52 protein-coding genes and 1 other annotated feature (2 of these 53 cut by a window edge) are annotated in these 57,671 nt (G+C 35.9%); of the genes, 45 read left to right on the top strand and 7 right to left on the bottom strand.

Features of this window, described 5'->3' with window-relative positions:
- From ileS to ACTDJC_RS12905, 4 genes are all read left to right on the top strand, one after another.
- On the top strand, positions 1-2,737 hold the 3' portion of the coding sequence (ileS, locus tag ACTDJC_RS12920) for an isoleucine--tRNA ligase (protein ID WP_440603619.1). The gene continues 368 nt to the left of window position 1, outside the view; the window shows 2,737 of its 3,105 coding nt (coding positions 369-3,105); its start codon lies beyond the left edge, outside the window; the stop codon is at positions 2,735-2,737.
- Positions 2,738-2,950: 213 nt separating this feature from the next.
- Positions 2,951-7,159 (top strand): tetratricopeptide repeat protein, encoded by a 4,209-nt coding sequence (locus ACTDJC_RS12915; RefSeq protein ID WP_440603618.1) that lies wholly within the window; start codon positions 2,951-2,953, stop codon positions 7,157-7,159.
- A 145-nt stretch (positions 7,160-7,304) separates the two neighbouring features.
- Positions 7,305-7,517: a binding site (T-box leader), on the top strand.
- A gap of 110 nt (positions 7,518-7,627) precedes the next feature.
- A complete protein-coding gene (gene aspS / locus ACTDJC_RS12910) occupies positions 7,628-8,920 on the top strand; it encodes an aspartate--tRNA(Asn) ligase (protein ID WP_098311083.1) in 1,293 nt (430 codons plus the stop codon).
- A 597-nt stretch (positions 8,921-9,517) separates the two neighbouring features.
- A complete protein-coding gene (locus ACTDJC_RS12905; protein ID WP_098311082.1) occupies positions 9,518-10,081 on the top strand; it encodes a hypothetical protein in 564 nt (187 codons plus the stop codon).
- 489 nt (positions 10,082-10,570) lie between these two features.
- Here the strand turns inward: ACTDJC_RS12905 and ACTDJC_RS12900 are convergent, their stop codons facing one another.
- Positions 10,571-11,368, bottom strand: a complete 798-nt coding sequence (locus ACTDJC_RS12900) for a lipid II flippase Amj family protein (RefSeq protein ID WP_098311081.1) — start codon at positions 11,366-11,368, stop codon at positions 10,571-10,573.
- 221 nt (positions 11,369-11,589) lie between these two features.
- Between ACTDJC_RS12900 and ACTDJC_RS12895 the strand changes: the two genes are divergently transcribed.
- The 5 genes from ACTDJC_RS12895 (at position 11,590) to ACTDJC_RS12875 (ending at position 16,354) form a co-directional block, all read left to right on the top strand.
- The gene (locus tag ACTDJC_RS12895) at positions 11,590-12,246 is read left to right on the top strand and encodes an HAD family hydrolase (RefSeq protein ID WP_440603617.1); all 657 of its coding nucleotides are present in this window, start codon (positions 11,590-11,592) and stop codon (positions 12,244-12,246) included.
- Positions 12,247-12,446: 200 nt separating this feature from the next.
- Positions 12,447-13,643: an iron-containing alcohol dehydrogenase gene (locus tag ACTDJC_RS12890; RefSeq protein WP_098311079.1), complete on the top strand. Its 1,197-nt coding sequence runs from the start codon at positions 12,447-12,449 to the stop codon at positions 13,641-13,643.
- A gap of 222 nt (positions 13,644-13,865) precedes the next feature.
- Positions 13,866-15,305 carry a GntP family permease gene (locus ACTDJC_RS12885; protein ID WP_098311078.1) on the top strand — a complete coding sequence of 480 codons (1,440 nt, stop codon included), beginning with the start codon at positions 13,866-13,868 and terminating at the stop codon, positions 15,303-15,305.
- A 138-nt stretch (positions 15,306-15,443) separates the two neighbouring features.
- Entirely contained in the window at positions 15,444-15,917 is a 474-nt protein-coding gene (gene tsaA, locus ACTDJC_RS12880; protein ID WP_098311077.1) for a tRNA (N6-threonylcarbamoyladenosine(37)-N6)-methyltransferase TrmO, read from the top strand.
- A complete protein-coding gene (locus ACTDJC_RS12875; protein ID WP_253629387.1) occupies positions 15,914-16,354 on the top strand; it encodes a GNAT family N-acetyltransferase in 441 nt (146 codons plus the stop codon). The genes tsaA and ACTDJC_RS12875 overlap by 4 nt, the downstream gene beginning before the upstream one ends.
- Before the next feature lie 178 nt (positions 16,355-16,532).
- Here ACTDJC_RS12875 and ACTDJC_RS12870 read toward each other — a convergent pair whose 3' ends face one another.
- Positions 16,533-17,078 (bottom strand): HAD-IIIA family hydrolase, encoded by a 546-nt coding sequence (locus ACTDJC_RS12870; RefSeq protein ID WP_440603616.1) that lies wholly within the window; start codon positions 17,076-17,078, stop codon positions 16,533-16,535.
- A gap of 368 nt (positions 17,079-17,446) precedes the next feature.
- On the opposite strand from ACTDJC_RS12870, the gene ACTDJC_RS12865 reads away from it, so the two are divergent.
- The 5 genes from ACTDJC_RS12865 to ACTDJC_RS12845 all read left to right on the top strand — a co-directional run bounded on the left by ACTDJC_RS12865 (position 17,447) and on the right by ACTDJC_RS12845 (position 21,553).
- Positions 17,447-18,157: an ABC transporter ATP-binding protein gene (locus ACTDJC_RS12865; RefSeq protein ID WP_440603615.1), complete on the top strand. Its 711-nt coding sequence runs from the start codon at positions 17,447-17,449 to the stop codon at positions 18,155-18,157.
- On the top strand, positions 18,150-19,412 hold the full coding sequence (locus ACTDJC_RS12860) for an ABC transporter permease (RefSeq protein WP_440603614.1): 1,263 nt from the start codon (positions 18,150-18,152) through the stop codon (positions 19,410-19,412). The genes ACTDJC_RS12865 and ACTDJC_RS12860 overlap by 8 nt, the downstream gene beginning before the upstream one ends.
- A 377-nt stretch (positions 19,413-19,789) precedes the next feature.
- On the top strand, positions 19,790-20,365 hold the full coding sequence (locus ACTDJC_RS12855) for a YpjP family protein (RefSeq protein WP_440603613.1): 576 nt from the start codon (positions 19,790-19,792) through the stop codon (positions 20,363-20,365).
- A 135-nt stretch (positions 20,366-20,500) separates the two neighbouring features.
- Entirely contained in the window at positions 20,501-21,130 is a 630-nt protein-coding gene (locus tag ACTDJC_RS12850; RefSeq protein ID WP_440603612.1) for an HAD-IB family phosphatase, read from the top strand.
- A gap of 30 nt (positions 21,131-21,160) precedes the next feature.
- Positions 21,161-21,553 (top strand): VOC family protein, encoded by a 393-nt coding sequence (locus tag ACTDJC_RS12845; protein WP_440603611.1) that lies wholly within the window; start codon positions 21,161-21,163, stop codon positions 21,551-21,553.
- Between the two features lie 144 nt (positions 21,554-21,697).
- On the opposite strand, the gene ACTDJC_RS12840 is transcribed toward ACTDJC_RS12845, so the two are convergent.
- Positions 21,698-23,155 (bottom strand): serine hydrolase, encoded by a 1,458-nt coding sequence (locus tag ACTDJC_RS12840; RefSeq protein WP_440603610.1) that lies wholly within the window; start codon positions 23,153-23,155, stop codon positions 21,698-21,700.
- Positions 23,156-23,411: 256 nt separating this feature from the next.
- Between ACTDJC_RS12840 and ACTDJC_RS12835 the strand changes: the two genes are divergently transcribed.
- From ACTDJC_RS12835 to ACTDJC_RS12815, 5 genes are all read left to right on the top strand, one after another.
- The gene (locus ACTDJC_RS12835) at positions 23,412-24,368 is read left to right on the top strand and encodes a thymidylate synthase (RefSeq protein ID WP_440603609.1); all 957 of its coding nucleotides are present in this window, start codon (positions 23,412-23,414) and stop codon (positions 24,366-24,368) included.
- A gap of 20 nt (positions 24,369-24,388) precedes the next feature.
- Entirely contained in the window at positions 24,389-24,871 is a 483-nt protein-coding gene (locus tag ACTDJC_RS12830) for a dihydrofolate reductase (protein ID WP_429709909.1), read from the top strand.
- 271 nt (positions 24,872-25,142) lie between these two features.
- Complete coding sequence (locus ACTDJC_RS12825; RefSeq protein WP_440603608.1) at positions 25,143-27,137, top strand: penicillin-binding transpeptidase domain-containing protein; 1,995 nt, start codon at positions 25,143-25,145, stop codon at positions 27,135-27,137.
- 315 nt (positions 27,138-27,452) lie between these two features.
- The gene (locus ACTDJC_RS12820) at positions 27,453-28,088 is read left to right on the top strand and encodes an FMN-dependent NADH-azoreductase (RefSeq protein WP_440603607.1); all 636 of its coding nucleotides are present in this window, start codon (positions 27,453-27,455) and stop codon (positions 28,086-28,088) included.
- Positions 28,089-28,201: 113 nt separating this feature from the next.
- Positions 28,202-28,921 carry a lysophospholipid acyltransferase family protein gene (locus ACTDJC_RS12815; RefSeq protein WP_253629399.1) on the top strand — a complete coding sequence of 240 codons (720 nt, stop codon included), beginning with the start codon at positions 28,202-28,204 and terminating at the stop codon, positions 28,919-28,921.
- Between the two features lie 140 nt (positions 28,922-29,061).
- On the opposite strand, the gene trhA is transcribed toward ACTDJC_RS12815, so the two are convergent.
- Positions 29,062-29,718 (bottom strand): PAQR family membrane homeostasis protein TrhA, encoded by a 657-nt coding sequence (trhA, locus tag ACTDJC_RS12810; RefSeq protein ID WP_440603606.1) that lies wholly within the window; start codon positions 29,716-29,718, stop codon positions 29,062-29,064.
- A gap of 215 nt (positions 29,719-29,933) precedes the next feature.
- On the opposite strand from trhA, the gene ACTDJC_RS12805 reads away from it, so the two are divergent.
- From ACTDJC_RS12805 to ACTDJC_RS12790, 4 genes are all read left to right on the top strand, one after another.
- Positions 29,934-30,110, top strand: a complete 177-nt coding sequence (locus ACTDJC_RS12805; RefSeq protein WP_098307191.1) for a twin-arginine translocase TatA/TatE family subunit — start codon at positions 29,934-29,936, stop codon at positions 30,108-30,110.
- Between the two features lie 81 nt (positions 30,111-30,191).
- Positions 30,192-30,935, top strand: a complete 744-nt coding sequence (gene tatC, locus ACTDJC_RS12800; RefSeq protein WP_440603605.1) for a twin-arginine translocase subunit TatC — start codon at positions 30,192-30,194, stop codon at positions 30,933-30,935.
- 154 nt (positions 30,936-31,089) lie between these two features.
- Positions 31,090-31,341 (top strand): DUF2535 family protein, encoded by a 252-nt coding sequence (locus ACTDJC_RS12795; protein WP_141524979.1) that lies wholly within the window; start codon positions 31,090-31,092, stop codon positions 31,339-31,341.
- A gap of 152 nt (positions 31,342-31,493) precedes the next feature.
- Positions 31,494-32,336 (top strand): DegV family protein, encoded by an 843-nt coding sequence (locus tag ACTDJC_RS12790; RefSeq protein ID WP_440603604.1) that lies wholly within the window; start codon positions 31,494-31,496, stop codon positions 32,334-32,336.
- Between the two features lie 107 nt (positions 32,337-32,443).
- Here ACTDJC_RS12790 and ACTDJC_RS12785 read toward each other — a convergent pair whose 3' ends face one another.
- The gene (locus ACTDJC_RS12785; RefSeq protein WP_440603603.1) at positions 32,444-33,418 is read right to left on the bottom strand and encodes an MBL fold metallo-hydrolase; all 975 of its coding nucleotides are present in this window, start codon (positions 33,416-33,418) and stop codon (positions 32,444-32,446) included.
- Positions 33,419-33,561: 143 nt separating this feature from the next.
- On the opposite strand from ACTDJC_RS12785, the gene ACTDJC_RS12780 reads away from it, so the two are divergent.
- Together ACTDJC_RS12780 and ACTDJC_RS12775 are read left to right on the top strand one after the other, a co-directional pair.
- Positions 33,562-34,020, top strand: a complete 459-nt coding sequence (locus tag ACTDJC_RS12780; protein ID WP_440603602.1) for a helix-turn-helix transcriptional regulator — start codon at positions 33,562-33,564, stop codon at positions 34,018-34,020.
- A gap of 161 nt (positions 34,021-34,181) precedes the next feature.
- Positions 34,182-34,769 (top strand): SCO family protein, encoded by a 588-nt coding sequence (locus tag ACTDJC_RS12775; protein ID WP_253629404.1) that lies wholly within the window; start codon positions 34,182-34,184, stop codon positions 34,767-34,769.
- 26 nt (positions 34,770-34,795) lie between these two features.
- Here ACTDJC_RS12775 and ACTDJC_RS12770 read toward each other — a convergent pair whose 3' ends face one another.
- The gene (locus tag ACTDJC_RS12770) at positions 34,796-35,254 is read right to left on the bottom strand and encodes an Hsp20/alpha crystallin family protein (protein ID WP_253629405.1); all 459 of its coding nucleotides are present in this window, start codon (positions 35,252-35,254) and stop codon (positions 34,796-34,798) included.
- Positions 35,255-35,476: 222 nt separating this feature from the next.
- On the opposite strand from ACTDJC_RS12770, the gene asnB reads away from it, so the two are divergent.
- The 8 genes from asnB to ACTDJC_RS12730 all read left to right on the top strand — a co-directional run bounded on the left by asnB (position 35,477) and on the right by ACTDJC_RS12730 (position 42,773).
- The gene (gene asnB, locus ACTDJC_RS12765) at positions 35,477-37,378 is read left to right on the top strand and encodes an asparagine synthase (glutamine-hydrolyzing) (RefSeq protein WP_429709899.1); all 1,902 of its coding nucleotides are present in this window, start codon (positions 35,477-35,479) and stop codon (positions 37,376-37,378) included.
- A 97-nt stretch (positions 37,379-37,475) separates the two neighbouring features.
- Positions 37,476-37,835 (top strand): GNAT family N-acetyltransferase, encoded by a 360-nt coding sequence (locus ACTDJC_RS12760; protein ID WP_253629407.1) that lies wholly within the window; start codon positions 37,476-37,478, stop codon positions 37,833-37,835.
- A gap of 16 nt (positions 37,836-37,851) precedes the next feature.
- The gene (locus ACTDJC_RS12755) at positions 37,852-38,340 is read left to right on the top strand and encodes an N-acetyltransferase family protein (RefSeq protein ID WP_440603601.1); all 489 of its coding nucleotides are present in this window, start codon (positions 37,852-37,854) and stop codon (positions 38,338-38,340) included.
- An 18-nt stretch (positions 38,341-38,358) separates the two neighbouring features.
- On the top strand, positions 38,359-38,688 hold the full coding sequence (locus tag ACTDJC_RS12750) for a hypothetical protein (protein WP_253631123.1): 330 nt from the start codon (positions 38,359-38,361) through the stop codon (positions 38,686-38,688).
- Positions 38,689-39,410: 722 nt separating this feature from the next.
- A complete protein-coding gene (gene dat / locus ACTDJC_RS12745; protein ID WP_440603600.1) occupies positions 39,411-40,280 on the top strand; it encodes a D-amino-acid transaminase in 870 nt (289 codons plus the stop codon).
- Positions 40,281-40,565: 285 nt separating this feature from the next.
- A complete protein-coding gene (locus ACTDJC_RS12740) occupies positions 40,566-41,213 on the top strand; it encodes a nitroreductase family protein (RefSeq protein ID WP_253629410.1) in 648 nt (215 codons plus the stop codon).
- Positions 41,214-41,505: 292 nt separating this feature from the next.
- On the top strand, positions 41,506-41,994 hold the full coding sequence (locus tag ACTDJC_RS12735; protein WP_440603599.1) for a hypothetical protein: 489 nt from the start codon (positions 41,506-41,508) through the stop codon (positions 41,992-41,994).
- A 230-nt stretch (positions 41,995-42,224) separates the two neighbouring features.
- Entirely contained in the window at positions 42,225-42,773 is a 549-nt protein-coding gene (locus ACTDJC_RS12730; RefSeq protein ID WP_253629412.1) for a cysteine hydrolase family protein, read from the top strand.
- 42 nt (positions 42,774-42,815) lie between these two features.
- Here the strand turns inward: ACTDJC_RS12730 and ACTDJC_RS12725 are convergent, their stop codons facing one another.
- On the bottom strand, positions 42,816-43,406 hold the full coding sequence (locus ACTDJC_RS12725) for a class I SAM-dependent methyltransferase (RefSeq protein ID WP_440603598.1): 591 nt from the start codon (positions 43,404-43,406) through the stop codon (positions 42,816-42,818).
- A gap of 242 nt (positions 43,407-43,648) precedes the next feature.
- Here ACTDJC_RS12725 and ACTDJC_RS12720 point away from each other — a divergent pair, with 242 nt between their 5' ends.
- The 12 genes from ACTDJC_RS12720 to ACTDJC_RS12665 form a co-directional block, all read left to right on the top strand.
- Positions 43,649-44,767, top strand: a complete 1,119-nt coding sequence (locus tag ACTDJC_RS12720) for a GAF domain-containing sensor histidine kinase (RefSeq protein ID WP_440603737.1) — start codon at positions 43,649-43,651, stop codon at positions 44,765-44,767.
- A 13-nt stretch (positions 44,768-44,780) separates the two neighbouring features.
- On the top strand, positions 44,781-45,416 hold the full coding sequence (locus tag ACTDJC_RS12715) for a response regulator (protein WP_253629414.1): 636 nt from the start codon (positions 44,781-44,783) through the stop codon (positions 45,414-45,416).
- 163 nt (positions 45,417-45,579) lie between these two features.
- Complete coding sequence (locus ACTDJC_RS12710) at positions 45,580-46,116, top strand: NADPH-dependent FMN reductase (protein ID WP_253629415.1); 537 nt, start codon at positions 45,580-45,582, stop codon at positions 46,114-46,116.
- 1 nt (position 46,117) lies between these two features.
- Positions 46,118-47,347 carry an MFS transporter gene (locus ACTDJC_RS12705; RefSeq protein WP_440603597.1) on the top strand — a complete coding sequence of 410 codons (1,230 nt, stop codon included), beginning with the start codon at positions 46,118-46,120 and terminating at the stop codon, positions 47,345-47,347.
- 434 nt (positions 47,348-47,781) lie between these two features.
- Positions 47,782-49,500 (top strand): alpha-keto acid decarboxylase family protein, encoded by a 1,719-nt coding sequence (locus ACTDJC_RS12700; RefSeq protein WP_440603596.1) that lies wholly within the window; start codon positions 47,782-47,784, stop codon positions 49,498-49,500.
- Between the two features lie 521 nt (positions 49,501-50,021).
- Positions 50,022-50,579: a YdcF family protein gene (locus ACTDJC_RS12695; protein WP_440603595.1), complete on the top strand. Its 558-nt coding sequence runs from the start codon at positions 50,022-50,024 to the stop codon at positions 50,577-50,579.
- A 103-nt stretch (positions 50,580-50,682) separates the two neighbouring features.
- Positions 50,683-51,672, top strand: a complete 990-nt coding sequence (locus ACTDJC_RS12690; RefSeq protein ID WP_218007843.1) for an ABC transporter ATP-binding protein — start codon at positions 50,683-50,685, stop codon at positions 51,670-51,672.
- Positions 51,659-53,149, top strand: coding sequence for an ABC transporter permease/substrate-binding protein (locus ACTDJC_RS12685; protein ID WP_440603736.1), 1,491 nt, complete (start codon positions 51,659-51,661; stop codon positions 53,147-53,149). Before ACTDJC_RS12690 ends, ACTDJC_RS12685 begins: the two co-directional genes overlap by 14 nt.
- Before the next feature lie 240 nt (positions 53,150-53,389).
- Positions 53,390-54,817 (top strand): basic amino acid/polyamine antiporter, encoded by a 1,428-nt coding sequence (locus tag ACTDJC_RS12680; protein WP_253631125.1) that lies wholly within the window; start codon positions 53,390-53,392, stop codon positions 54,815-54,817.
- A gap of 190 nt (positions 54,818-55,007) precedes the next feature.
- Positions 55,008-55,268 carry a LemA domain protein gene (locus tag ACTDJC_RS12675; protein ID WP_098307236.1) on the top strand — a complete coding sequence of 87 codons (261 nt, stop codon included), beginning with the start codon at positions 55,008-55,010 and terminating at the stop codon, positions 55,266-55,268.
- 83 nt (positions 55,269-55,351) lie between these two features.
- Positions 55,352-57,166: an AAA family ATPase gene (locus tag ACTDJC_RS12670; protein WP_098307238.1), complete on the top strand. Its 1,815-nt coding sequence runs from the start codon at positions 55,352-55,354 to the stop codon at positions 57,164-57,166.
- Positions 57,156-57,671: the 5' end (the start) of a hypothetical protein gene (locus ACTDJC_RS12665; protein WP_253629422.1), read on the top strand. Its footprint extends 1,335 nt past the window's final position; 516 of the gene's 1,851 nt are visible here — the first part of the coding sequence; its start codon is at positions 57,156-57,158; its stop codon lies beyond the right edge, outside the window. The genes ACTDJC_RS12670 and ACTDJC_RS12665 overlap by 11 nt, the downstream gene beginning before the upstream one ends.

Genomic DNA, 57,671 nt, shown 5'->3' with positions numbered 1-57,671 from the left:
ATTTACGTATGAAAAGCAGTGGCGTGAGTTTACAGAGAGTATTGGCTATTGGGTTGACATGGATGCGCCGTATATCACGCTAGATAATTCTTATATCGAAAGCGTTTGGCATATTCTTGGAACAATTCATGAAAAAGGGTTGCTATATAAAGGGCACCGCGTTTCTCCTTATTGCCCAAGCTGCCAAACATCATTAAGCTCGCATGAAGTCGCGCAAGGATATAAAACAGTGAAGGATTTAAGTGCAACAGTTAAATTTCAGATTGCAGGTCGAGAAAACGAGTATGTTCTCGGATGGACAACAACTCCGTGGACGCTTCCGGCTAATGTAGCATTAGCGGTTCATCCAGAGATGGAATATGTCCGAGCGGAGCAGGGAGAAAATGTTTATATTGTTGCGAAAGAGTTAGCGAAAGATATACTGCAGCAAGAGTATAAAATGTTATCTGTTCACAAGGGAAGTGAATTAATAGGGCTTTCTTATGCGCCGCCATTTCAGTTTGCGGAAGTTGCAAATGGTCATTGTATTGTGAGTGCTGATTTTGTCACTGCACATAGCGGTACAGGGATTGTGCATATCGCGCCTGCTTACGGGGAAGATGATTATAAAGTTGTCCAAGAACATGGTTTATCATTTGTGAATGTTGTAAACGAGAAAGGAGAATACACATCTGACGTTCCTTTTTTACAAGGGAAATTTGTAAAAGAGTGTGATGTTGATATTGTTCGCTATTTAGCTGAGCATGGTCTTCTTTATCATAAAGAGAAATATGAGCATAGTTATCCGCATTGTTGGCGCTGTGATTCACCGCTACTTTATTATGCAAATGAAAGTTGGTTCATTCGAACGACTACTTTAAAAGAGAACTTTTTACAAAATAATAATGAAGTAACATGGCACCCAGAGCATATTCAACATGGCCGGTTCGGTAATTTTTTAGAAAATATGGTTGATTGGAATATTAGCCGAAACAGGTATTGGGGAACGCCGCTTAATGTGTGGGAATGCGAAGCTTGTCATCATCAATTTGCACCGAAAAGCATTGAAGGGCTAAGACGTTATGCAACTGACGCTGTAGATGAAAAAATTGAACTGCATAAGCCATATGTGGATGAAGTAAAAGTAAAATGTTCTAAATGCGGCGAAACGATGAAGCGGACGCCGGAAGTTATTGATGTTTGGTTTGATAGCGGTTCGATGCCATTTGCACAGTATCATTATCCATTTGAAAATAAGAAGTTATTTGAAGAACAATTTCCAGCGGATGTTATTGCTGAAGGAATTGATCAGACGCGCGGATGGTTTTATAGCTTACTTGCGGTGTCTACACTGTACACTGGCAGAGCACCATATAAGCGTGTGTTATCACTTGGACATGTGTTAGATGAAAATGGACAAAAGATGTCAAAAAGTAAAGGGAATGCGTTAGACCCAGTAGATTTAGTAGAGAAATTTGGAGCGGATGCGTTGCGGTGGGCCCTTCTTGTAGATAGTGCTCCGTGGAATCCGAAGCGATTTTCAGAACGAACTGTACAAGAAGCAAAGTCGAAGCTAGTAGATACGTTGTTAAATGTATATAGTTTTTATGTATTGTACGCGGATTTAGATGGATACAATCCAAAACAGGAATATAGTACAAAGAAAACAAAATTGGATGAATGGGTATTATCAAGATTGCATAGTACGATTCAAAAAGTGAGCGTGGCTTTAGAAGATTATCAATTTACAACAGCAGCTCGTGAAATAGCATTATTAGTTGAAGAAGTAAGCAATTGGTATGTAAGACGTTCCCGCAGTCGTTTTTGGGCATCAGGTATGAGTGCTGAAAAAGCAGCGGCATATGATACGCTACATGAAGTACTTGTGACAATTAGTAAGCTGCTTGCACCGTTTACACCATTTTTAGCAGAGGATATTCATTTAAATTTAGAAGGGAGCAGCGTTCATTTAACAGATTATCCAGTATTTGATGAAACGTTAATTCATGCACAGCTTGAAAAAGAGATGGCAGCTGTTTTACAAGTAGTGGAGCTCGGACGTAGCATTCGCAATCAACATACATTAAAAGTAAAACAGCCATTAGCAAAACTCGTTGTATTTGAGCATACGAAGCAAGAAATGGATTGGGATTCCTATAAAGAGATTGTAATGGATGAACTTAATGTGAAAGAAGTTACAGTCGAACATAGCGAAGCGGGTTATATGTCATATCGGTTAAAACTAAACTTTAAACAAGCAGGACCTAAATTCGGAAAGCAAATCAATACGGTAAGTAAGTGGCTGCAAAATTTATCTAGTGAAGAAGTAAAAGTGTTTATAAAGGATGAAAAGGGAGCATGTCAATTGTTGTCTGGAGAAGTTGTCACAGTAACATTAGACGATGTGTTTGTTGAAAAAGTGCCGAAAGCAGGATTTGCTGATGCTACGAACGGATTATATACTGTCATGATGGATACGAATGTAACGGATGAATTGCTGCAGGAGGGAATGGCACGAGAATTTATTCGTGCTGTGCAGGAATATCGAAAACAATTGAATTTACCAGTGAATTTGCGGGTAGACATTGAAGTTAATGGTGACGAAGAATTACAGTATGTAATAACGAAGTATAAGGCATTACTACAAGAAAATTTACTCATGAAACAATTACTATTTAATGAATCATTACAAAATGCAGAACAAGTTCAAGTAGGAAATAAGAAGGTATTGATTAATCTGAGAGCGAACGAAATATAAAGTGATAACCATCAGTAGGGGGCTTCATCCCCCGCCTATCTTCTTCGCCTTTCTCTGAATCTTGAGGTGGGGGTCTTACTGTCCGTTAATGCGGGATAAAATAAGAAAAAACAGAGTGTATGCTCTGTTTTTTCTTTTAAAACAATCATGAGAAAAAGATTGTACTTTATATAGGTTGTATGTAAAATCGTGAAGAGAGAATGGAGTGAAAAAATGCGAGATTTTGAGAAATTACGGGTATATGTAAAAAAGAAGGAATTTTTAAATGGTATATCAGAAATTCAAAAAGAAATTGAGGAAATAAGATCGAAAAAATCCCTTTCATACTTGAAAGAGTGGTTAGGCACAATTTCTTCAGAAGAAGATTTTTATACACTTATTCAATTGTTTGATGAAGGCTTGATGCCGTCTTATAGTAGATTTGTTGTGAGATATGCACATCGTCATTTTAATAGCTTTCGTACGCTTACTTGGTTTTGTGATGATTTAATTGATGAACGAAAATCATTAGATGCAGAGGATTTATTAAAAGAGGCATTACAAAAAGAAGGTACAACTGTTGAAAAAGAGCATCTTGCCAAAGCATATTTTGTATTGGCACGCTGCATACTTGAAATGCGCCGTTATGAAGAAGCATATACATATATGAAGAAAGCAGAAGAGTTAAGTGAGATTCCTATTTTTGATAAGTGGGGCTACTTTTATTTATTTAAAGGCGATTGGCTGAAAGCAGAAGAAGTGTTTCGAAAAGGAATGAATTGTGAGGAATGTGCAGATACATCAACATATTTATTTGCCGAGTTGCATTCCATGAAAGGAGAACATGAAAAATCCTTACAAATCATTACGGAAGCGATGAGGAAATTTCCACAAGTTCCGTTCTTTTATTTAGAAAAGGTGAAAAGATTATATGATAAAAAATCATATGATGAGTTGAGTCGAGTTTTACATGAAGTTCAAAAGTTGTTGCCATTTCATAGTTATCAATTGTATTTCTCACAAATATGGGCAGAAATCTATTATACGAAAGGTGATTGGACTGCTCTGCAAACATTGTTAGAAAGTGAGAATAGTTTAAAAGATTCACCTTATCATAACACACTACGATTTGATGAGAAAAAAGAAGTGATGCTACCGATTACACCTGTCGTGCAGAAAGATAATTATTGTGTGCCTGCAAGCATAGAAATGATATTGAAGCTTTTTGGAAAGCACGAAACGCAAGATGAAATTGCTAAGCATACTTTTGATGGAATAGGGTCGAAGTTGTCAAAAACAGTTGAATATGTAGAATCGATTGGTTATAAAAGTCGTTTCTTTGTAGGTACAGTGGACATGTATAAAAAATTTATCGATGCTAATGTTCCGATTTTGCTTAGTGTCGATATAGATCATGTTTCACATGTACAATTGTTAGTCGGTTATAACGATCAGTTGCAAGTTTTGTATATTCAAGATCCAAATTTTGCAGAGCGCATTCTTGTCACATATGAAGAATTTGCGAAGCAGTATTTAAATACAAATTATTTATCCATCGCGATTGTTCCAAAAGAGAAAAATGATCTCCTTTCTTCTTTATGTGAAGATGATGATTTGTATTTTCGTCGTATTTTTTCGTTAACAGATCAAATGGAATTTGCCGAACATGACGATGTGGAAGCTTTGTTAAAATTTTTACATGAGCATAAAGAAAATCCGTACACATGGCTATATACGATTAAGCATTTAGATTTACAGGATGGAAAGGAGTTTGTATATAGCTGTATCGAACGTGCTTTACATGCTTATCCGGAATCGGATTATGTGAAACTTCATGCCGCGCAATGCTTTGTGCGTATTGAAGAATTGGAACAAGCATATACAGTATTAGAACAGGTAAAGCATAAAATCGATAATCCATTCTATCACTTCATTCAAGGGCGCATTGCGATGGATGAATCTCGTTCTCACGATATGATTGCAAGTTTTCGTGCGTCGCTCCAACTAGATCCTGACCAGCCGGTAGCTTGGAGTTATATGGGAATTGGCTATATGTATTTAGATGATGTAGAAAAGGCTTTAAAGTACTCGTTCATTGCAGTGAGTCGCCACGAAGATCGTTTTGTTTTCATTAATCATGCCCTTATTTTAATGGATGCAGACCGGGACGAAGAAGCATATGATGTGTTTAATACGCTGCTAAAACAATATAAACGCGACGGATATGTATGGTGCGAACGTGCTAAGTGTGCTTATAAATTAGGAAAGTTAAGATCAGCAATCCGTGGACTTCGTATCGGTAAAGAATTAGATCAGCAGCTCCCGTTGCCATATATCATGTTAGCTGATATTTATGAAGCAGAACTAGACGATGAAAGAAAAGCAGAAGAGGTTTTACTTGAAGGAATGCAAAATGATGTTCAGTCAGCTGTATTATATGCGAAATTAGGAGATTTGTATTTAGAACGAGAGCAATATGAAAAAGCACAGAAAATGTATGAAACAGGGCTTCAATATGACAAGCAAGATGTGCCTTGTCATCTGGGGATAAGTGAAGTCTACATGAAACAAGGGAGCTATGAAGCTGGAAAACAATATATTTTTAGCTTGAAAGAACAGTTTGCTGAAGATAGTGACTTCCTTATTAATGCCGGGAAAATATTATGGAATGCGGCTATGGATCAAAATATAGAGCAAAGGGAAATAGAATCAGCTTTAACGATAACGGAAGAAGGAATTGTTTGTATACAAAATAATTTCCGAGATGCACTAGAAATATATGTAACGCAGCTGGAGGATACACCATTTTTACAAAGAGGGATTTCATTTTTAAATACTTTAGTTGAAAAAGATAGTAGTAATATAGATTATATATGCTATTTAGGCATATTACAGGAGTCAGCTGGAAGTTATATAAAAGCCATTCAGCTGTATGAGCGAGCGGCGCAGATGACTGAAGATACATTCCCTCATTTTAGGCTGGGAGAAGCATATAAAGCATTGGAGGAATGGAAAGAAGCAAAGAAGACTTATTTGAAATGTGTACAACGAGATTCTACGTTTGCTATTGCTCATTTGAAATTAGCTGAAATTTACTTTGTTGAGGAAGATATAGTAAAAGAGCAGCATCATATGTTTGAAGGCTGTAAATATGCACCTCTATTAGTAAATATGGAACATTTAGCAAATATATCAGTAAAAGTTGAGCGTCATGAGGAGCTGATTGCGGCTTTAAACAAAAAGAAAGGTATTGTTTCTGAATCATGGCGTTTGAATAGTCTTGCATATGTGTACGGTGCATCTGGTGATGGGCAGAAAGAACGTGTTTATGTAGAACAGGCGCTTGCACAGGAAAATGACCATGAAGAGATATTACATCATTATGCGAAAATATTACTTGCCGCACACGAAAAAGAAGGCTTACATGTTATTGAAAATCTTATTATGCAAAATGTTCACAATGAAGAAGTGTATGCAACGTATGTAGATGGGTTGCGAACGCAAAGAAAAAGTATAAGTGATAGTTTAGCTGATTTGAAAATATCAAATGAAGAAAAAAGCTCTGCGTTTATGTATGCAGCTTCTGCACTTGAACAAAAATTTATTAAACAGATGGAGCAGGAGGAACAAACAGGAGCATTTTTTACAAAAATGTATCGTCGTATTCGAAAGCGTGCACAAGATGTTCTTTCTATCACTTCTATTATTGATCTTTATGAAACTGCAATCCGCCTAGATCAGACAAACGACGCAGCAGTGCAGCGGTTTTCCCACTTTTATGTAAATGCTAATCTCATTGATGATGCACTAGAAGTATTGCGTAAGTCGCTCAAAAATCATTGGAATTATGAAGTTGCACATCAACTTGTTATGCTACTTTTAGAATATGCAAATGAAAATAGGACATGGCTGCAAGAAGCATTGTGTGAAACGGAACGCATTTTGCAAGAACGGCCGATGGACGCACCGATTCGAATGCTGCAGGGCACGATATTACTTGATTTACACAAGGAAGAAGAAGGGGAGCAAATTCTCCGCGCTTTAGCAGAGGATGTTCCGATGATCAGTGGTAGTTTTATGTATTTAGGTGCTCTTTACAATAAGCAAGAGCGTTACCGGGAAGCGATTGCTGTATTGGAGAAAGGTTTAGAGCATCACCCAGAAGAGGATGAACTATATATTGGGCTCGGTGTTTCTCATCATTTAAACGGTGATACGGAAAAAGCGTTACGGCTCATGAATGATGTATTATCGATTGACGAGTCCCATTTGAATGCAAGATATAATAAAGCATGCTATTTAGTTGTATTAAATCGAAATGAAGAAGCAATTGCTGAATTAGAGCGTGTACTGCAAGAAGATGAAAGCGGCTATTTTGCAGAAGTAATGGAGGACGATCCAGAGTTAAAAAGTATTAAAAAGTATGTGAAGCAGTATATTTGATATATGTGGGGAAAGTTTATAAATTAAAAGATGATATCGGATGAGTAGAAGGAGTAAGAGAGATAGTTCTTCTAATTACTTTTAAAAAAATAAAGAAAAACAACTTGCAATTCGTCATTCAAAAGGATAGAATATTCCGTAAATATAAAAAGCGATGAGCAGGAAAAGTACATCGTGACCTGATCTACAGAGAGCAATCGGTAGCTGAGAAGATTGCGATGCAGCGTGATGGAAAGACACCTGTGAGCGTTATTTTGAACGTGAACAACTAGTAAAAGTAAACGGCACCTACCGTTATCAGGCGAAAAGTGGTCAATGTGACAATTTGGGTGGTACCGCGGTTAAATCCGTCCCTTATATAGGGGCGGATTTTTGTATTCTTTGAAAGGAGGTGAGCGGCCGTGGATGATGATGATAACGATAATAATAAACATACAATCATACAATTAATAGTAGGAGGCGGAATGTATGAGTCAACAAACGAAGCGGTCGCTTATTAGCGAATGTACATCGCATGAAACAGTTGTGTTAAAAGGATGGGTGAAGAAAATTCGCCATCTCGGAAATATAAGCTTTTTATTACTCCGTGACCGAACAGGCGTCATGCAATGTGTACTTGAAAAAGAATGGGCTGGATATAAGGTAGAAGTAGAAAGTGTTGTGCAAGTTACAGGAAAAGTAATTGAGACAGATAAAACGGAACTTGGAGTAGAATTATTAGTTGAGGATGTACAGCTTCTAAACAGTACAGAGCCAATTCCATTTGAAGTGAATAAAAAGAAACTGCAAGTTGGTTTAGACCAAATGTTAAACTCTCGAACGTTGTCACTTCGACATGAACGAGTGCAAGCGATTTTTACAATTCAATCAATGCTTGCCCATGCTTTTAGCGAATATTTACTTCAAAATGATTTTACGAGAATTTTCACACCGAAAATTGTCTCACAAGGGGCGGAAGGCGGAGCAAACGTATTTCAGTTTCAATATTTTGAAAAAGATGCATACTTAGCACAATCACCGCAGTTTTATAAGCAGATGATGGTGGCGGGTGGATTAGAACGTGTTTTTGAAGTGGCACCTGTGTACCGTGCTGAACATCATAATTCATCTCGTCATTTAAACGAATACATTTCCTTAGACGTCGAACTTGCGTTTATTGAAGACTTTTATGAAGTAATGAAGCTTGAAACAGATGTACTTCGGTATATGTTTGAAAAAGTGCAGCAATGTTGTGCTAAGGAGTTGCAGTTGCTTCAAATTGACATACCAGTTATTACAGAAATTCCGAAATTAACGATTACGGAAGCACGAAGCATTTTACAAAGAGAGTATCGAAAAGAATCACCAATAGGCGATTTAGACTCAGAAGGAGAAAAACTGCTTGGAAAGTATGTAAAAGAAGTATATAATAGCGATTTCGTCTTTATCACCCATTACCCGAAAGAGACGCGCCCGATGTATACAATGCCAAATCAAGAGAATCCTTCTGTCACAGACTCATTTGATTTATTGTATAAAGGATTAGAAATTACATCAGGTGCGCAGCGCATTCATAATTATGATATGTTAGTTCGTTCTTTTGGAGAAAAGGGATTAAACGTAGAAAACTTCCAATCCTATATCGATACATTCCGCTATGGATGTCCGCCGCATGGTGGATTTGCGATTGGATTAGAACGACTTGTATATAAATTTTTAAATTTATCGAATGTTCGTGAAGCAAGCGCATTTCCAAGAGACTGTACGCGGTTAGTACCGTAATATATGAAATAATCCCCGGTTAATATGTAATACTGAATTTACAGTTATTGAAGTTTAGGTAGTGTTATTACACGACGACCTATGTTGTTTAACAATGCAATTTACTGGTGTATCAACGATTCGGTTGATGCACCTTTTTTTGTGGTTTATTACTATTTTTATTACTACTTTTAAACCTACATTATTTATGTTTATCACTACTTTATTACTACATTTGTTGAAGTCCTCATAAAAAAACATGTATACGTATGGAAAGGAAAAAAACAGCCCCGACTGGGGCTGTTAACATAAGGTTCGAAGGCGGAAGTCAATGTATCTTGTTTATTTAGGGGGTTCCGCCAACATTTAGCCGATTTATAAATTTAGGTAAATTCTATCGCCTAAAGCAATAAGCTTACTTCATATTTAGTTACGTTACATTCGTGGGGTTTAGCCCCCACACGATTAGCCCCCACCTCACACCCAAAAACAAGGAAAATAACGGAACCTGGTAATACACCCTTTATTGTGGGCAGGGTTGCACATATTTATAAAAAAATACGCTTGTCCAATCCATTATCATTCTCTAGCATTTAATATTACAAAGGGGGTGAGAACATGGGAAACAATGAAAAAATCACGTTTCGATTTGTAAAAGATGGAGAAGAAATTAATTTGGGAAATCTTGCTGATAAACAAAAAATTGTCATTGTCATTAATAATCAGATTACATTTGCACCGAATACAACACAAATTGCCAGTGGAGCCGGACAAAACAGTGCAGCAGGAAGTAATGCAGCAATCGATTCATCGAATACCAGACAGCAACAATCGGTGGGCGCTGGAGGCGAAGCGATAAATAAAGGAATTAGTGAGGATCAGATTGAGCCGCATAAAATGAAAAAAGAAAATTCGGATGAAGAGGTAGAATTTGTGCTTATCATCAATAATCAAATTAATGAAACTAGTGAGGAACAGGCTAGTGCTACTCAGGTGGCCAGTGGTGGTGGAGATGACAGTGCAGCGGGAACCAACGCTGCCATCGAAAGTTCTAATACCAAACAGCAACATGCAGTGGGAGGCGGAACGGATAGTTTGGCAAAAAACGCAGGTGAAGAAGGCGACCAAATAGAAGAAGGCGACCAAACAGAAAAAAACAAAAAATGCAAAAAACGCGATTAAAGAAAGAAAAAATCTGGATCTTTGGATCCAGATTTTTTTTGACACGGAAGTTTTTTTGAACGTTTAAGTGAAGATAATCCAGATTCTCAAAAAGAATTCTTTGAGGAAGCATATCTTCATTTAGGGAGTTTGAACTTTTAAAAACAGATAGAAATCTAAAACATGTTTATCGTCAATACATGCGTCTAACGAAAGCTGAGCTGGTAGTCCGTTTGATAGAAGCTGAGCGATACATCGCGGAAGAAAATAATAAATATCTATCAGATTTATTTAAGAACTACGAAGGATAAAAGTCGTGATAAAACCATAGGTTGTCGTAATAAAAAAGTAGCAGTGTGTCGTAATAAAAGGAGTGGATTCCCCACTCCTTTCTTTTTTTTCTATAATTGTTAAACAGCATAGGTCGTCGTAAAAGAATACTACCTAAACTTCACTTTTTATATTTTTCAGTAAAATAGTGTACCGGGGATTTGTTATGAGACTCTATTTTCAATTCGTAACCGAAATAATCCACAATATCCAATGGGCACCTGGTACAAAAAGTACTTGGGCAAGTAATGTTCCTAAAAACCTGGAAATCATGAGCCATCCATACATTTTTCCCATTGTTTCTGCTCCGTTCTCTTTTTGGAGAGCTCGTTCGGTTAATAGAGCGATTCGTGGGTCTAATAGTACAGTTAATAAGATTGTTGCAAATCCGTTAACGAGACCAGAAGCCGTACTTGCATTCGTTGCGTAGGCTGGATTTAAAAAAGAGGCGTATAAAGCAGAAAGAACACCTGCTGTATAAATAGCAGTAGCAAACATATTAATGAGCATAATTCGCTTTGGGATACCGCCAACTCGCATCCGATGAATCATTTCCAATTTTGGAAAACGGACATATTTTTTTGTGTATTTTAGTTTTTGAATGTTATTTGTTTTCATCATGCGAATGAAAGAACCGTCTGTTTCAAAGTTTTTAATCACATAGCTAAATAGTTTTGTCAGAGTCGGATACAAAAAGATGGCTAGTAATGTACCGATGGAAGCGGCTAATAAAATAAGACGAATAGTTCCTTCTAAATTGATAGAAGCGTCTTGCTTTGCTTGATCGACGATACCGCCAAGCAAAAAAGCTTGCAGTAAGTTAGATGTTCTCGCAACAAGTAACACGATTCCAACTACAGATAAGGAAACAGCAATCTTTTTTAAGCGAATGCCTGCAAGGCGGATACTATAAGAACTTGTTTCTACTGCATGAATGATAACTGTAAAAACTACTATAAAAATTAATTTTGTTGTCATATGTATTCACCATCTATTACAAATTGGAAAATAAATCTAATCATACATGATGAGAAGGGTTTTGTACATCTTGATTTTTTGTTAGGTGGCGGCTTGTGGGTAGTTTGTTAACAGAATATTTACATTTGAATAATTGTTTTGTAAAATAGTGAAGATTGTGGCTAGGATGGTAAGGGGATGGGGATGAAAATATATTACAGTAACCGAGCGGAGGGGAATAAATGTATACAACTTTTTTATTCGACTTAGATGGCACATTAACAGATCCAAAAGAAGGTATTGTAAACTCGGTCACATATGCGTTAAGAAAAATGGGGACAGATGAGCAAGATGATAAAAAATTACTATCTTTTATCGGCCCGCCAATTCAACATTCGTTTGCTAGCATATATAGAATGAATGAAAAACAAGTAGCAGAAGCAGTAACGTATTATCGTGAATATTTTCAAGATAAAGGAATGTTTGAGAATCAAATATATGAGCATATTCCTAGTGTTTTAAAAGATTTAAAGAATGCAAGGAAGCGTTTATTTGTGGCAACGTCTAAGCCAACTATATTTGCAAAACAAATTTTAGAGCACTTTCAACTTGCACATTATTTTGAAGAGATTGTCGGTAGTAATTTAGATGGTACGCGTATTGCAAAAACGGACATTATTCAGCATATTTTACATACATATCATGATTTAAAGAAAGAACATGTGGTTATGGTAGGCGATCGAGAGCACGATATAATTGGAGCGCAGCAAGTTGGAATTGATTCTATCGGAGTAATGTATGGATATGGTAGTAAAGAAGAATTAGTGGCAGCGGGAGCTACTCATATTATTGAAGATGTAGAACATATAAAGAGGTTTCATTATGTGTTAGAACAGTAATAGATTGATTAGATTTGTTTGGAAAGACAAGGTCGTCACCTTGTCTTTTTTTGTATAGAGATGTTGTAAAAAAATGACTATATTTGGGATTTAAAAGAGGGATTTTAGTTGCGAAGTGGAATTGTAAAGGTAGTTTGTTATGTAAATTGTTTTTTCTAGCATAGCTAGTTTAGGGATGAAAAAAGAAGGAGGGGGTATATTTGCAAGGAGTTTCAGAATTTCGAGTGCCTGAGACAGTCTTATATGGAACAAATGCATTAGAAAAACTAGGAGAAAGAGCTATTCAGTATGGTAAGAAAGCATTAATAATAAGCGATTCTATTATGAATGAGCTTGGTTATGTAGAAAGGTGTAAGAAAATGTTAGCATCACAAAAAATAGAAGTTGTGACTTTTATTGATGTGAATACTGAGCCGACAGATGAGCATGTAGTAAAAGCATTATCTGTTTGTAAAAAGAATGAATGCGATCTTGTTATAGGACTTGGCGGAGGAAGTTGTATTGATGTTGCAAAGACCGTTGCTGTTATCGCAACAAACGGAGGGAACATTGGGGAATACGCTGGTAATCAATATCCGATAACAAAGGTACCTCTATCTCTTATTGTTATTCCAACGACTGCTGGAACAGGATCTGAAGTTACGAGTGCAACTGTTATTACAAATACAAGCACAGATGTAAAAATGATGATTAAGCACCCAAGTTTTATACCTCAAGTAGCTATTGTGGACCCATTATTAACGATGTCTACTCCATCTCATGTAACAGCTGCAACAGGAATAGATGCGTTATGTCATGCGATAGAGGCATATATTTCTCGATTGTCACAACCTCTTACTGATATATTTGCACTTTCAGCAATTGAAAAGATTATGAAATATCTCCGTATTGCTTATGAAGATGGCCAAAATGTAGAAGCTAGAGAGCAGATGATGCTTGCCTCAATGGAAGCGGGAATTGCTTTTACAAATGCGTCTGTAACACTAGTTCATGGAATGTCCCGTCCTATCGGGGCAATGTTTCATGTTCCTCATGGTCTATCAAATGCGATGCTCCTTCCAGCAGTATTAGAGTTTACGAAAGATTATACAGTGAAACGTCTTTCTGATATTGGGCGTAAGATCAGACCTGATTTGAAAGCGTTATCAAATGAAGAGTTTGCAAATATTACTGTCAATGAAATAAAGCATCTTTGTACAGATTTACGTATTCCAAATATGAACGAGTATGGAATACATAAGGATGAATTTGAACTGGTTATAGCAAAGATGGCGAAGGATGCGCTTGCAAGTGGGAGTCCAAGTAACAATCCTCGTATTCCTTCGTATGAAGAAGTGATTGAATTATATCGAATTTGCTACGATTATAACTTTGTAGATCGCGAAGAAATTGTGTAAGAATAAAGTGAAACTTCCATCAATGGGGGCTTTATCTCTCACTGATGGTTAGTTGAACTAATCGGGCTTTTACGGACAGTTATCCCCCACCTATCTTCTTCGCTTTTCTTTGAATCTTGAGGTGGGGGTCTTACTGTCCGTTAATGCGGGATAAAATCAATTTATTTTAAACAAACTGAAAATTCTATAAAAATTTCCTTGGAAATTACAAAGGAGGAACGTATGGAATTAGTAATTATTTTATTAGCACTTAGTATGCTAATGTTTGTAGCATATCGCGGATTTTCTGTCATTTTATTTGCTCCGATTTGTGCTCTGTTTGCAGTTTTGTTAACAGAGCCGACTTATGTATTACCTTTTTTCTCAAATATTTTTATGGAGAAAATGGTTGGCTTTATTAAATTATATTTCCCTGTATTTTTACTAGGAGCGATTTTCGGAAAAGTAGTTGAAATGTCAGGAATCGCAGAATCTATCGCAAAGACAATTATCCAAATTGTTGGTGTGAAACGGACTATACTTGCAATTGTATTAATGGGAGCTATTTTAACATATAGTGGTGTCAGTGTATTTGTTGTGGCATTTGCTATATTTCCGTTTGCAGATAATTTGTTTCGTGAGGCAAATATTCCTAAACGTTTGATTCCTGGTACAATTGCGCTTGGGGTTCTTACCTTTACAATGGATGCACTTCCAGGAACACCGCAAATTCAAAATGTTATTCCGACAACCTTTTTCAAGACAGATATTTATGCCGGTCCTTTCTTAGGAATTACAGGAGCTATTTTTGTTTTCATAGTCGGTATGGTGTATTTGGAAAGACGCCGTCGTAAAGCAGAAGCGCAAGGCGAAGGGTATTATGGATTTAAAGATGGAAATGCTGAAATGGCAGCATCCATCGAAGCGGAACAAAACGTAAGACCGTCAATCCAAACGGTTGATATTACACCACTTCGTCAAGTGCTTGCCTTCGTTCCGCTTATTTTAGTAGGTGTGATGAACAAATTTTTTACAATTGCTATTCCAAAATGGTATCCAAATGGTTTTGATTTTGCATCTATTGGTTTAAAAAGTTTTGGGAAAGTAGAACTGTCTGGAGTACTTGGGGTGTGGTCAGTAGAATTAGCACTTGTAATTGGCATTGTAACAACAATTCTTTTAAATTGGAAGCGTGTATTTGTAGATTTTCAAACTGGGTTAAATGCAAGTATTGGCGGAGCATTACTAGCGGCAATGAATACAGGTGCAGAGTACGGATTTGGTGGCGTGATTGCAGCGCTCCCAGGATTTGGGGTAATTCGTGATAGTATTTCAACAACTTTTACGAATCCGCTTGTTAATGGAGCGGTTACGACAAATGTGCTTGCAGGTATAACAGGATCGGCTTCTGGGGGAATGGGAATTGCATTAAGTGCAATGTCTGATAAATATATTGCAGCTGCAGAGCAATTTGATATTCCATTAGAAGTTATGCATCGCATTATTGCGATGGCATCAGGAGGAATGGATACATTACCGCATAATGGAGCTGTTATTACATTACTTGCAGTAACGGGATTAACGCATAAACAATCGTATCGTGATATTTTTGCACTTACAATTATTAAAACTGTTGCGGTATTTGTTGTAATTGGCACGTATAGTTTAACAGGTCTTGTATAATATTCAGAAAGAAGAGAGAGTTAAGTGCTTTCTCTTCTTTTGTTTACATAATATTATTATGTAAACAAATGTATTATTCATGGAAAGTATTCAGAAAATATATTATAATGTAAGTGGTTACAAAAAGGGGGGGATACGATGTTTTCGTTACAACCGATCGCTTTTGTACATAATGAACGAATCAATATAGAAGATGATTTGTGGGGCGAAATAGAATCTATTATTGAATTGATAGAGCCATATACAGAAGAAAGTTTACAAGGGATTGAACAATTTTCACATATTGAAGTTATTTTTTATTTTGATAGAGTGACAGATGCTAACATTCAGTATACGGCAAGACATCCTCGTAATAATGAACAGTATCCGAAAATCGGTATTTTTGCACAGCGGGGGAAAAATCGTCCGAATAAATTAGGTGCTACGATTGTAAAAGTAGTACGAAGAGAAGGAAAACGATTAGTTGTACAAGGGTTAGATGCGATTGATGGTACCCCTATTTTAGATATGAAGCCAGTTATGAAAGAGTTTTTGCCAAGGGAAGAAATTAAACAACCGAACTGGGCAACGGATTTAATGAAGAACTATTGGAAAGGAAGCGAAGAGAAGTGAAAATATATCAAGCATCTATGGAAGACTTACAAGGAGTAGCATCATTATTTAATGAGTATCGTATGTTTTATAGACAAGATTCTAATATAGAAGAAGCAGAACAATTTTTACATGAACGTTTAGAGCAAAACGAATCAATTATTTTTGTAGCAGTAGAAGATGGGAAGTACGTAGGGTTTACGCAGCTATATCCTTCTTTTTCTTCCATTTCTATGAAAGAGTTGTGGATTTTAAATGATTTATTTGTGCAAAAAGATGTGAGAGGAGCTGGAATAGGGAAACAACTGCTAAAAGCAGCGGAGCAATTTGCATTGGAGACAGACGCAAAAGGGCTAAAACTTCAAACTGAGGTTGATAATGTAACAGCGCAGCGTTTATATGTAGAGAACGGTTATATAAGAGATAGTCGTTATTTTCATTATGAATTAAATTTGTAAAAATCCATATATGACTAGTGATACATAACCAAGCATAGGACGATTCAGTCTCATAACATATGAATATGTAGAGACAAGCATTTCATAGAGAAATCGTTTTAGTATTTTCATCGTTGAGGTATGCAAGGGCGAATAGAGTATTTAAACAGCAATGCCGTTTTAAATGGCATTGCTGTTTTTATTTTGATATAGGATGTGTAAAGAGCCAAGAAACAGCGTCCTCTAAATTTTCTGCAATATAATTAGCTTCCATGTTCGCCCATTTATGACGATATGTATGCAGGGCGTCGTATCCAGCACCTGTTTGTACTAAAATTGTTGTTGCGCCGACTTTTATACCTGCAACGATATCACCCCAGCGATCGCCGATTATAACACATTTTGTTAAGTCAAGATGATGTTTTTTCGCCGCTTGAAGAAGCATTCCTGTTTCCGGTTTACGACATAGGCAACCATCATTATGCCTGTGTGGACAAAGAAATATGTCGTCAAAACCGAATGCTGTTAATTCCTCAATAAAGTCTTCCTTTGTTGCTTTGCCATCAGCTATACCAGGTTGGTTTGTAAAAGAAAATAATTGTATATTTTGTTCTTTTAGCTTATCTAGAGTCACCTTAGTAAATGAAAATAACTGAAATTCCCCAGGATAATGAATCGTCGTATCACCGCCGATTGTACCGTCACGGTCGATGAAAATAGCTTCGATGCTTCGTTTATTTGTCATAGTATATACCCTTTCTCTTTGTTTGCTAGAAGTGTTTTAGGTTGAATAACAAAAAATTATTTTGAACTCAAAATATAAAATATTCTACTATTAGTATTGTTTTCCTGCATATAAAGTGAAACTTCCATCAGTGGGGGGCTTCATCCCCCACTGATGGTTAGTTGAACCAATCGGGCTTTTACAGGCAGTAAGATCCCCACCGATCTTCTTCGCTTTTCTCTGAATCTTGAGGTGGGGATCTTACTGCCCGTTAATGCGGGATGAATTGCATCTTTGTTACGTTTAAGCTTAAAAAGTATTTTCATTGAAAAATATGTTATTATTTTCATAGGAATTTTTTGTAATTTTATATAGAGAGAGGGATATCTTTGCTGCAAGTTAATATAAAATCGGCTGGATACGAAGCTGGAGAGCAAACGATACATAATATTGCTTTTTCAATTGAAAAAGGTGAGCTTGTTGCTTTAATTGGTGCAAACGGTGCAGGAAAGAGTACAACAATAAAATCGATTCTTGGATTATTAGCGCATATGGAAGGGGAAATTTCGTTTGGAAATAGAAAGAATCCGTATGCATATGTACCTGAACATCCGACGTATTATGATTACTTAACATTATGGGAACATATTGAATTATTGATGGCTGCCAAGGATGTTGAATTAGGAAGCTGGGAAGTACAGGCAGAAGAGTTGTTACGTACGTTTCGGATGGACAAGCATAAACATGAGTATCTATCGACGTTTTCAAAAGGAATGAAACAAAAGTCGATGCTTATTTTAGCTTTTTTAACAGAGCCAGACTTTTATATTATTGATGAGCCGTTTATTGGTTTGGATCCGACAGCAACTCGTGATTTTCTCAATTTTTTGTATAAAGAAAAGGAACGTGGTGCGGGCATTTTACTGTGCACACATGTGCTAGATACAGCAGAAAGAATATGTGAGCGTTTCTTATTAATTTCAGAAGGAACTTTATTTGCAAATGGAGATTTACATAGTATTCAAACACTTGCTAACATGCCAAAAGGCACATTGTTAGATTGTTTTGATGTGATTGTAAGGCGGGAACAACATGATTAGAAAACTATTTTATAAAAGGTTGTTTCATGAGGTAAAACGAAAGTGGAAAGCAGTACGCTCTGTTGTCGATTGGACCATCGCATTATACTTAATTGTTCCAGCACTTGTATTTAGCTGGATATATTATGCTTCACTTTGGAAGAATGGACCGACACCTGAAGATGTATTATATTTGTCTGTCGGATTTCTTGTGTTTTATGTAGCGACATTTTCAAGAAGTGTACGCTCATTTTTAGAACAAGCAGATAGTTTGTTTTTAATTCAATTTCCATATCATATAAAACAAATGATGAAATATGGTATGATCTATTCTTTTTTCCGTATTTGTTTCACGAGTGCACTTATAACCATACTGTTTCTACCAATCTTTTTGAAAAGCTTAAAGGGAACTGGCGTACAAGCTTTTTTCTGTTTTGTATTTTTGATTTGTTTTCGTTTCACACTTGTCCTGCTACAACGTTATATTGATGTTCGATTCCATAAGCAGTGGCAAGTGATGATCATAAAAAATATTCTCTTTTTTGTAGGGATTGTATATATAGGTATAACGTGTAGATACGTACTACAACAGTCTTTTTATACGTTTTTTTTCTTTTTGCTTCTCTTTATCATAAGTTTTTTCTTAGTAAAGGAAAAACTGCACTACCATCGCTTCTTCTTTAAAGAAATTGAAAAAGAAAAAGGAGAAGAAATGAGATGGACAAAGCAAATTATGACACTGGGAGGCCAAGTACAAAAACCTACAAACGCAGCGAAGCCGTGGTTATTTCCGCGCTCTAAACGTATATTAATAGGGAATAGCAATGATGCTAGAATCATTGAAGCTTTTTTAAAGGAATATTTTCGTTCGGGTGATGCTGGTGGTTTTTACATTCGTATCATTCTTGTTAGTGCAAGTTCGATTTGGCTTACACCATGGTGGGTTGCTGCAATCGTTATTTTGTTTGCGTTATTTGCAATATTTCGTTATTCAAGTGATATATGGAAAGTTTTCTCTGGAAAATTATTCTTACAGTTATATTGTTCAGAAGGGAAAAAACTATGGCTTTCACAGAGAGCGAAGGGATATTTATTTTTGCCAGCTTTATTTGTGTATGGAATTGTTACACTAGCGCAATTTTACGTCATGGTTGCTGGAATTTGTGCAGGAGTTGCGATCATAATAACAGTGTGGATTTTATTTATTCCACACAAAAGGGCAGTAAGACTTCCTCCCCAAGACTATGAGCAATTAAAGAAGCTAGGTGAGGGATAAATGTTTGTAAGAGCTAAATTAGCGTCATTTTATCATTAACAAAAAAGAGCTGTGTAGCTCTTTTTTTAATCCGTAATCGACACATACATAAAATAGATGAGAACACAAATGCTTATTGCTGAAAAGAGAAAATCAAGATTCAAAAGGAAAACCTCCTAGTAAAATCAAAGAATAATACTTATTGTATGAAATCTTACTATTCCATATTCAAATCATTACAAATAATATTAACGTTAATACATTTATAAAGTGCAAAAATTGGCATCATTTTGTATAATGGGAGAAACAGTTATAAAGTGAAACTTCCATCAGTGGGGGGGCCCTACTGCCCGTTAATGCGGGATAAAAACAGAAGCAAAGAAAGGGAGGGATGCAAAATGCCAAATTGGATGAAAAAGACACTCGTCGCGTTAATTACTGTATTTACATTTGGATTAGTAACACCTCCTTCTGCACTGCTTGATAATGCAAAAACGGACAAGCCTACAAAACAGCAAAATCTAGAGCGAACACCGTATACATTGGATGAAAAACAAAATGAGATAGGTTCAGAAGCATTTCTCTCTTATGCGATGGATGAAGCAGAGCGGCAATCAATGGAGAAATTTGGATCGAAAATTGGGCCAGTAATTGAAGATGAGTTTAAAGGTGTTGTATTGCCGAAAATAGAAGAAGCAATTGCAGAACTTGCAAACGATACACCAAAAGATTCATTACAGTCTTTAGCAATTTCACAAAAGCCAGCTGGTGGGCAACATGAAAAGATTTTTCATGTTTATGATACAAAAACAGGGGATGACTTACTGCGGTTTCACGTAAGACGAGATCATCCGCCGCAAGATGGTTATTATTTTAATTTTCATTATCATCGTTATGAGGATGATTTTATAGCGCACCATGAGCTTGGTGATATTTATTGGAATACGAATACACCGCCGAAATGGCTTTCATAGGAAAAAAAGAACAAGGGTATATACCTTGTTCTTTTTTTGTAGATAAAGAGAAAGTAAATAAAAGGTAATATCAATTTGAAAGAGAATTCATAAATATAAAGAATATAAAAGTAACGATAACAAGGAGCATTCGTAATGAATAAATATATTATTTTTGATTTTGATGGTACGTTAGTGGATTCTAAAGATATCTTTATTCCTATTTTCAATGAAATAGCAGAGAAACACCGTTTTAAACAGGTAAGAGAAGAGGATGTTGAAGCATTGCGGAAGTTATCAATTCCTGAGAGGTGTAAATTGCTTCACGTGCCTCTGTATAAAATCCCTATGATAGCATTAGAGTTTTATAAATTATATCAACCATCGATCTCAAATCTTACTTTGTTCGATGGAATAAGAGATGTTTTGCAGACGTTGAAAGAGAGCGGCTTTGAAATTGTCATTGTATCCTCGAACGCTGAGGAGCATATTCGGGAATTTTTACGTCATAATGAAATTGATTTTATTCATGATGTTTTTTGTTCTAATAATATTTTTGGAAAAGATAAAGTGATAAAGAAATTTTTAAAAGCAAATAAACTACAAAATTCCGATGTGATTTATGTTGGGGATGAGCTTCGTGACATTGTATCTTGTAAGAAAATTGGTGTAGAAGTGATTTGGGTAAGCTGGGGCTATGATGTAATAGAAACGGTACAGGCTGAATCTCCGAATTATATTGTGAATGTGCCAAAAGAAATTGTAACTGTCGTACATTCGAAGTAGAAGGTTGGTAGGAAAGGGAGCAAGGGGAGTATGCCGGAGAAAACGTTTGAACCAGGTATTCACCATATCGAATTTTGGGTCGCAAACTTAGAGAAATCTATTGAATTTTATCGTCAATTTTTTTCTATTATTGGCTGGAAACAACTAAATGAAACAGCTTTTAGTACAGGGAAAACAGAAATATATTTTAAAGAGATTGGTGCGGAACTTGTGCGAACGTTAGGCCCAAGGCATATTTGTTATCAGGCAATGAATCGGTCTGTAGTTGATGAAGTAGCACATTTCTTACATAATGTTCGTGCCACAATCATTCGCGGACCAATAGAAATGAAAGAGTATTCAGAAGGATATTATACAGTAGATTTTCATGATCCGAACGGTTACATATTAGAAGTTTTGTATGCACCGAATATGGAGATGTAAATCAAATGATTCAAGTTAGCAGCCTAAGCTGTAAAAAAGATCAATAGGATTGTTTTGCTATTCTTTCTATGTTGAGAAGGACAAAGAGCGCTGTACAAAAGTCAGCGCTCTTTATTTTTGGAATAAACCTTACTAGTGGAAATTCTATTTTTCAGTTTTTGTAAACAGAAGTGGTTTTGTGCTTAACGTTGCTGGTAGGTGCAGTTTAAGCTCGTTTAGTTCACCTGCTGTATTCATCTCATAAGAAATTAATATGTTCATTTCCATTTGGAAAACATTCCATTTCGTGCTGAACATATCATAGTGATGATGTTTCATTTCAATATCAAATGAGGCAAATTTTAAGTATAGAGTTTCATTGCGTTTGAGTATTTCTATTGTTCCGTATGCAGGATGTTCAAACGTTCCGATATAATCTTTTAATGGATGTGAAAGAACGGTTTCCTTTACTTGTGGTAGCGGCTTGTTCATTTCTTTCATTATTTCATTAAATTTAGCTGTATCTTCTATTGCACGTTTGTGCCAATTAATTGGCTCTAATCCAAGCAATTCATCATAAATTTGATGTGCAAGGTAAGATGGAAGTAACGTATGACCACAATTCGTTAATACGACAAGCCCAATATTATGTTCTGGCATAAAGGAGACAAGTGCGGAGAATCCATCGATATTCCCTCCATGATGGATTTCTTTATGTCCGCGATAGGCACTAATGAACCAGCCAAGACCGTAACTGTTTAATGGAGTTTCTGGCACAGCGAATATTGGTTCATCTGGAATTGGGATATGCGGTGTATACATTTGTTGGAGCATGTCCGGCATGATAAGTTCATGTTCACCAACTTTTCCTTTATTTAAATGAAGTAATACCCATTTTGCCATATCTTCTATATTAGAGTTCATACATCCAGCAGCACCAATTGTATCAATTTTGCAGAAAGGTACTTCTGTTATGTTCCCATCTTTCTCGATGTAAGGAAGTGCGTGATCATCTGATTTTTGTGAAGTGGTAACAGAGAAGTTCGTACGTTCCATCTGAAGCGGGTCTAAAATATGTTCTGTTACATATTGTTCCCATGTTTGATTTGTAATGTTTTCAGCAATATAACTAATCGTGGCATACATTAAGTTGTTATATAAAAATGCCGAGCGAAATGGTGCATCTAGTTCTAAGTGGCGAATTTTTTCAGCGATTTCTTGTCGAGTTAAAGAAGAGATATACCATAATGTATCATGACGACTGACACCGGTACGATGAGATGCTAGGTCACGAGCTGTAATTTGTGCGCTTGCTAGCGGATCATGAAGTGAAAAAGTTGGAATGTAAGTTTGCACAGGTGTATCCCAATTAAATTTTTGCTGTTGTGCGAGTAAACCTAAAGAAAGTGTACCAAATGCTTTTGTCGATGAACCAATTGCAAATAACGTTTTTGGGGTAACTGTTTTTTTATTTTTTGTATCACGGAACCCATAACCTTCTGAGAATACTACTTCTCCGTTTTTTACGATAGCAACTGCAGCTCCAGGAACGTTTAAATCTTTCATCATGTTTTTGATTGTCGTATGTAATTTACTTGTAAGAGGCATTTCAGTTTTTTGCATAGTAAAACCTCCACTCATATATTATTTACTGCCGCACTATAGTTTCTTGAAAAGGATAGGAAAACCCTTTTTCTTTTTATGAGGAAGATTGACAAAAGTATGTCAGATTTTAAAAGTGAAAAAATTTTTTAATACTAGGTTTCTGCGCGTGTATACTATATGAAAGAGTTTTTACTAAAAAGGCAGTGTGAAATTCAAAGGCATATGATAAACTCAAATAATGTTACATAAAGCAATTGTGAAAGAAGGTTACTTGATGAAACACGCAGAGTATGAATATTTAAATATGTGCCGTCACGTTATGGAAAACGGTACGAGAAAAGAAGATCGCACTGGTACAGGAACAGTATCTGTATTTGGGTATCAAATGCGCTTTGATTTAAGTCAAGGTTTTCCGTTACTTACGACAAAACGTGTGCCGTTTCGTTTAGTAGCGAGCGAACTTCTTTGGTTTATGAAAGGTGACACAAACATTCGTTACTTGTTGCAGCATAATAATAATATTTGGAATGAATGGGCGTTTAAAAATTGGGTTGAGAGCGATGCGTATACAGGTCCAGATATGACAGATTTTGGACTACGTTCACAGCAAGATGAAGACTTTAATAAGCAATACGAAGAGCAAATGGAATTGTTTAAAACAAAGGTGTTAGAAGATGATGAATTTGCGAAGCGTTACGGTAATTTAGGAGATGTGTACGGGAAACAGTGGCGTGCATGGAAAACGACTGCTGGAGAGACGCTTGATCAATTGCAAGATGTAATTGACATGATTAAGAAAAACCCAGATTCCCGTCGTTTAATCGTGTCTGCATGGAATCCGGAAGATGTACCAAGTATGGCACTACCACCTTGTCATACATTATTCCAATTTTATGTGGCAGATGGGAAATTATCTTGTCAGCTATATCAACGCAGCGGTGATATTTTCCTAGGTATTCCGTTTAATATAGCTAGTTATTCTTTATTAACACATTTAATTGCGCATGAGTGTGGATTAGAAGTGGGTGAGTTTGTTCATACAATTGGTGATGCACATATTTATACAAATCACTTTGAACAAGTAGAAAAACAATTAGCACGTGAACCACGTTCATTCCCAACGTTAAAGCTAAACCCAGATGTGAAATCTATTTTTGATTTTGAAATGAACGATCTTATGTTAGATGGATACGATCCACATCCAGCAATTAAAGCACCGGTAGCTGTGTAAGCGAAGATAGGAGGATACATATGATTTCATTACTTGTAGCAATGGATAAAAATCGTCTAATCGGTAAAGATAACCAATTACCTTGGCATCTTCCGGCAGATTTGGCATACTTTAAAAAAGTAACTATGGGCCATCCGATTATTATGGGAAGAAAAACGTTTGAATCAATTGGAAGACCTTTACCCGGCAGAACGAACATTATTTTAACTCGTAACAAAAATTATGAAATGGAAGGCTGTGAAGTTATCCATTCTATTGATGATGTACAGAAAATGGACGAGCAAATGAATGAAGAAATCTTTGTCATTGGCGGAGCAGAGATTTTTAAAGAAGTTCTTCCATTTGCAGATCGCTTATATATTACGAAAATTGAAGAAGTATTTGAAGGTGACACATTCTTTCCAGAAATTAATTACGATGAGTGGAAAGAAATATCTGTAGAACAAGGCGTGACAGATGAGAAAAATCCATATACGTATGCTTATCATGTGTATGGTAAATGAAAATAAAGCGGGAAAGAAGATTGGTGTATTACATACCAATCTTCTTTTGTTGTTGTCTTTTCTAAGTACACTCCACAATTTTGTATCCTCTCCTTTTTGTTTCTATACTAAGAAAACGAAAAATAAAAACAAATCCTTATATAAAAATTTTCTGAATGTTATAATGATAATATAAAGAACGACGCATATTGCGTCGGTTTTTTATTGGGTGAATTTTATAAAATTGGATTTTTATAGTATGATAGTATCGAAATATAAAGGAGGAGAAAATGTGAAAAAGATATGGGGAATGCTTTTTATTTTTTCAATGCTATTCATAGTAGGTTGCGGAAAAGAAGAGAAGCCAGAGCAAGCGATGGATACATATGTAAAAGCATGGAATGAGCAAAAGTTTGATGAAATGTATGAACAGTTATCGAAAGAGGCAAAGCAGTCGATTACAAAAGAAGATTTTGTAAAGAAATATGAAAACGTTTATACAGGAATTGCGGTGAAAAATTTAAAAGTAGAAGCAGTAACGAAAAAAGAAGACAAAAAAGATGAGAAAAACAATGCGAATGTACCTTTTAAAGTAAGCATGGATACAATCGGCGGGAAGATTACGTTTGAAAATGATGCAAAGCTTGTGAAAGAAAAGGATGGAGATAAGGATGTCTGGAAAGTTGATTGGAATCCATCATTTATTTTTCCAACTATGAAACAAGATGATAAAGTACTTGTTCAATCATTTTCGCCAAAGCGCGGTGAAATTTATGACAGGAATGGAAGCGGATTAGCAACAAATGGGAAAGCTTCAGAAGTTGGAGTTGTGCCTGGAAAATTAGGTGAATCAGCACAGCAAACAAAAGAAACATTAGCAAAATTATTACATATGCCGGTTGAAGATATCGAAAAGAAATTAACAGCAAAATGGGTACAACCAGGCTACTATGTTCCACTTTCTATTTTACCAGAGGATGCAAATGAAAATGATTACATATCTATGCCTGGTGTAGCGATACGTACAGTGAATGTTCGTACATATCCTTTAGGAGAAGCTGCGGCACATTTAACTGGCTACATGGGGAAAGTGAATGCAGAGGATTTAAAGAAATTAGCAGACAAAGGATATAAAGCCGATGATCCTATTGGAAGAACAGGTCTGGAAAGTGTTTTTGAAGATAAACTTCGCGGTGAAAAAGGCGGACGTGTTTATATTGCGGATGCGAAAGGAAAAGAATTAAAAGAACTTGCTAAAAAAGAAGCGAAAGATGGCGAAAATATTACACTAACGATTGATGGAGGTTTACAACAAAAAATTTATGCAGAAATGAAGGGCGAAGCGGGTTCAAGTGCAGCAGTGCATCCACAAACAGGAGAAACATTAGCTCTTGTAAGTAGTCCATCATACAATCCAAACGCTATGATAAGAGAGTCAGCAAAAGCAGAACGAGATGCTTGGAATAATGATCCGAAAAAGCCGATGACAAATCGGTTTACACAAGTATACGCACCCGGTTCTGTTTTTAAGCCAATTACAGGCGCCATTGGTCTAGAAACAAAAGTACTGAATCCAAAAGAATCTCTTAACATTGATGGTTTAAAGTGGGCAAAAGATTCTTCTTGGGGTAACTATTATGTAACGCGTGTCAAAGATGTAAATCCAGTTGATTTTGAAAAAGCAATGATGTATTCTGATAACATTTACTTTGCACAGGAAGCATTAAAAATTGGTAAAGATAAGTTTATAGAAGAAGCGAAGAAATTTGGGCTTGGTGAAAAGTTACCGATTGAATATGGATTTGCCACTTCGCAAATCGCAAAAGATGGTATAAAAAATGATATTCAACTTGCTGATACAGGGTATGGTCAAGGTGAAGTTTTAATGTCATCTCTTCACGTTGCATTATCTTATGCGCCAATTGTGAATGAGGGGAATATTCCATCTCCACACCTTTTAAAAGATGAAAAGCAGGTAAAAGCGTGGAAAGAAAACGTGGTATCAAAAGAGAACAGTGACATTTTGAAAAACGCTTTAATAAAAGTCGTAAATGACCCAGAAGGAACAGGTAAGATTGCAAAATTAGATAGCACTACGCTTGCTGGAAAAACAGGAACAGCGGAATTAAAAGAATCAAAAGAAGCGGATGGTAAAGAGTTAGGATGGTTTGTTGCATTTGATGCAAATTCTCCAAATATGGTTGTGGCAATGATGATTGAAGATGTAAAAGGTAGAGGTGGAAGTAGTATTCCGGCTGAGAAAGTCAAACATGTGTTTCAAAAGTAATGGACAAAGAGCTATCTCATTCATAAGTGAGGTAGCTCTTTTTTATCCCGCTATAGGCAGTCGGACCTCTACCTCAAGAAGCGAAGAAATATCTCTAATTGTTAATAGCTTTCCGTAATTCAGTGATGAATTTCTTTCACTGATGAAAGTCTCGCTCAATATGATTATTTACTTACGAAAAAAAAGTAACTATTTTTATTGACAGATAAAAATTAATTATATATTATTACTTATGTAAGATAAGTAATTTACTTTTTAATAATAATATCTTTAATTCAAGATATTAACGAAGAGAAAAAAGGGAGAGAAATCAATATGACAAAAGTACTATTTATTACAGCAAATCCAAATCCAGCAGAAGTATCATTTGGCATGGCAGTAGGAGAAGCATTTATTGAAGATTACAAACAAGCGAATCCACAAGATGACGTAGTAACAATTGATTTATTTCATACAAACGTACCTGTAATTGATAGTGAAGTGCTCTCTGCTTGGGGAAAACTTGGTGCAGGAGAAGGCTTCGAAACATTAAGCGAAAGTCAACAACAAAAAGTTGCAGCAATGAGTGGGAATTTAGAAACATTTATGCATGCAGATAAATACGTATTTGTAACACCAATGTGGAACTTAAGCTATCCACCAGTTGTAAAAGCATACTTAGATAACTTATCAATTGCAGGTAAAACATTTAAATATACTGAAAATGGTCCAGTTGGTTTATTAGAAGGCAAAAAAGCGCTTCATATCCAAGCAACAGGCGGCATTTACGCTGAAGGACCATACGCAGCAATGGATTTTGGCCGCAACCACTTAAAAGCGATGTTAAATTTCATGGGTGTAACGGATGTAGAATATATTGCAGTAGAAGGTATGAGTGCAAATCCTGCACAGGCACCTGAAATTAAAGAACAAGCAATTGAAAAAGCACGTGAATTAGCAAAACAATTCTAATCTATCATATTATAAAAAATGTCCAAGCGCTTGTCGTTTGGACATTTTTTCTTCTTTTTCCTTCGTTTGTCTAGTATAATGAAGTACGGAATTATAATATGTGGGGGTTCTATATGATTCAAACGTTTTTTAAAATTTTGTACTTAATTTTAATAGTAATTGGTATTACGCCAAGAATGTGGCGTATAAAACGAAAGTTACATACACTATCGCCGCAAGAAAAAGATCGTCTGGTATATAAAACAACAAATTGGTTTGGCAAGAAGATGGTTCATGTAGCTGGATCAACAGTACAAGTGAATGGACTTGAAAATGTACCACAAGATAAGCCAGTGCTAGTAGTAAGTAATCATCAAAGTGATATGGATATTCCTGTTTTACTAGGTTATTTAAATAAGCCAATTGGATTTGTTTCGAAAGCGGAAATTAAAAAATTTCCACTTGTATCAACATGGATGGAATTGATGAACTGTGTATTTATGAATCGCAAGGATCGCCGTCAATCTTTACAAGCTATTAAAGATGGAATTGAGCTGTTAAAGCAAGGACATTCTATCGTTATTTTTCCAGAAGGAACTCGTAGTAAGGGAAATGGAATGGGAGAATTTAAAGCTGGTAGTTTCCATCTTGCTGTAAAAGCAGGTGTAGCGATTTTACCAGTAACATTGGACGGAACTTATAAAATGTTTGAAGCAAACGGTAATCGAATGAAGCCGGCGCATGCAACAGTCACAATTTCGAAACCAATTACAGCAGAACAATATCAAAATATGGATATTAAAGAATTAACAAAATATACGCAAGATATTATTGCGGGTCAGTTAAAAAAATAAGTAGAAAAGGTCTCAGCTATAAAAGCTGAGACCTTTTTTCTTCCGCTATTTGAGGTCAGTAATATCCTCACCTCAAAATTCAGCAAAAGCAAAGAAGTTAGGTGGGGGGAAGAGAATCCCCCACTGATTAAAGTTTCACTTTATGCTACAGGTAATACATAGAATAACACGCAGAAAAACATCATCGCACTTCCGCCTAATACAAATACGTGCCAAATTGCATGATTGAATGGTAGCTTTTCCCATAAGAAGAAGATGGCGCCGACAGAGTATAAAATTCCACCAATTAATAATAATGAGAAGCCGCTACCTGTTAAGCTTTCATATAACGGCTGAATGGCAACAATGATGAGCCAGCCCATAATGACATAAAACAAAGTTGATAGTTTAATAAAACGACGTACAAAAAAGATTTTAAAGACGATTCCGGCGATTGCTAGTGTCCAAATGATTGCGAGTAATGTCCAGCCCAGTGGTCCGCGCAGTGTAACGAGTAGAAATGGTGTATATGTGCCAGCAATTAATAAATAGATGGCAGAATGATCTAAGATAGTAAATAACTTTTCTACTTTTGGGTGATGGATACTATGTAATAGCGTTGAACATAAATAAAGTAAAAACATGCTCACACCGTATATAGTAAACCCTACAATTGCCGATACTGTTCCGTACTTTGAGGCATGGATAATTAAAATAATTAACGCAGGGATACTTAAAATGGCGCCGATGCCATGTGTAATTGCATTTGCGATTTCTTCTTTAACAAACTGAGTCATTCGAGTCATCTTTTGAGTCATGTTTCGACTCCTTTCTTACATAGTAAAATGAGGAGTGCAGTTTCTTTCACCATATCATATACAAAAGGAATAGGAAATGAAAATTGTATAAAAATTATATTTTCAAATTTTTGTGACAAAAGGTAACGGATACATTGACGTTAACAAATTTTTCTGACAAAATAAAACCAAGGGATAGCAGAACCATTCAATCTACTTATAAGGGGGATGGAAATATGTTTTCAAATATTGGTTTTCCAGGCTTAATTTTAATTTTAGTAGCTGTACTTATTTTATTCGGTCCTAAAAAATTACCTGAAATTGGACGAGCTTTAGGGGAAACTTTAAAAGAGTTTAAAAAATCAACAAAAGAATTAACGGATGATGCTTTTCAAGATAAAGAACGTAAATAATATATGTATAATTTAGAAAAGATGTAAGGCGAGAATCTCTCTTGCATCTTTTTTATCGGATGAAAAAAGAGTGGTGAAAAAATGAACGATCGAGAAATGAGTATTATAGAGCATATTAGTGAACTGCGAAAGCGTTTAATTATTACCGTCCTATCATTTGTGTTTTTCTTAATTATAGGATTTGTATACACAAAAGATATTTATTTTTTCCTTGTGAAAGATTTAACAATGAAATTGACAGTTTTAGGTCCAAGTGATGTGTTATGGATTTTCTTTTCTATTGCTTCATTATTTGCAGTTGTTTGTACAATACCAATAGCTGCATTTCAGTTATGGTTATTTGTAAAACCTGGTTTGCATCCACGAGAACAAAAAATGACTTTAATGTACATTCCTGTGTTATTTATATTATTTATTGCAGGGCTATGTTTCGGATATTTTATTGTGATGCCGTTTTTACTTCACTTTTTAACGCAGATTGGAAATGAGATGTTTAATACGATGTTTACAACCGAGAAATATTTTTATTTCGTATTAAATTTAACGGTACCATTTGCAGTTATATTTGAATTACCTATTGTTGTTATGTTTTTAACAAGTATAGGTTTTTTAACGCCATACTTCCTACAACAGATAAGGAGATATGCATATGTCATATTAATTATTATAGCATCATGTATATCGCCACCTGATTTTTTATCCCATAGTATGGTAGCGGTGCCTCTTATATGTATATATGAAATTAGTATCGCTCTGTCGAAAATTGTGTATAAGCGTAAACGAAGTCGTGAAAATGATTTTGAATCGAAAAGTGCCTCTTTATGACGGGCACTTTTTTTATTTTTTTGTTATACTATTAATGTAAGCGTATACAATATAAAGAAGAAAAAAATTAATGCTTCTCCAAAATTTAGACAAACTTTTTGTCTTTGTCGGTTTATACTAACATTATAAATCCAAAAAAAAGAGGATTGATATCGTGATTATGAAGAGTTTTTATTTTACTCATCCAACAGGAAAATGCGTAAAGGTGGTCGAAATCCCTGTGCTACAAACACAGCACCCATTAGCGTTTCAAATTCAGTCGCGTCTTCAGCTCTTTATCTCCAAAATTCAAAAACAAAAACAACCAAGGTTTTCGTACTCATTTCGAGAATATTTGCGAAGTTGCTTAAAATGGAATGATTATTCAAATGTATATGAAACAAACACGTTAGAAAAAAATGCATAGAAAAATTCGAGACAGAGTAAATGCGCTCTGTCGTTTTCTTTTTAGTCATAAAAAGTGAGGATTTTGTCGGAAAATTATCTCAAACTGTTGAAAGCAATGGGAATACTAGTATAATAACAGGGAGAGCGTAGTGGAAAGGGAAGAAGTAAAATATGCAAAAAATTAAAATTGTCACAGACTCAACGGCGGATTTATCACCAGATGTGATTGAAAAATATGATATTCATGTTATCCCATTATCAATTTCTGTGAACGGACAAACTTATTTAGATCGTATAGATTTACAACCAGATGAGTTTATTGAAGAAATGGAAAAATCGGAAGAATTGCCAAAAACATCTCAACCAGCGGTTGGTTCATTTGTAGAAATGTATGATCGTTTAGGAGAGGACGGCAGCCAAGTTCTTTCGATTCACTTAACAAATGGCCTAAGTGGATCAGTTGCAACAGCAAATAGTGCAACGACGATGACAGATACAAAAGTAACAGTAATTGACTCTTTATTTATTAGTCATGCCTTAGCTTATCAAGTAATTGAAGCAGCAAAAATGGCGCAAGAAGGTCGTTCTTTAGAAGATATTTTAAAACGTGTTGAAGAAGTTAGAAAAAACACACGCCTATTTGTTGTCGTTGATACATTAGAAAACCTTGTAAAAGGTGGTCGTATTGGTAAAGGAAAAGCAATGATTGGATCTTTATTAAATATTAAGCCGATTGCTAGTGTTGAAGACGGAGTCTACAATCCGATTACTAAGGTACGTAGCCAAGGACAAATTGTAAAAACATTAGCGAAAATATTTGAAGAGGATGTAGCTGGTAAAACAGTAAAAGCAGTGGCTATTCCTCACGCGAAAGCACTACCGTTAGCGCAAAAAATGAAAGAAGCAGTTGAAAAAATTAGTGGATTTACACAATCAGAGATTTTCTTCACAACACCTATTATTAGTACACATACAGGCGTTGGAGCAATTGGATTTTCTTATTTTGCAGAATAGAAAAAAGCTACTTGATCACATTCAAGTAGCTTTTTTAGTATAGTGCAAAAGAAATAATACGCACGATACGAATGCTCATACTATTATGTTCTGATTTTGTAAATGAGTTATACATGCGTATTTTCTTTTTTTATTTTTTCTTCTTGTATGGAAGGCGAAGTAGCTATATACGTTTGCCCAAGAAATAAAATGTGCAATTGTTCCCATGGGAGCATTCGTAAATTCCAATTGTTGCGAAGTCTTGTAATCGCCTCCTTTGGTGTTTCATCTGCGAGCGGAAATGCACCGTAATGCATGGGGATAAAATGTTTTGCTTTTATATCTAAAAATGCTTGCACCGCTTCTTCTGGAGAAATATGCGATATTTTCATAAACCATTCGGGTTCATAGGCTCCAATTGGCATGAGGGCAATATCAATTGTAAAGCGTTCTCCAATTTCTTTAAAACCCCGAAAGTATCCACTATCGCCGCAAAAATAAATGGTTTCTTCTGTTGTTTTGTTTTCAATGACCCATCCTCCCCAATGTGAGGAGTTCATATCAAATAATGATCTTCTCGTCCAATGCTGAGCTGGGACTAAGTGAAAATGTATATTATCAATTACTGTATGTTCCCACCAGTTATATTCTTCAACATGGAAAAATTTCTTTCGTAAAAATAACTTTTTTAAACCACCTGGTACCAAATATAGTACATCCGATTTTAGTTGACGAAGCGTGGGGAAATCAAGGTGATCGTAGTGACCGTGAGAAATAAGTACTACATCAATGGGCGGAAGCTCTTCAAGCGTCAGTCCAGGATCTGTAAGCCGTGGTACAATTTTAACTTTTTTAGACCATACAGGATCGGTTAAAATATTAAGTCCATTCATTTGAATAAGAAATGTCGAGTGGCCAATCCATGTAACGGTTGTTTTATGTGTATTCGCACGTAAAAATGTAGCTTGTTTTACAGGCGATTGTTCTATAACGAAAGTGGAGTCTTTTTTCTTTTGTTTACGTTCTTTTCTCCACCGTAAAAATTCCCTTATTGGCTTTTTGGTACTAATATTATCCATGTTCTCATAACGCTTTCCACACATGAGCATCACCTCATATAAAATCTATTTAGTTCTATTGTATCGAAATGTTGTAAAGGAAAGAAGTAAATGAAATTGACTAATTATTAAAAAAGTGTAAAATTACAACGAGGTAATCTTTACAAAGCAAACAGAGGTGTGTTCACATGAATAAAGAGAAAGTGATACTGACAATTGCGAAAAGAATGAAACTTATTCGAATAGAACATAATTATACGCAAGAAGAAATGGCAGAGATTTTAGGTCTTTCCAAAAAGACGCTTGTTCAAATTGAAAAGGAACGCATTTCACCTTCGTGGACGACTGTTGTTGCGGTATGTGCGTTGTTTCAAGACAGCGAAGTGTTACAGTCTGCGTTTGGGGGATCTGCTCTTGAAGTTGTTCAAACAGTCTCTCATCACCATATTGAATATAAAAAAGAAAAAACGATGGGTGGACATGTATGGTGGAAGGAAATTGAGAAAAGAGGGCTTTTCTGCTTACAGCAAAATATTGTTAGTCAGCATTATCGTATTTTAGATGACGAAGATTATAGGTGGTTTAGCACATTTGATAAAGAAGAAGCTATTGAAAAATTAGTACGATTTAGTGAACAAGTGAAGTAAATACTTCTCCTGTAGTGTTTACCTTTGTTACAATAAAGTGAAACTTTCATTAGTAGGATTGTTCCGTATTGATGAAAATATCTTATAAATCGGACTCTTACTGTTCGTTAGCATAGGATAGAAGAAATGTTATATTTTGAAAGAGAGAAGGGTGTTCTAGAATGAAGAAATATCAAAAATGGATTGGTATTCTTACTGTTTTTTGCTTACTAGTCTTAGCTGGATGCAGTTCAGGATCAAAACTTCGAGATCCATTAAATTGGGATGTTGAAAGTTTTCAATACATAAATCAAAATGGTGAAAAGTTTGGTACGAAAGATTTAAAAGGAAAAGTATGGGTAGCGGATTTCGCATTTACACACTGTCAAACGGTATGCCCACCACTGACAGCTAATATGGCGAAATTACAAAGGTTGGCGAAAGAACAAAAACTAGATGTTCAATTTGTATCGTTCAGTGTTGATCCAGAGGTAGACAAGCCCGAAGATTTAAAAGCATTTGCACAAAAGTTCACAGATGATACGAAGAACTGGAATTTTCTAACAGGGTATACGCAAGATGACATTGAAAAGTTTGCAAAGAAAAACTTCCAAATGCTTGTTGACAAGCCTGACAATACAGATCAAGTTGTTCATGGGACATCATTTTATTTAGTAGATCAAAACGGGAAAGTCGTGAAGCAATATAGCGGAATTAAAAATACACCATATGAGGATATACTACGTGATATTAAGCGTTTAACACAGTAAAAAAGGATGCGAATGGGCATCCTTTTTTATTCAATCGATAAAATATCATGTTGCTGCGGAAGTTTTGGTGCACGAACTTCTAAAATGCCATCTTGATAAGAAGCTTTCGCTTGTTTTTTATTAATCGTATACGGTAGTTTAATCATGCGGGAAGCTTCTGACATTGCGCGTTCGCGGCGATAATAATTATGTGATTCTTTTATTTCTTCTCCTAAGACATCTTCTTTTACGGAAATTTTTAAGTATTCACCCTGTATTTCAATTTGAATCTGTTGTTTTTGAACACCAGGAAGTTCAGCTTTTATAACAAGGTCTTCTCCTACTTCAAATAAATCAACAGGAAATGTTAATAAACGATTTCCTTTTTGGAAAAAGTGATTCATATCTGCAATAACATCACGAAGCGGAGTTTGTTCGAAAAAGTCATCAATTTGCTTTAAGTAACTTCGAAATGGCGGACGTGAAGGCTTTTGTTCATCACTCATAATTTCCCCTCCTAAAGATAAATCTGAAATATCATATGACCAAAATGCCTAAATGTGAGTGTGGTTTTTTCAGTTACGTAAGAAATTGAAAGTTGATGAAGGATAGGATAAGAATAGGAGCGGTTTTTTGTACTTTTTGTCGCCATATTGTTATGATTGTGCTAGTATAAATAGGGTTAGTAGTATAGAAAAAGAATGAAAACCGAAAGAGGGTAAGAAAGTATGTGTGGTTTTGTAGGATGTTTATGTGAAAACCCTAGAGGGTTTTCGGCAGAAGAAAAACATCAATTTGAAAATATGAATACGATTATCTTTCACCGTGGTCCAGACGATGAAGGGTACTTCCGTGATGAACACGTACAATTTGGCTTCCGCCGTTTAAGTATTATTGACTTAGAGGCAGGACATCAGCCGTTAACGTATGAAAATGATCGTTATGTAATTATTTTTAATGGTGAAATTTATAACTATGTAGAGCTTCGCGAAATGCTTCTTGAAAAAGGTGCAACATTTGCGACACAATCTGATACAGAAGTAATCATTGCATTATATGCTCATATGAAAGAAAAATGTGTAGATTACCTTCGTGGTATGTTTGCATTTATGATTTGGGATCGCGAAGAGAAAAAACTTTTCGGTGCGCGTGATCATTTCGGTATTAAACCGCTTTACGTTGCGCAGCACGAGGATACAACATTCTTTGCATCCGAAAAGAAAAGTATCTTACATGTGATGGAAGATAAAGGGGTTAACCCAGCTTCTCTACAACATTACTTTACGTATCAATATGCTCCAGAGCCTGAAACATTAACAGTGGATATTAACAAAATTGAGCCAGGTCATTACTTTGTAAAAGAGCTTGGTAAAGAGATGGAAATCCGTCGTTATTGGCAACCATATTTCAATGCATCTGATGCGACAAAAGAAGAGCATATTCAAGCAATTCGTGACGTATTATACGATTCTGTGAAAATGCATATGCGCAGTGATGTACCAGTAGGTTCATTCTTATCTGGTGGTATCGATTCATCGATTATCGCGTCTATTGCAAAAGAAATGAATCCAAATCTATTAACTTTCTCTGTTGGCTTTGATCGTCGTGGTTTTAGTGAGGTTGACGTAGCGAAAGAAACAGCAGAAAAATTAGGTGTAAAAAACTATAGCGTATTCGTAACACCGCAAGAATTTATGGATGAATTCCCAAAAATTATGTGGCATATGGATGATCCATTAGCGGATCCAGCAGCTGTACCATTGTACTTCGTTGCAAAAGAAGCACGTAAACATGTAACAGTTGTTCTTTCTGGTGAAGGTTCAGACGAGCTGTTTGGCGGATATAACATTTATCGTGAGCCAAACTCTTTAAAAATGTTCTCTTACATCCCTAGCCCAGGAAAACGTGTGTTAAAAGCGTTAAGTGGTGCATTAAAAGAAGGGTTCAAAGGAAAAAGCTTCTTAGAGCGCGGATGTACACCGATCGAAGAGCGTTACTATGGAAATGCGAAAATTTTCCGTGAAGAAGAAAAAGCAGCACTTATGAAGCACTACAATGAGAGTGTTAATTACATGGATATTACGAAGCCATTGTATGATGATATTAAGAACTACGACGATGTAAGCAAAATGCAATACATTGACATGTTCACATGGCTGCGCGGCGACATTTTATTAAAAGCTGATAAAATGACAATGGCACATTCATTAGAACTTCGCGTACCATTTTTAGATAAAGAAGTATTTGATGTTGCATCTAAAATTCCAACAGAATTAAAAATTGCAAACGGTACAACAAAAGCAATTTTACGTGAAGCAGTACGCGGTATTGTACCGGATCACGTATTGGATCGTAAGAAGCTAGGCTTCCCAGTACCAATACGTCACTGGTTAAAAGATGAAATGCATGATTGGGCTGTAAATATCATTAAAGAAAGCAAAACAGAGCATTTAATCGACAAGCAGTATGTATTAAACTTATTAGAAGCACATTGTGCAGATAAAGGCGATTACAGCCGTAAAATTTGGACAGTACTTGCATTTATGGTATGGCATCAAATTTTTGTTGAGCATAAATATGATACAAATGTGTTCCATGAAGAAACAAAGCGTGCTTATAGCTTAGTATAAATAGAAAACCTTAAGATAACATTGTTATCTTAAGGTTTTTTTCATAAATACTTGTCCTACTTGATACAATAATAATAAGAATGAAGGTGAAATAGTTATGTTAACGTTTGAAAAGGTGATAGATGAAACAAGGCTAGTAATAGAAGAAATGTTTTTTTCTCATAATCTACCTGTTCAAGATGTAGTGTATTGTATAAAAGCAGACGATACATACGTAGGGATTATTGATTACACTTTGCAACAAAATAAAGCGATTTTATCTTATCTTCTCATTCATCATGATTATGAAGGATACGGATATGGAACAAATGCTTATTATACGTTTGAAGAAATCGTCAAAAGAGACGACGTGGAAGAGATTGAAATCACACTTATAGATAAGAATGAAAGGGTAAAAGCATTTTTTGAACAACTTGGCTTTCAACAAAATAATCATGTTTATATAAAGCAACTGTAATGGGGGAGACGAAGAAATGGAAATTCGCAGCGCAAATAGGGAAGATGTAAGAGCTATTTTACATATATATAATGATGCAATTGTACATACAACCGCTACATTTGATTTGCAAGAGAAATCATTAGCAGAAATGAATATGTGGTTTGATACACATAATGAAATGTATCCAATCATCGTTGCTGAAGAAGATGGTATCGTACTTGGGTATTGCTCTTTATCTCCATTTCGAGAAAAAGAGGCATATAAGCAAACAGTAGAAATTTCAGTTTATGTGGAAAAGCAGGCGCGCGGAAAAGGTATTGCGAAAAAATTGATAGAGCGCGTACTTCAATTAGCAGAGGAATTGAGGCATCATACTATTATTGCTGGGATTACAAAGGGGAATGACATAAGTGTGAAGCTGCATGAACAGATGGGATTTACATATGTAGGATGTTTTCGAGAAGTTGGCTATAAGTTTAATGAGTGGCAAGATGTGTTATTTTATCAGTACATTATACAATAAGGTGGGAAGTGTATGGGAATGACGCTAGCGCTTATTGCAGTTCTAGGCTGTTTTTTATTTGCAGAGTTATTTCAATTACTTGTGAAAAATATATTGAACAAGAAGCGTACACCATATGAATGGCAATATTTCCCTTTGTTTTCAATATTGTTTCTTGCACTATATACTTTGCAAAAAGTCACTCTTTTTCCACCACCAATTGCAATTTTTTTGAAATTAGGCTTGTTATATAGCTGTATTGGTATGGGAATTCTATTCTGTTTATTTTGTATCAGATATGTTCACTATCAAACTTATATTTTTATTTTAAATTGGTTGAAACGGGATGATAGGAACCGTCTTTCATAAGACGGTTTTTGTTTATCCCGCTATTTGCGGGCAGTAAGACCCCCACCTCAAGATTGAGAGAAAAGCAAAGAAGGTAGGTGGGGGATGAAGAAACCCCCCCACTGATGGAAGTTTCACTTTATCTTAATTTCGTCAAATAAATCTTTAAAATGGGATGTATACCAAAAAACTAGGGTTCCTTGTATTTTACAGGGGCCCCTAGTTTTTGTGAGTAGAAAATTATACTTTTTCAATGTACAAAGAAGCTTTCCGTTATGATAATTGCTTGAGATAATAACGTCTTCTTTTATTCATTCGCAGTTTTTGGAGCTGTTTCCTGTGAAATCGCTGCTTCCAATTCTGACTATAAAAATGAATAGAACGTACAATTAAAGGCGAAAATGCCCCGCTGAAACTATTATATCCTTCGAGAAACCCCAAGTTAATCCCCCCTTTTTAAGAGATAAAAACCGTGAGAATTAGATACCTTAAACGGTTCGCGTCTAATATTTTATGTATATATATATGTTATGAGCAAGTCCTTTTGTAGATTGTGTTAGCATTTAAGGGAGGAGTAATTCACGTTACTGTAATTTTATCTTTTACAAATTAATTTTATAATTTTCTTAAGAATAACAATAAATGTAGAGAAGCTTTTTGTTGTATAAAAGAGTGAAAATTCTTCCTTTTTAAATAATTTAAGTTGTACAATGGAAGTACTTATGAAGAGGAGGCGAGAGATTATGAAAAGTGTTCATAAAGATTGGATTTTATTTAATGGAAGCATCGTGAATACGAAAGAGAAAGAACCAATGATTTCATTAGAAGAGAGAGGATTACAGTTTGGGGATGGAGTATATGAAGTATTTCGTTTATATGATGGGAAGCCTCATTTATTAGATCTCCATTTAGATCGTTTCTTCCAATCTATGGAGGAAATTGAATTAGAACCGCCATTTACAAAAGAAGAACTTATTTCTCAACTGCAGCAATTGATTGAGAAAAATCAATTTAAAGAAGATGGGAATGTATATATTCAAATTTCGAGAGGTGTACAACCTAGAAATCACTTGTTCGAATTAAATCTCCAACCTACATACTACGCAAATATCGTACCATTTCCGAGGCCAACTACTCTTATGGAAGATGGAATTAAGGTGACAGTAACGGAAGATATACGTTGGCACCGTTGTCATATTAAATCTCTCAATTTACTTCCTAATATCATGATTAAAAATAAAATTGCAAAAGAAGGCTATTATGAAGCAATTTTAGTTCGTAATGGTATTGTAACGGAAGGATGTCATTCTAATTTCTTTATTGTTAAAGATGGAACTCTTATTACACACCCTGCGAATCAATTTATTTTGTATGGAATTACACGTCATCACGTTATTTCCTTAGCAAAGCAGCTGAATATCCCTGTAGAAGAACGCCAATTTTCTCTTCAAGAAGTATATGAAGCGGAGGAGTGTTTTTTTACAGCTACACCTATTGAAATTGTACCAGTAACGCAAATTGGAGAAGATTGGTATCAAACGGAAAAACAACGAGTTATAAGAAAGTTGCAGGTAGCGTATAAAGAAAGTGTTTATACTACTAACATAAAGTGAAACTTCCATCAGTGGGGGATTTCTTCATCCTCCACTGATGGAAAGCTCTCATCAATCGGGCTTTTACGGGCAGTTATCCCCCGCCTATCGTCTTTGCTTCTCTCTGAATCTTGAGGTGGGGATCTTACTGCCCGTCAATGCGGGATACAATAAAAATGGTTTTTATTAGGTGTTAAAAGTAAATAAATGCTTAAAAAGCTGGAACATGTCCAGCTTTTTTTGTTATATGATATAATCAGACAAGTAGGGATTTTGAAAACGTTATAAAAGGGGATTTGGAGTTATATGGATTATCAAGCATTCAAAGATATTATTCATGGGCGCCGTAGCGTTCGTAAATTTACAGAGCAAGATGTTTCTGTGGAGGATATTGAAGAAATCATCGATTGTGCGAGATATGCACCGAGTGATACAAATTCGCAAACGTGGGAATTTGTCGTTATCATGAATCGTGACAAAATCAAAGACATAGAAGAAATGACATGGAATGCATTACATAAACGAGCAGAAGAGGCTACAGAAAAAGGAGAAGAAAAAGCAGCGAAGTTATTGACTCGTTCTTTTGGACCATACGCAACAGCTTTTTCAGATGCGCCTGTTTTAATCATTTGTTTAGCAACGCCATATCAGTCTAAGTTTCGTGAAAAGATTTTTGATCCGATTGATTTTGTTCCAGAGTCTATTTGGGAGGAAGAAGGAATTAAAAGCAGCTGTTTAGCTGCACAAAACTTAATGCTCGCAGCCCATGCTCGTGGTCTTGGTACATGTCCAATGACAGGACCGGTGTTATTAGCACAGGATGAGCTAAGAAGCTATTTACAAATCGAATCTGATAAACAAATTAATATGGTTATTTCGTTAGGCCATCCAAAGGATCAGCCGAAAAAGTTAGCTCGAAAAGAAGTAGCGGAAATTACGAAATTTATCAAATAAAGTAAGACTCCTATTAATAGAGATAAACGTTAAAATAATCTTAGTTGTAAGGACTAAGATTATTTTTCATGTAGAAATGAAGGAAATATATAATTAATAGGTTATAAAGAATGCTGAAAAGGATTTACTAAAAATTTCTTGGAAAAATAATGATGATAATAGAGGGATAAGTGTGGTACAGTTAGTTGTGTAAATAACATGCTTCGATTATGAAAGTGTTTCAAATAAATGTATATATTTAAAAGTTATGTTTAGATAATAAATTAACATTAAGATACAGGGGGAATGGATTTTGAAAAAATTCATAATCACTGGATTATCTGTTATGTTGTTAGTGGGCTGCGGAGCAACAAAAGACAAGAAAGTGACGGAAGAAACACAACAAGAACAAACTGTTAATGCGCAGCAAGAAATCAAATATTCATTCCCAGAAGGAGTAACTTCAGTTGGTGAAGGAACAGTGAAAGTTATTACTCCGGATGGTACATCAGAAAATGGGAATGTGCCTGTAGTATTTATCAAAAAAGATACGATTATCCAAAAAATGGAAATTGAACTTTCGAATTTCCAAGAGGATAAAGAAACATATGTATACGTTGATAAACAATTTGAAGAAAAGCATCAAGTAAGGAAAATAACACAAACGACAATTGCATTAAAAGAAGAGACACTACAACCAGGTGTTCATACCGTAACAGCAATCCAGTATGAAAATAATGATCCGAATGGAAAAGTAATCAACTTTGCCCAGGCGAAGTTTGAAAATAAACCAGCACAATAAGAAGAAATCTGCTCTAGGAGCAGGTTTCTTTTGTTGTTACCCCGCTACTTTTGAGCAGTAAGACTCTCACCGCAAGATTCGGAGAAAGCGAAGAAGATAGGTGAGGGATGAAAAAACATTGATGGAAGTTTCACTTTATAGGGATTTTCATTACAAATGTCGAATATGTAATAAGGCGTCGTTATAACGCGTTTTCTATTGTTTACTGTGAAACGAAAGGAAGAGAAAAGATGAAACGAGCACTTATTAATATTGATTATACATATGATTTCGTAGCGAAAGATGGGGCCCTAACGTGCGGAAAACCAGCGCAAGTTATAGAAGAGCAGCTTGTAGAAATAACGAAGCAGCATATTGAAACTGGGGATTATGTTGTGTTCGCCATCGATAAACATGTAGAAAATGATTCTTATCATCCAGAGGCTAGATTATTTCCACCGCATAATATAGCGGGTACAAAAGGAAGAGGCTTATACGGTGAATTGCAAAATGTATATGAAAAATACAAAGATGATGAAAATGTATACTACATGGATAAAACAAGGTACAGCGCTTTTGCTGGAACGGACTTAGAAATCAAATTGCGAGAAAGAGGGGTACAAGAAGTGCATCTTGTTGGTGTTTGTACGGATATCTGTGTGTTACATACAGCAGTGGATGCTTATAACAAAGGATTTCGTATCGTAGTATACGAAAAAGCAGTTGCCTCATTTAATGAACAAGGGCACGAGTTTGCATTACAGCATTTTAAGTCTTGTTTAAATGCTGAAGTAAAGTAGGAAGAAAAAACCGCCAGAAGAATAGGGATTCTGGCGGTTTCGTTATTTTATTGCAACTATACAAATCGATCCTCTATATTCATGAAATTCCACATTGTTATAGCCGGTTTCTTTTAGTAGTTTTTCTATAGCTTCTTTTGTTTTAAATTGTGTCATATGATAGTTTATTTTATAGAGTTCAGCCGTAATGACAAAATAGCCATTTGGTTTTAATACTCGAAATATTTCTTTTACATCACTTTCTAAATTTGGCCAAAAATAATGTGTTTGAAATGCAGTAATCATATCAAAAAAGTGATTTGAAAAAGGCATAGAAGATACGCTTGCTTTTTTTATAAGAACTTTCCCTGAATTCACATTTTCTTTATTCATTTTTATAGAGTTCTCTACTGCTTTTTCGGAATAATCTATACCGTATACTTTTCCATATGGATTCATTTTAGAGAGAGTATGTACTGTTTTTCCTCCACCGCAACCTATATCTAATATTGTTACACGTTCTTTCATTTTAATCTTACTTAAAGTCCATTTTGTCATATTTGTATGAACTACATTCATGATACATAGCATAGTTGAACCGACAAAACCTTGTGGATTTTTAGCTTGTTTAATTAACTTGTTTAATAAACTCAATTCTCTCGCACCTTTCTTACCCTGTTTTAGCGTACAAAAATTTTCATTGATAGCAATTCCTCTGTATATCTTCCTTATATTTCCTTCTAATTCCTTTATATGAAAGAAAAATGTGATTTTTTAATTCTTATATTTATGAGTAGTAAAATCCTTTACTTCAAGATTTAATTGGTGATAGAAATTTCCCTCCATTTGTAGTATTTAGAATTTTCTTGATGTTATAATGGGAAATGGTGATGAACATGAATGAAAATGAAAAGCAAATGCATCGATTACAAGCGTTAAAAGAAATTGCCGAGTTATTAAATGAAGCGACTGATTTGCAGGAAATGTTAGAAAAGGTACTACATACGCTATTGCAAGTTATGAATTTACAAACAGGATGGATTTTTTTTATTGATGAAAAAGGAACGCATCGAATGCTTGTTGATACAAATTTGCCACCAGCACTTACATGGGAAGAAAAGAAACCAATGTGTGAAGGAGATTGTTGGTGTATTGATCGATTTGTTGCTGGACGTTTGCAAAAAGCAACAAATATTATTGAATGTAAGCGAATAGAAGATGCGATTGAAAATAAATGGGGAGAAACAGAGAGTATTACTCATCATGCGACGATTCCGCTTCAAGCAGGAGAAGAAAAGTTTGGATTATTAAATGTTGCTTCTCCTCATAAAATGCACTTTACAGAAGAAGAATTAGCTTTATTAGAAGCCATTTCCTTTCAAATCGGGACAACAATTCAACGTATTAAACTGGTTGAGAAAGAACGAAAATATGTAGTCATTGCAGAAAGAAATCGATTAGCACGTGATTTACATGATTCTGTCAAACAACTTCTCTTTTCAATTATGTTAACAGCTAGGGGAACGATTGATATGACGAAAAATAAAGAATTACAAGAGATGTTGATGTATATAGGAGAGTTATCACAAGAGGCACTGCAAGAGATGACATTATTAATTTGGCAATTACGGCCTGAGGGTTTAGAAAAGGGCCTTGCTGAAGCGATTCAGAATTATGGGGATTTACTTGGTATCCATGTAACTATGCGAATTGATGGAGTTATTTCGATAAGCGATGAAATGGAAGAAATGCTATGGCGTATTAGCCAAGAGGCGCTCCATAATTGTAAAAAACACGCATCTTGCGAAAAAGTATTTGTACACTTAAAAATAGAAAATAATATGTTGAAGTTTCAGATTGAGGATGACGGAGTAGGATTTATGAAAGAAAAAGTAAGAGATTCTGCGCTTGGTTTAAAAAATATGCAGGAGCGTATTGAGTTAATGAAAGGAAAGTTTCATATTCAAACGAAACCTGGAGAAGGAACGAAACTGGGGATTCAATTACCCATTTGAAGGGGGAAATTCATTGAAAATAAAACTATTACTTGTAGAGGACCATCATATTGTACGAAGAGGTCTTGTTTTCTTTTTAAAAACAAAAGAAGAATTTGATATTATTGGTGAAGTGGGAGATGGAGAAGAAGCGTTGCAATTTATTCAAAAAGAACGACCTGATGTTGTATTAATGGATGTATCGATGCCGAAAATGGACGGAATCGAAGCGACGAAGCGTATGAAACAATATGATCCATCTATTAAAATACTTATGTTAAGCAGTTTTTCAGAACAAGATTATGTTCTTCCGGCACTCGAAGCAGGTGCAGATGGATATCAATTAAAAGAAGTACAACCGGATCAACTTGTAGCTTCAATTATTGCAGTTCATCAAGGAAATACTAATTTCCATCCAAAAATAACCCCTGCTTTATTAGGACGCCCAGCAACAGTTGAGATAAAGCAAGATAGTTTATCTATGTTAACGAAGCGGGAAAAAGAAGTGCTGCGAGAAATTGCCAAAGGGAGAAGTAATAAAGAAATTGCAGCAGAGCTACATATTACAGAACAAACCGTAAAAACGCATGTTTCAAATGTTCTTGCTAAATTAAATGTAGATGATCGAACGCAAGCGGCCCTGTATGCGGTAAAGCACGGTGTTGTATAGGAAGGATTAATTAAAATAAAACAGGAACTCATACGAAAGTATGAATTCCTGTTTTATTTTTTCATACTATTTTCTCAATCGTTTTCCGTCTTTCTTACGGTTTATAAGAGGTAATTTTCTGATAATATAAATATAGAAATTCAAACAAGGGAGAGAAATAATCATGAAACTAGTTGTAATTAACGGTACACCACGTAAATCTGGTAAAACTCGCGTCATTGCAAAGCATATTGCGGAGGCTTATAAAGGAGAATTATATGATTTAGCTGTTGAGGCGCTTCCATTATATAACGGAGAAAATTCTCAATATGAATTACAAGCAGTAACAAAATTAAAGAAACTTGTAAAAGAAGCAGATGGTGTTGTACTATGCACACCTGAGTATCATAATGCGATGAGCGGTGCATTGAAAAATGCATTTGATTTTCTTGGAAGCAGCGAGTTTATGCATAAGCCGGTTGGACTTCTTGCAGTTGCAGGCGGCGGTAAAGGCGGTATAAACGCATTAAATAGTATGCGTATTGTTGCAAGAGGGGTATATGCAAATGTCATTCCGAAACAAGTTGTTATTGATAGTCTTCATGTACAGAACGAAGAACTAGGTGAAGAGGCAAAACCACTGATTGCGGATTTATTAAAAGAATTGAGAGTATACATGAGCATCTTCCCAGAACTGAAAAAACAGTTAGGAGCTGATTAATATGTCATCTCTTTATCGTGATTCTCGGTTGTACTATATTCTTGGAGCCAATAGCTTATCTGCCATTGGCTCCGGTATTACGATGATTACGATTTCGTGGCTACTTGTAACGTCACCAGGTGGAAATACCATGTTTGGTTATATTTCGATTATATCCACACTTGTTATGTTTTTGTGTACACCGTTTATTGGACATTGTATTGATCGTTTTTCTCGTAAAACGCTACTCTTAGTGAATGAAGCCATTGGAGCAATTGCTGTCGGTATTATGGTATGTTGGGGATTTACAGGTCATTCTTATGAAACAATACATTATATTGTGCTGTATATAACAGGTTCATTTTATTATTTAGTATTTTATCCGAACATTTTCGCCTTTAATCAAGAAGTGTTTGCATCGGAGCATTATAAATCATTAAGTGGAACGATGGAAATACAAGGACAATTGACACAAGTTATCGCTGGTGCGGTTGCCAGTTTTATGATTACAATTGTTGCTGTGAAATGGATTTTATTTATCAATATGTTAGCGTATGTAGGCGCATTTGTATTATTATCATTTATTCCTTATACAAGACGGAGTACAGAAAGCGGAAAACAACCATTCACAAAGCAAATTTTTGAAGGCGTTCATTTTATGAAGAAAAGAAAGAAATTATTTTGGTTTCTATTTGCGACATATATGCCGTTTATCGGTGTCATGATGACAAACTATTTAATGCCTGTGTACATTTCGGATGTGTTAAAGGAAAGTGGATCCGTATATGGTACGGAAGGAATGATGTACGGTATCGGTGCAATGCTTGCAGGAATTGGAATTCCAATTCTTATGAAATATGTAAAAACAGAAGTGTCAATTGTATTAACGATGTTCATTTATACAATTTCAATTACCGTAATGATTATAAAACCATCAGTCTTTTTACTATATGGTCTTGCTATTTTTATGGCGATTGGAAATGCTGGTACACGTGTTGCACGCAATGTACTCATGATGGAACAAGTTCCAAACGAAGTAATTGGCCGTGTGGACAGTCTATTTCGGTTTGTTGGTACAGGAGTACGTGTCATTCTTCTTCTTGCCTTTACAACATTTGTGTCCCAAATTGGTGTTATGGTTCCGTTTTATGCACTGAGCATATTATTAATTGGCGCAGCGTGTATGGGATTTTTGTATGTGAAAATGCAGCGACAGGAACGAGTTCATATTACCAATAAAACGGTTGTATAGTAGCGAATCTAATACACATCCTATAGATGTAACATTCTAAAAAAGGTGTGAAATGATATGGGAAAAACAAAAGCATTAGGTTCTGCTAAGCATAAAGGAAATCAAACGCAGGATCATACTTCTTCAAAGAAAGCACGCAATGCCCAAAATGCAGGGCAGCGTCAAGGCTAGAAACATCGAGGATTTAATTTAAAGACTTATAAATATCAACAGTAAAGATAGTAAGGATTGATTATCCCTACTATCTTTTTTTATAATATCATTTCGTCAATGCCTTACTTTACTATTACTTGAACAAAATAATTAAAGGATATAACGCACAGAAGATCGCTCATCGCTCCGCATGCCGGATAAGCTGTTCAATGAAAGGGAACTATTAAAAGGGTACTATTACACAGAACAAGCCCAAGAAATGGATAAGGAGTGAGTGAGCGATGGACAACATGATGGCGGAGGGCGGTTCTGGCTCATCAACCGGAACGGCTCAAAAAACAGTTGGCCAGTATTTGTTCGATTGCTTGAAGATGGAGGGCATTACCGAAATTTTCGGCGTCGCAGGGGACTATAATTTTACACTGCTTGATGCTCTGGAGCGGTATAACGGCATCCGGTTTATAAATGGAAGGAACGAACTAAACTCGGGTTATGCGGCGGATGGCTACGCAAGAATCAAAGGCATGTCCGCTCTTATTACGACCTTCGGGGTCGGGGAGCTCAGCGCCTGCAATGCGATAGCGGGAGCCAACAGCGAGCATGTGCCAATAATTCACATTGTGGGTGCGCCTCCTGAGAAAGATCAAAAGGAGCATAAGCTGATGCACCACACCCTAATGGATGGAAATTTTAGTATCTTCCGGAAGATGTATGAGCAAATTACGGTTTATACCGCGGTGCTTACGCCGGATAACGCCAAGATTGAAATTCCGGCTGCGATTCGCATTGCTAAGGAAAAGAAAAAGCCGGTATATCTGGTTGTGGCAGATGATTTAGTGAATAAGCCGATCACTGCCCGGAAAGAGCCGATGCCGCCGCGTCCAACGTCCAACCTAAAAACCCTTCAGGCTGCGGCGGATCACGTCCGTCGGCTGCTAGAGCGTGCTCACAGGCCGGTTATCCTGGTGGATGTCAAAACAATGCGCTTTGGCCTTCAGACAGCAGTTCGGCGGCTGGCCGACGCTATGAACGTGCCTATTGTGACGATGATGCTTGGGAAGGGGGCATTCGACGAAACCCATCCAAATTATATCGGAATGTACCTAGGCTCTTTCGGAAGTTCTGAAGTCCAAAGTACGGTGGAAAATGCAGACTGTATCATTGCGGTCGGGATGTTATGGGCGGACACCAACACCGCGAATTTTACCGCAAAGCTGAACCCGCTGGTGACTATCAATATTCAACCGGACATGGTCAAGGTCGCTGAGGCGGAATATCCAAATGTTTTTGCAGCCGACATGCTGCTTGCAGTGCAGAAGGTGGGTTACATAGGTCAAGGTTTGGCGCGAAATTTGTTATTCCCTTACGATCAAGTCACAGCTAGTGCTGAAGAGCCTCTAATGGCGGCCGGCTATTATCCCCTTTTTCAGCGCATGCTGAAAGAAGGCGATATTGTGATTGCCGAGACAGGAACGTTCTACAATGGAATGGCTGAGGTGAGACTGCCGAGCAATGTAACATATATTGGGCAAGGAGGCTGGGGATCCATCGGTTACGCAACCCCCTCGGCGTTCGGTGCCATTATCGCCGCGCCGGAACGCCGGGTATTGCTGTTTACAGGTGACGGCTCCTTGCAACTAACAGCCCAGGAGATCAGTTCCATGCTCTATTACGGCTGCAAGCCTATAATCTTTGTCTTGAACAACGATGGTTATACGATCGAGAAATATTTGAATGTCAAAACAGAGGATCAAAAGTACAACCAAATTCCTCGATGGTCTTACACTAAGCTGGCCGAAGTCTTTGGAGGCAACGCGTTTACCGTTACGGTCCGGACCTATGGAGAGCTTGATCAAGCTATAACCCAAGCTGAAAAGGAACGTGCCGAAAGACTCTGTATCATTGAAATGATTGCTGGGAATCCGATGGACGCACCCGAATATATGCGACGGATGCGCAGTTATATGGAGAGGCAGGAGATGCAGCGCAGTCAGAAATAGTCCCGAATAACACGAGTGTTACTGAAAGATGGATCTGATCTTTAAGGGGTACCCTTGAAAAATGGTTATGGAGAAAAATTAGCATTTTTAAGCCGCTCCCTTCTATTAGCTACCTAAACTTTGCTAAGCAATTCTTTCTGTTACTCCCAGATGGACAAAAAACACCATTATTTTGATGGTGTTTTTTAAATCATGTGAACATTATGGATTATCTAAAAAATGGCGTTCCATGTGGGTAAGAGTTAATAGGAAGAACTTAGAAGTTTGATTGTGAATTATTATACTTAAACTAACGGGTGTGATTCTTCAACAAGAAATACGGTTTATATATAAGAAAGCCTGTATCTATGATTACTTAGTAATCATAGATACAGGCTTTTAAATTCAATCCCTATAAATCTTTATATATATTTAATATGATACCTCGCTATTTGTTGAAATCAAGTGCGGACCACAAGATAAAGTACTTCTGCATAATCCCTTTCTTTTATATAATAAAAAGAAAGGGAGAGAACTGCTATATGAATAAATGGTTTTTATTATTACTGTTGTTATTGCCGCCATTATACGTTGTGTATATGACATACCGCATTAAGAAAACTGCCAATGAAAAAGTAAGTCGTACAGCGCCATATGTTTTAGTTTTAGGTGCAAAATTATTTGGAGATAAACCATCATTATCACTACAATATCGATTAGATGCAGCGCTAGGTTATTTACAGATGCATCCAAAAGTAAAAGTAGTTGTATCTGGTGGACAAGGAGACGACGAGGATATTCCAGAAGCACTTAGTATGTGCCGTTATTTAATGGCAAACGGTATTGAAAATGAACGGATTTTACTCGAAGATCGTTCTACAAGTACATATGAAAATATAAAGTTTTCTATAGATTTATATGATGTGAAGCATGCGGTTGTAGTAAGTAACACTTATCATTTATACCGAACAAAAATTATTGCAAATCGTTTAGGGATGAGGATGGAATCGCTTGCTGCACCAACGCCAAAGCGTTCAAAGAAAAAGGCATATATACGTGAATATGTTGCTATTATGAAAACAATTTTAGTGGATCATTAGAGCTCAAAATAGAGCTCTTTTTTATTTTTGAAAAAACAAATCATTTGAAAATAGCTCGAATTTCCGTGAGAATGGAAGAGAGAATGAAAAAGGAGTTGTGTATGTGATTCAATTTGAACGTGTTTCAAAAACATTTGATGATGGAACGAAAGCAGTAGACTCTCTACAGTTAGAGATTCGTAAAGGAGAATTTTTTGTTCTGATTGGACCGAGTGGATGCGGGAAAACAACGACAATGAAAATGATTAATAGATTAATCGAAACAACAGAAGGCGCCATTTTTATTGATGGAAAGAACATTCGGGATTATAACATTCATGAATTACGATGGGATATTGGATATGTCTTGCAACAAATTGCATTATTTCCGCATATGACAATTTCAGAAAATATTGCGGTTGTACCAGAAATGCGCAAATGGAGTAAATCGAAAATTCAAAAGCGTGTTGATGAATTGTTAGAAATGGTTGGTTTAGATCCTAATATATATAGGGGACGTATGCCAGATGAATTATCTGGCGGTCAAAAGCAGCGTGTTGGTGTTGTGCGGGCACTTGCTGCTAATCCGAAAATTGTTTTAATGGATGAGCCATTTAGTGCACTTGACCCTTTAAGTCGTGAGCAGCTGCAACGTGATTTAGTAGCCTTGCAAAGAAAGATTCAAAAAACAATTGTCTTCGTAACACATGATATGCAAGAAGCGTTATCGCTTGGTGATCGCATTTGTATAATGAAAGATGGAAGAGTTGTCCAACTTGATACGCCAGAAGTGATTTTACAAAATCCCGCAAATGTATTTGTAGAAGAATTTATTGGGAAGCCGCGATTATCATCTTGGTATGATAATAGAAAAGTAGAGGATATAGTATCCATATTTGCACAAGAAGGGAAACGAGTTGGCGGTACCCCACTTTCGACTGAAGTTACCTTGCAAGATGCTTTACTTCGTTTAGAACATGAAAAAGAAATACCAATCGAACAAAACGGTACATATATTGGTACATTAACAAGTCAACATATCGTTCATAGTAAATCAAATGAAAGAAAGGGGATAGACAGTGTCAGCATTATTACAAACGATGCAAGAGCGTAAACAAGAACTGTTAAGTGCTCTTTTGGAACATTTACAAATTTCGTTGATTGCTTTATTTTTCGCAGTTCTTATCGCGGTTCCGCTTGGAATTTTGTTAACAAGACGAGAACGCATTGCCGAATGGGTTATTGGTACTTCTGCTGTGATGCAAACCATTCCTTCCTTAGCGCTTCTTGGATTATTAATTCCATTATTTGGTATCGGGAAGGTTCCAGCTATAATTGCTCTTGCTATTTATGCGTTGCTTCCTATATTAAGAAATACATATACAGGTATTCGCAAACTAGATCCATCTCTAATTGAGGCAGCAAGAGCGATGGGGATGAATGGTTGGAGACGATTATGGAAAGTAGAAATACCACTTGCCTGGCCCTTTATTATGGCAGGGATTCGGACAGCAATGGTACTAATTGTTGGTACGGCGACATTAGCTGCTTTAATTGGAGGCGGAGGATTAGGAAAGTTTATCTTGCTTGGAATTGATCGAAATGATTATGCTCTTATTTTGTTAGGTGCTATTCCAGCTGCACTATTAGCATTGTTCTTTGATGGAGTACTACGCATAATCGAGCATGTAAGATTTTCACCAAGGCGAACAGTGATTACAATAGTTGCTGTAGCCGTAATCACAATTGCACCTTTTCTTTGGAGTACACAGAAGAAAGATATCATAATTGCTGGTAAGATTGGCTCAGAACCGGAAATTTTAATTCAGATGTATAAACAATTAATTGAGCAGGATACCGATTTAAAAGTAGAAACAAGACCAGGTTTTGGAAAAACATCTTTTGTATTCGAAGCATTAAAATCCGGAGAAATTGATATTTATCCGGAATTTACAGGAACAGCATTATCAACTTTCGTAAAAGAAGAGCCAAAAAGTACAGATCGTCAAGAAGTATATGAGCAGGCGCGAAATGGCATGGAGCAGAAATATAATATGAAGCTGTTAAAACCGATGAAATATAACAATACATACGCATTAGCGGTACCAAAACAAATAGCGGAGCAGTATAACATAAAGACTATTTCTGATTTGAAAAACGTCTCTTCTCAAATGAAAGCTGGATTTACACTTGAATTTGCAGATAGAGAAGACGGATATAAAGGAATACAAAAGCTATATAATATACAGTTTCCAAATTTAAAAACAATGGAACCGAAGCTGCGTTATAGTGCGGTTCAATCTGGTGATGTAAATGTCATTGATGCTTATTCAACAGACAGTGAATTACAGCAATATGGTCTACAAGTACTAGAAGATGATAGAGGTTTATTTCCGCCCTATCAAGGAGCACCATTATTACGCGAAGAAACGTTAAAGAAATATCCAGAGATTGAAAAATCACTAAACAAACTTGCTGGGAAAATTACTGATGAAGAAATGCGTAAAATGAATTATGAAGTGAATGTAGAAGGGAAAGCAGCAGAGAACGTAGCACATGAATTTTTACAAAAAGAAGGACTATTGAAATAGACATAATTTACAAATATAACCTTAAAAAAGTCGTTTATACAAAAAGAAACGACTTTTTTTGTGCATACTTATACTTTTTTTCGAAAAAGTATTCCATTTTTGCTCGTTTTCTTTTAGAATAAGTAATGTTTTTCTGAAAGAATATAAAATGAAACGGTTCGTCATTTTCAGGGTACGTATTTGATATATAAATGACTCATAATATGAATGCCTGGTAGAGCGGAATGAACGCATCAAGAAATTGCAGACGGGGTGATACCAATAGAAAAGAAATTAGGATTTTTTCCATTAATCGCACTTGTAGTAGGAACAATGGTTGGAGGAGGGGCATTTAGTTTACCGCACGATTTAGCAGTAGGAGCAAACAGCGGTGCTACCTTAATTGGTTGGTGTATTACAGCACTAGGAATGATTCCACTTGCCCTCGTATATCAATCTTTGGCATATCGAAAGCCTGAACTTGAGGGCGGTATTTATAGTTATGCACGCGCTGGCTTTGGAGAGTATATTGGATTTAACAGCGCATGGGGATATTGGATTGCTGGAATATTAGGTAACGTTGCAACAATTATGATGTTATTTAACACATTAGCATATTTTTTCCCAATTTTTAAAGGCGGCAATAATGTCCCGGCAATCATCGGTGCATCACTCGTATTGTGGACGCTTCATTTTCTTATTTTACTTGGAATTCGTGAAGCCTCTATTATGAACTTTATTGCGACAATTGGTAAGCTTGTTCCAATTTTATTATTTATAGTCATTATGGTTACTGCGTTTAGTTGGGATACATTTACGCATGACTTTTGGGGGAAAGGTACAGTCTCATTATCTTCTGTACTTGGACAAGTGAAGAACACGATGCTCGTTACGCTTTGGGTATTTGTTGGCGTAGAGGGGGCAGTTGTTTTATCTGGACGAGCAAAACGTAGCCGTGATGTTGGTAAAGCAACTGTATTTGGTTTACTGCTAGTAATGAGTATTTATATTTTAATTTCTGTTTTATCGCTAGGGGCGATGCCACGAGAAGAATTAGCAGCACTTGAAACGCCGTCAATGGGACAGGTACTAGAACATGTCGTTGGTTCATGGGGAGCGTTTGTTATTAACATAGGATTAATTGCTTCTCTTATTGGTACTTTAATTGGTTGGTTTTTACTCGTTTCGGAAATTTCTCACGTGGCTGGAAAAGACGGTGTGTTTCCAAAGGTATTTACAAAAACGAATAAAAATCATACACCACATATGGCATTATGGATTTCAAACTGTGTTGCCCAAACAATATTTATTATTGTGTTATTTTCAGCATCCACATATCAGATTATGTATTTTATTGCATCGACATCGATTTTACTTCCATATGTATTTTCAGCACTATATCAATTGAAATTAGTGATTACAAAAGCATATGAAGGAAATAGATTGAAAGATGGGATACTTGCTATTATGGCATCAGTATATGGTTTCTGGCTTGTGTATGCAGCTGGATTGAAAAACCTATTACTTGTTTCTTTAGTATATGGTATTGGACTTATCGTGTATGTCGCTGCAAGAAAAGAAAAAGGGAATCGATGTTTTACTCGTGGCGAACAATATGTGATGATTGTCATTTTACTTGCAGCGTGTGCGTCTATTTATATGTTAGCTACCGGAAAGATTGGAATGTAAACATATCAATCCAAAAAAAGGATTTATGCTAAAGTGTGAGCATAAGTCCTTTTTTATTGGTGAATATGATTTATTTAATAGCAACTTGTTTCGTTTACGTAGTTTCTTATGTATCATTTTTATAGAAATAGCAGGGATTTTTAGTAATTGGCAGAATAGTTAGTTTATACGGTGTGTAGGAGGGATTGTTATGAAAGAGACGGAAAAATTGGTGCGAATTGCGGAGTTAGCAAAAGACGTTCAAAAATTATTAGTGCAAGAATCGTTCTTTAATCGACATCCCGAACTGCGCGGAGCGGTAGAGAATTTAGCGTGTTCTGTAGAAGTTTTAGCCAATATGCATATACACGGAGATGAGAATGCGGAAGATACATTACGTTATGTACTAACAAAAATGAGGATTGCTCACAATGCAATTTCTCAAGAAAAAGAAGGCTTTCATTTAACCTGACGATAAGCGTCAGGTTTTTTGTTTCTAGTTTGCTTTTATTGTTCATACAATGATAAAAGCATCGAAAAAAGAAGGTGAGTGAGATGAAACTGGAGAAAGCTCTTCATCCAAGCTTTGTAAAAAGATTGCAGCATATGCGTTTTGTTGGAAAATTTGTAGAAGAGCAAAAGGATAGGAAAGGCTCGTTTTTTGTCGTTTGTCTTTCACCAATTCCAAATATAATTGAAGCTGCTTTTGGAGAACGTTCTTATATATTTGAGGGTTTATATAAAAATAAACAAAATGAAAAGTTTTTTGCAAGTATAAAAGAAGGAAAAAGAGAAAAACAATTGTTGTTATTTCGTCTTTCTTATACAGGAGGCGCTTTATATGTGGAATTAATACGTGCTGAAGAACGAGAAATAGCAAATTCCTATAAAGTGATTCCTTCTCCTAAATTATCAGCTCCAAAGGCGAGAGAAGCATTTGAAAGAAAACTTGGAAAAGGATATGTTTCATTTTTGATACCAAAATTTCCGCATGATTTTGGTACGCCAGAGTTGTTATGGTATGAAGGACGGATATATGGGAATATATTTTTGAAGCCTTCGATTAGTGCTATTACATATCGGGAGCAGAGGGGGGATGTTCGTTACCTTGATGTAGACGATTGGGTGCAATATGCCGAGATGAATGTCGAGAATAGCTTGTTTTTTGTTCGTACAGAAGTGTATGAACAGCTAGAAAAGCAAGTAAAAGAGAGTGGAAAACAAATTGAAATTATCGATACATGTAAAGAAGAGAAAGGAAACGAATGGAATGAACGTGAACATTCTTTTTTACAATATGTAAAGCAAATTATCGCAGAAAAAGAATTATATATTGATGAGAGCGATATTTACAATTTTCATGTTTGTGTAAAAACAAATCTATTAACAATAGTAGGCGGTATGCCTGGTATTGGAAAATCACAATTTGTGCAAACCTATGCGGAAGCACTCGGATTAACGTTTGGGAAAAATTTTATTTGGATTCCGGTGTCACCATCCTATCAAGAACCTCATGATGTACTAGGCTATCTACATTCAAATGGAACGTACATGGAAAGTGAAACAAAACTTGTACGAACACTTTTGGAAGCAGCTGAAAACCCAAATCAATTATATATGATTGTATTTGATGAAATGAATATGTCGTATATTGAGCATTGGTTTACTCCTTTTTTATCTCTCCTGCAGTTAGATCGGAAAAATCGTATTTTATCTTTGTATGCAGCTTGTAATGAAAAAGAACAGGATATACCAGCACAAATTGAAATTGGTGATAATATCATTTTTATTGGTACAGTTAATTTTGATGAAACAACAAAGGAGCTATCTGACCGTTTATTAGATCGTGTAAATGTTGTATTACTTCAAAAAATTCCATTTTGTGAGATGAGCATGGTGGAGAAAAAAATGCTACATCTTCCGTTTGCATTTTCTGTTTCTGCATTAGAATTTCGAATGAACTGGGTTTATCGCAAGGCAATGCTTGATGTATTTACAGATGAAGAATTAGAGTTATTAGATAAAATGCATCAACTGTTATTTCATCACGATACTTCAAAAGGAATTTCTTTTCGCGTTGCATCAGCAATTGCATCTTATTTGAACAATATTCCATGTGATGAAGGCCGATCTTTGTTAATAAGCCGTGAAGAAGCATTTGACCTGCAAATAAAACAACGTATTTTAACGAAGTTACGCGGTACAGAAGCGACAATTGGTGCATTGCTTCGTGAAGAGGGAAAAAAAGAGATGTCTCTTGTACAATTGCTGCAATCAGCACTTGCAAATCGTGTATCAACTTTTGAACATTCTCTAATGTATATGAAGCAGAAACGGCGAGAATTGGAGCTGTACGGATATGTTAAATGAGAGTGCGTGTGAAACAGAAATTATAGAGACAGGGGAGAGGCTTCCTTTTGTGCTGAAAATAATAGTAGGGGCAGAAGAGAAGGGTGAGCATATTGTATTGAATAAACTTTGTACTTCACCATTTACAATTTCTTCGTGTGTGTACAAAATTCAAGAATTAAAACCGCTCCGGCTACATATACAATCACAAAAGTCAATAAAGATTACGTTTATTTGGAATAAAGTATATGAAGGGCAAAAGCAACATATGGAATGGAAATATGAACTTAATGAACGACAACGTACTGTTTTACTGTATGAGCATGGTAAAACAGACTATTTATATCCATGGCGCTGTGGTGTATATCATTTTGAAGTGCAGGTTGGAGAAGAATTATTTTATGGAGCATTTCAAATTGTTCCGAAAAACTTTTTTGATGATCAGCTAGAGTTAATTCAGCAATATGTAAAGTCTGTGCTAGGTGGAATTATTTTAGATCGTGGGTATTATAAAAAGACGTTTGTT

Source organism: Bacillus sp. GB_SG_008, assembly GCF_052038115.1.
Classification (GTDB): domain Bacteria; phylum Bacillota; class Bacilli; order Bacillales; family Bacillaceae_G; genus Bacillus_A; species Bacillus_A rhizoplanae.
The sequence above is the reverse complement of the archived record's forward strand: the minus strand, read 5'-3'. Positions and strand labels throughout refer to the sequence as shown.

What these genes read in the sequence shown, in the direction of transcription:
- ACTDJC_RS12915 (WP_440603618.1), top strand. Translation starts at nt 2,951, where the DNA reads ATGCGAGATTTTGAGAAATTACGGGTATATGTAAAAAAGAAGGAATTT.
- aspS (WP_098311083.1), top strand. Translation starts at nt 7,628, where the DNA reads ATGAGTCAACAAACGAAGCGGTCGCTTATTAGCGAATGTACATCGCAT.
- ACTDJC_RS12905 (WP_098311082.1), top strand. Translation starts at nt 9,518, where the DNA reads ATGGGAAACAATGAAAAAATCACGTTTCGATTTGTAAAAGATGGAGAA.
- ACTDJC_RS12900 (WP_098311081.1), bottom strand. Translation starts at nt 11,368, where the DNA reads ATGACAACAAAATTAATTTTTATAGTAGTTTTTACAGTTATCATTCAT.
- ACTDJC_RS12895 (WP_440603617.1), top strand. Translation starts at nt 11,590, where the DNA reads ATGTATACAACTTTTTTATTCGACTTAGATGGCACATTAACAGATCCA.
- ACTDJC_RS12885 (WP_098311078.1), top strand. Translation starts at nt 13,866, where the DNA reads ATGGAATTAGTAATTATTTTATTAGCACTTAGTATGCTAATGTTTGTA.
- tsaA (WP_098311077.1), top strand. Translation starts at nt 15,444, where the DNA reads ATGTTTTCGTTACAACCGATCGCTTTTGTACATAATGAACGAATCAAT.
- ACTDJC_RS12870 (WP_440603616.1), bottom strand. Translation starts at nt 17,078, where the DNA reads ATGACAAATAAACGAAGCATCGAAGCTATTTTCATCGACCGTGACGGT.
- ACTDJC_RS12860 (WP_440603614.1), top strand. Translation starts at nt 18,150, where the DNA reads ATGATTAGAAAACTATTTTATAAAAGGTTGTTTCATGAGGTAAAACGA.
- ACTDJC_RS12855 (WP_440603613.1), top strand. Translation starts at nt 19,790, where the DNA reads ATGCCAAATTGGATGAAAAAGACACTCGTCGCGTTAATTACTGTATTT.
- ACTDJC_RS12850 (WP_440603612.1), top strand. Translation starts at nt 20,501, where the DNA reads ATGAATAAATATATTATTTTTGATTTTGATGGTACGTTAGTGGATTCT.
- ACTDJC_RS12845 (WP_440603611.1), top strand. Translation starts at nt 21,161, where the DNA reads ATGCCGGAGAAAACGTTTGAACCAGGTATTCACCATATCGAATTTTGG.
- ACTDJC_RS12840 (WP_440603610.1), bottom strand. Translation starts at nt 23,155, where the DNA reads ATGCAAAAAACTGAAATGCCTCTTACAAGTAAATTACATACGACAATC.
- ACTDJC_RS12835 (WP_440603609.1), top strand. Translation starts at nt 23,412, where the DNA reads ATGAAACACGCAGAGTATGAATATTTAAATATGTGCCGTCACGTTATG.
- ACTDJC_RS12830 (WP_429709909.1), top strand. Translation starts at nt 24,389, where the DNA reads ATGATTTCATTACTTGTAGCAATGGATAAAAATCGTCTAATCGGTAAA.
- ACTDJC_RS12820 (WP_440603607.1), top strand. Translation starts at nt 27,453, where the DNA reads ATGACAAAAGTACTATTTATTACAGCAAATCCAAATCCAGCAGAAGTA.
- ACTDJC_RS12815 (WP_253629399.1), top strand. Translation starts at nt 28,202, where the DNA reads ATGATTCAAACGTTTTTTAAAATTTTGTACTTAATTTTAATAGTAATT.
- trhA (WP_440603606.1), bottom strand. Translation starts at nt 29,718, where the DNA reads ATGACTCAAAAGATGACTCGAATGACTCAGTTTGTTAAAGAAGAAATC.
- ACTDJC_RS12805 (WP_098307191.1), top strand. Translation starts at nt 29,934, where the DNA reads ATGTTTTCAAATATTGGTTTTCCAGGCTTAATTTTAATTTTAGTAGCT.
- tatC (WP_440603605.1), top strand. Translation starts at nt 30,192, where the DNA reads ATGAACGATCGAGAAATGAGTATTATAGAGCATATTAGTGAACTGCGA.
- ACTDJC_RS12790 (WP_440603604.1), top strand. Translation starts at nt 31,494, where the DNA reads ATGCAAAAAATTAAAATTGTCACAGACTCAACGGCGGATTTATCACCA.
- ACTDJC_RS12785 (WP_440603603.1), bottom strand. Translation starts at nt 33,418, where the DNA reads ATGTGTGGAAAGCGTTATGAGAACATGGATAATATTAGTACCAAAAAG.
- ACTDJC_RS12780 (WP_440603602.1), top strand. Translation starts at nt 33,562, where the DNA reads ATGAATAAAGAGAAAGTGATACTGACAATTGCGAAAAGAATGAAACTT.
- ACTDJC_RS12775 (WP_253629404.1), top strand. Translation starts at nt 34,182, where the DNA reads ATGAAGAAATATCAAAAATGGATTGGTATTCTTACTGTTTTTTGCTTA.
- ACTDJC_RS12770 (WP_253629405.1), bottom strand. Translation starts at nt 35,254, where the DNA reads ATGAGTGATGAACAAAAGCCTTCACGTCCGCCATTTCGAAGTTACTTA.
- asnB (WP_429709899.1), top strand. Translation starts at nt 35,477, where the DNA reads ATGTGTGGTTTTGTAGGATGTTTATGTGAAAACCCTAGAGGGTTTTCG.
- ACTDJC_RS12760 (WP_253629407.1), top strand. Translation starts at nt 37,476, where the DNA reads ATGTTAACGTTTGAAAAGGTGATAGATGAAACAAGGCTAGTAATAGAA.
- ACTDJC_RS12755 (WP_440603601.1), top strand. Translation starts at nt 37,852, where the DNA reads ATGGAAATTCGCAGCGCAAATAGGGAAGATGTAAGAGCTATTTTACAT.
- ACTDJC_RS12750 (WP_253631123.1), top strand. Translation starts at nt 38,359, where the DNA reads ATGACGCTAGCGCTTATTGCAGTTCTAGGCTGTTTTTTATTTGCAGAG.
- dat (WP_440603600.1), top strand. Translation starts at nt 39,411, where the DNA reads ATGAAAAGTGTTCATAAAGATTGGATTTTATTTAATGGAAGCATCGTG.
- ACTDJC_RS12740 (WP_253629410.1), top strand. Translation starts at nt 40,566, where the DNA reads ATGGATTATCAAGCATTCAAAGATATTATTCATGGGCGCCGTAGCGTT.
- ACTDJC_RS12730 (WP_253629412.1), top strand. Translation starts at nt 42,225, where the DNA reads ATGAAACGAGCACTTATTAATATTGATTATACATATGATTTCGTAGCG.
- ACTDJC_RS12720 (WP_440603737.1), top strand. Translation starts at nt 43,649, where the DNA reads ATGAATGAAAATGAAAAGCAAATGCATCGATTACAAGCGTTAAAAGAA.
- ACTDJC_RS12710 (WP_253629415.1), top strand. Translation starts at nt 45,580, where the DNA reads ATGAAACTAGTTGTAATTAACGGTACACCACGTAAATCTGGTAAAACT.
- ACTDJC_RS12705 (WP_440603597.1), top strand. Translation starts at nt 46,118, where the DNA reads ATGTCATCTCTTTATCGTGATTCTCGGTTGTACTATATTCTTGGAGCC.
- ACTDJC_RS12700 (WP_440603596.1), top strand. Translation starts at nt 47,782, where the DNA reads ATGGACAACATGATGGCGGAGGGCGGTTCTGGCTCATCAACCGGAACG.
- ACTDJC_RS12695 (WP_440603595.1), top strand. Translation starts at nt 50,022, where the DNA reads ATGAATAAATGGTTTTTATTATTACTGTTGTTATTGCCGCCATTATAC.
- ACTDJC_RS12685 (WP_440603736.1), top strand. Translation starts at nt 51,659, where the DNA reads ATGCAAGAGCGTAAACAAGAACTGTTAAGTGCTCTTTTGGAACATTTA.
- ACTDJC_RS12675 (WP_098307236.1), top strand. Translation starts at nt 55,008, where the DNA reads ATGAAAGAGACGGAAAAATTGGTGCGAATTGCGGAGTTAGCAAAAGAC.
- ACTDJC_RS12670 (WP_098307238.1), top strand. Translation starts at nt 55,352, where the DNA reads ATGAAACTGGAGAAAGCTCTTCATCCAAGCTTTGTAAAAAGATTGCAG.